Origin of the sequence: Sinomonas sp. ASV486 (assembly GCF_030908215.1) — a bacterium.
Classification (GTDB): domain Bacteria; phylum Actinomycetota; class Actinomycetes; order Actinomycetales; family Micrococcaceae; genus Sinomonas; species Sinomonas puerhi.
Genome location: NZ_JAVFJK010000013.1, coordinates 87,003 through 143,075 on the forward strand (window position 1 = coordinate 87,003; position 56,073 = coordinate 143,075).

Here is a 56,073-nt window from a genome sequence, read left to right on the forward strand (position 1 = left end):
CCCCCCCCCCCGCTCCCCCCCCCCCCCCCCCGCCCCGGCCGCCCCCCCCCCCCCCCCCCCCGCCCCCCGCCCCCCTTGCGTCCATCATTGGAAGAGGATCCCAGCATGACCATTGAAACCAGACTGACCGCGCAGCCCGCCGCGCCGGCCGAGACGCTCAACACGAAGGACATGCGCCGCATCCTGGCCTCGTCCTTCATCGGCAGCGCCATCGAGTACTACGACTTCATGCTCTACGCGACGGCCGCGTCCCTCGTGTTCAACAAGGTCTTCTTCGCGAACCTCGGGCCGGGCTTCGCGATCTTCGCCTCGTTCGTCACGCTCGCCATCGGATATGTCGCGAGGCCGCTCGGCGGGCTCGTCTTCGGCCACTTCGGCGACATCCTGGGCCGGAAGAAGATGCTGGTCCTGTCCATGCTCATCATGGGCGCGGGCACGGTGGCGATAGGCCTTCTGCCCCCGACGGCGCAGATCGGCGTCGCCGCGCCGATCGCCCTCTCCGCGCTCCGGCTCGTCCAGGGCATCGCGGTGGGCGGCGAGTGGGGCGGTGCGGCGCTCATGGCGATCGAGCACGCTCCCGCGAAGCACCGCGGCTTCGCCGCAGCGTTCGCCAACGCGGGTGGCCCGGCTGGCGCGATCCTCGGCACCCTCGCCCTCTCGCTCTTCGCCGCGGTCTCGGGGAACCAATTCCTCACGTGGGGTTGGCGCGTGCCGTTCCTCCTCTCGGCGCTCCTGATCCTCGTGGGCCTCGTCATCCGGCTGCAGGTGTCAGAGACCCCCGCCTTCAAGCGCCTCGAGGCCGAGGGCGAGAGGCGACGTGTGCCGATCCTCGACGTGCTGCGCAACAACAAGCGCGCCGTCCTCCTCGGCCTGACCGCGACCACCGCGTTCTATGTGTGCCAGTCCATGACCACGGTGTGGGGCGTCTCGGTCGCCATCGAATCCGGTGCGGACAAGAATGGCGTGCTCAACATCAAGGCCGCGGCTGCCGTGCTGACGCTCATCGTGACGTTCTGGTCTGCGCGCCTCTCGGACCGCTTCGGACGACGCCGCCTGCTCGCCGTGGGCACGCTCTCCGGCGTTGCGCTGGCGTTCCCGATCGTCTTCCTCATGACGAACGGCACTCTGTGGGGCTTCGCCATCGCGATTGTGCTCGGCAACGGCCTGGTCCAAGGTCTCCTGTACGGACCGATCGCCGCCTATGTGGCGGAGCAGTTCCCCACCCGCAATCGGTACACCGGGGCATCGCTGGCATACCAAGGTGCGTCGATGCTCGGGGCCGGGTTCACTCCGATGGTCGTCGCCGGCCTCGCCCTCCTGACGGGCGGCCTCTGGGTGATCGGCGGCTTCTGGATCGCGATCCTGTTCCTCGCGTTCGTGGCGGTGCGGGCCACACCGGAAGGCACGAAGCGCGACCTCGACTGACCGCTCATCGCAGGCACGTGACCCCGCATCCTTGAGAGGTGACCCCGCATCGGTCTTGATCGTTGCGGGGTCACCTTTCGCGATTGCGGAGTCACGTCGCAGCGACTCGGCCTCAGGCCAGCGCGGCGACCGCTTCTTCGACCGAGTCGACGAGGCGGAGACGGTCTGCCATGCCGCGGCCTTCCGCGAGGGTCCGCAGCAGCGGCCACGCCGGGAGCTCCTCAGTCCAGTGCCGCTCCCCCACGAGGACCATGGGCGTGATCGTCTCACTCGTGCCGTAGTAGTTCTCACACGCATCCTGGAAGACCTCCTGCACCGTGCCCGCGGCACCGGGCAGGAACACGACGCCTCCCGTGCACTTCTCGAGCAGCACGGCCTCGCGCACCGAGTTCGCGAAGTACTTGGCGATGTGCGTCGCGAACAGGTTGGGCGGCTCGTGGCCGTAGAACCACGTGGGGATGCCGAGGCTCGGCGTCCCGCCCGGGAACCGGCCCAGCACCGCGAGCGCGGCGCGCGCCCATGAACTCACCGAGGGCCTGAAGCGGGGCACGACGGCGATCTCCCGCAGTGCCGCATCGAGGGCCGATTCCGGGAAGGCCGCCAAGTAGGCTCCGAGGTTCGCGGCCTCCATCGCGCCCGGCCCGCCACCCGTGGCGACCACATGCCCGGCCGCCGCGAGCCCGCGCCCGAGGCGCGCGGCGTCGTCGTACACCGGACTCCCCCGGAGTCCGGCGTGTCCACCCATGACGCCCACGATCTTCCGCCCGGCGAACGGCCCCTGGAGCGCGTCCTGCAGCGCTTCGCCGATGTGGTGGTCGTGGAGGGCAGCGGAGATCGCAGACTCGACGCCGACGCGGCCCTGCTGCTGGGTCCAGGCATAGATCCGCGCGTCCGGCGTCTCCTCGTAGGGCCGGTACTCGACTCCCGTGTACAGCTCGGGACCCGTGTAGAGCGCAGGGCGGTACGGATCGAACGGGAGGCCGGGCAGGACCGGGAAGACAAGTGCGCCCCTTGCCCGCAGGGACTGCTCCATCCCGGGCTGGAGCCGGCAGCCGAGGAACATGGCGCCCGCCGGGTCGAGGGCCTTGAGCGCGCTCGAACGCTCCGTGAGGTCCACCGACTGCACCTGCCACCCGGCCATCGAGGCCGCGCCACCGGCCACGAGCGCATCGAAGTGCCCGAGGGACTCGACCTCGAGCGTGCGCGGCAGCGGGGCGGGGGTGGCGTTCATGGGGCCAGAGTATCCGGATCCTCCGGTGTCCCCCGGAGCGAATTCAGCGCCGATTCGGACTGCCTTAACCGAGATTTAACTATGAGTCCCGACCATGGTCCGGGTGACATCACCCTGCCAAGCCCACAGCGGCGACACCCCAGCCCTCCTCTCCCCGTCACGTCGGGGATTCCTCACGGCCGCGCTCACCGGCGCGGCGCTGACCCTCGCACCGATGACCTTCGCCACCGCGGACACCGGCACGAGCCGAACCAAGACGATCACCGGCCACCTCGACCCCGGAGCCGCTGACTTCGTGTACCTCCCGGTCGAGATTCCGGCCGGGGTCAACAAGATCAGCGTCTCGTACTCCTACAACAAGCCCACGATCACACCGGGCCTCCTCGTGAACGCCTGCGACATCGGCATCTTCGACGAGAAGGGCACCGAGCTCCAGGGCAAGGGCTTCCGCGGATGGTCCGGCGGCTTCCGCACAGAATTCTCCATCAGCGCCGCGGAGGCAACTCCCGGCTACCTCGCCGGGCCCATCGGCAAGGGCACGTGGAACGTCATCCTCGGCCCGTACCAGGTGTCCGAGCATGGCCTTGACTACACGGTGACCGTCACGCTCGACTTCGGCCCCGACGGCACGCCGTACCAGCCCGCGTACCCGCCGCAGGCGATCGCGGGTCGCGGCGCCGGGTGGTACCGCGGCGACGGCCACCTGCACACCGTCTACTCGGACGGAAGGCGGACCCCGCAGGAAGTCGCTGCCGGCGCCCGGGCCGCACACATGGACTTCATGATCTCCACGGACCACAACACGCCGGCGTCCCACGGCGTGTGGGGCCCCCTCGCGGGGGAAGACCTGCTCATCATGACCGGCGAAGAGGTCACAACCCGCAACGGCCATTACCTCGCGCTCGGCCTCAAGCCGGGCGAGTGGATCGACTGGCGCTACCGCGCGCGCGAGAAGGGCTTCGAGGAAGCTGCACAGCGGATCCACGCCTCCGGAGGGCTCGTGGTCCCGGCCCATCCGTACTGCCCCTACGTCGCGTGCCGCTGGAAGTTCGGCTACGACGACGCCGACGCCGTCGAGGTGTGGACCGGCCCGTGGACGGTCGACGACGAGTTCTCCGTCAACACGTGGGATTCCATGCTCGTCCATTCCGTACGGACTACTGGCCGTTGGCTGCCCGCGATGGGCAACAGCGATGCGCACAGCGTCCCGCAGGTCATCGGATGGCCGCACAACGTGGTCAACGCGTCCGCGCTCTCGCACGACGCGATCCTTGAGGGCATCCGCAACGGGCGCTCATGGATCGCCGAGTCGGCGGGCATCTCACTCGAATTCGCCGTGAAGTCCGGCGGGAAGACGGCCGGCATCGGCGAGCGCCTGAGCGTGGCCGACGACGCGCCGGTCACCGTCTCGGCGACGGTTGCCGGCGTGCCGAACGGCGTGGTGCGGTTCATCACCGACGAGGGCCAGACGCAGCAGATCACGTTGCCTGCATCCGGTCAGGGCACGAGCACGTGGATCACGACGCCGCAGCTCGCGGCCTACATCCGCGTCGAGGTCCGGCACCCGAAGAGCGACGGCACGTCGGGCAGCGGCACGGAGATGGGCCCGAACCTTTCGCTCGGAGCCATGGCGGCGCTGACGAACCCCATCTTCCTCGGGAACGGGAAGTAGCCGGCGACGGCGTCCTCCGGGGTGCAGGGATTCGTGCGTTCGCCGAGCACAAGCTCCACGAAGGCTGCGAGCTCGGCCCGGTACGCGGCGTCGAACCGCTCGGCGAACGTCTTGTGCGTCTCCCCTGCCGGGAACGCGACGCCGGTCTCGGTCGAGCGCAGGGCGGTCTTGTCGTCCAGCCCCACCATGACGGAGTCCTTGGACCCCTGGATCTCGAGGCGCACGTCGTGTCCCGCCCCGTTGTAGCGCGTCGCGGAGACCGTGCCAACCGTGCCGTCGTCGAACGTCACAGCGGCGAGCGCGGTGTCGACGTCGCCAACCTCGCCGATCGCGGGATCGCCGTTGTTCGAGCCCTTCGCATAGACCTCGACGATCTCGCGGCCGGTGAGCCACCGGAGGATGTCGAAGTCGTGGACCGAGCAGTCGCGGAAGAGGCCGCCGGACGTGGCGAGGAACTCGACGGAGGGCGGGAACATGTCCCCGGTCATGGCCCGCAGCGAATGGATCCAGCCGATCTCACCCGCGTCGAAGCGGCGCTTGGCCTCGAGGTAGCCCGCGTCGAAACGGCGCTGGTGGCCGATCTGCACGACGCCGCCCTTCTCGGCGATGTACTCGAGCACCGGCAGGGAGTCCGCGACGGAGCCGGCCACCGGCTTCTCGCAGAACACGGGCAGCCCCGCGTCGACGCCCGCCCGGATGAGCTCGGGGTGGGTCTGGGTGCCGGTGGCGACGACGAGCGCGTCGACGCCGGAGGCGATGAGCCCCTGCACGCCGCCAGTGACGAACTCGGCGCCGACCTCGGCCGCGACGGCGCGCGCGTGCTCCTCGGCGACGTCGGTGAGCTTGAGCCGAAGCTCTACGCCGCGCTCGCGCTCGGCGAGCTGCGGCGCGATCGCCGCGATGTTGCGGGCGTGCATGACGCCGATGCGCCCGACTCCGACGAGTCCGAGCGTGACAGTCTTGGTGGTCTCCATGTGGGCACTCCTCCGTCAGTTCCGGAACGCATATGGGAACGTTCCAACATCTGGTTTAGAGTATCCCTATGACCGGCGTTGCGGTCAAGATTTGTCCTGACATTTGTGGAGGCGAACATGGCGCAGGCCGGCCCCAAGCCCGCGACGATCCTCGACGTCGCCGCCCGAGCCGGCGTGTCCAAGTCGGCCGCCTCCCTCGCGCTGCGCGGCACGGGCTACGTGAGCGAGGCGAGGCGCCGTGCCATCCTCGAGGCCGCCGCCGAGCTCGGCTACCGCCCCAACGCCGCCGCGCGCGCCATGGGCTCGGCCCGCAGCGGCACCGTCGGCGTCATCCTCGATGACCTGCGCAACCCATGGTTCGTCCCCGCGGTCGAGGGCCTCACCGAGGGCCTCCATGCGGCGGGCCTCCACGCGCTCCTCGGCGACTGGCGGCTCGAGGGGGCCGAGCTCGCGGAGCGCTTCCTCGAGCTGCGTGTCGAGGCCCTCGTCCTGGTCGGGACGCTCGACGGCGCGGAGACGGCTTTCGCCGAGATCGCGCCTTTGCCCGGGGGGATCCCCGTGCCGGTGGTCCAAGTGGGCGCTCCCCACGCCCAGGTCCCCGGTGCCGCTGTGGTCACCAACGACGATGCCGAGGGCGCCCGCCGCGTGGTCCGGCATCTCGCGGCGCTCGGGCACCGCCGGATCGCGCACCTCTCCGCCCCCGGAACCGCGGTGGGCGACGCACGGCGCGCCGGATTCGAGGACGCGTGCCAGGTCCTCGGCATCGAGTCACAGACGGTTGAGGCCGGACGCACCGAGGAGGCCGGCTGGCGCGCGGCGCACGAGGCTCTGGATGCGAGCCCGCGGCCCACAGCCCTGTTCGCGGTGAATGACATGGCCGCGTTCGGCGCTCTCTCCGCGGCCGATGACCTCGGCCTCCGCGTCCCCGAGGACCTCTCGCTCGCCGGCTACGACGACACCCCGGCAGCTCGCCTCAAGGCAGTGGGCCTCACGAGCGTGGACAATGCGAGCCGGGAGGCCGGGCGTGTCGCTGCGGACCTCCTCGCCGCACGGCTTGCCCACCCCGGGTCTCCCAGGGGAACCTACGACGACCGCGAGCCACCCGCCGTCGTCCTCCTGCCGCCTGAGCTCAAGGTGCGCACGAGCACGGCGCCGCCTCCGTCATGACTGCAAGTGGTTCGCGCCCCGGCTCACCGGCGACTGGTCTGAGAAGGCACGACTAGGGAACTTCAATGTCGGGGTGCTGCCGCCGAACCCACTCGGCCATCCGCCGCGCTCGTGCTGCGATGAACTCCAGCGTGGCTTCGCGGTACGTCACGTATTCGTCGCGTGTGACGGGTGTCCCGGGGCGCTCGAAGTTGTCGAACGGCAGGTAGAACTGAACCTCGTTGTAGTCGGGCGTCACGAGGTCTTGCAGGTGGAAGAAGTCAACGAACTCAGTGAACCCGTCGAAGAGTTCGAAGAAGTCCGCATAGGCGCCGAGGACACCGGCCAGAGGGCTCTCTTCCTCTCCCGTGTAGTGACGCCGGATGCACTCAAGGGTGAGGTCCATGCGGTCACCGATCAGCCTGCCCGAGGGACCGAACCCTCGTGCCGTATTCATCGTGGGTCGGTACTCCTTCCTCACGGGCCAGATCATCGCGCTGCCGATCGTGTACGGCGGGTTGAGGTAACGGGACCGCTCGTCCTCGTTCAGCGACGCGATCGCGCCTGCCAGAGACGTCGGACGTGACCAGCCGGTGTAGGAGCTGGTGATGGCGTCGCTGCCGTACCAATGCCTGGCCTCGGAAGCATCGGTGTAGACGAGGTACCCGTTCCGACGGGCCGATGGCGCGGTCGGGGCGAAATGGACGCCAGAGTTCAGCTTCTTGGTCCACAGCAGCTCATGGTCCGAGCGGAGCCGGGGGCTGTCCCGGTCCGCATCGGGTCTGGACTTCGCAGGCCTGTCCGTCTTGTAGTCGAAGGAGATATCGAAAGCTCGCCGGACCTCGCCTATGATCGCGATCTGCTTGGACTCCACCACGGCGGAGTAGTCAGGCATGGTGCTGCCTAGACAGGCCTCGACCCGGTAACGCCCATCTCCCAGTGGATATGCCGTCACCGGCTGGCCGGCCGGGACGGAGACACCCCCGCCGTGCTCGCCGGAGATGATCGGCTCAAAGATGATCTCTTCCTTGGTCTCTGCCGTGAACGCTTCCATCGGTTCCCCCCTCGTGTGGCTCCATTGTGCCCATCTCGGCCGACGTCCAGCCCGCGCCACTCGCAGACGTTGCCATGGTCTTGCGCACTGGCCCACGAAGCCCTGTGGTGCGCTCCGCGGCGCGAGGATGCCTCGGCCGGTGCCGCCGGCCGGCGGTGAGACCGCACGACGGCGAGCGGTCGCCGTCGTGCGCGGCTCACTCCTTTGCTGAGGCCTTCGCCGCAGCCTTCTGTGAGCGCTTGTGCTCGCGCACCTTCGCGAGGGACTCCGGCGAGACGATGTCGGCGACACTGCGGTACGAGCCGTCTTCACCGTAGGCGCCAGAGGCCTCGCGCCAGCCCGCCCCAGCGTAGCCGTACTGCTTGCCGAGCAGCGCGAGGAAGATCTTCGCCTTCTGCTCGCCGAAACCCGGGAGCTTCTTGAGTCGCTTGAAGACCTCGGCGCCGTCGGGCGCGCCCCGCGTCCAGATCGCCGCGGCGTCGCCGCCCCACTCGCCCTCGATCTCGGCACAGAGGGCCTGGACCCGCGCAGCCATCGACCCCGGGAAGCGGTGGACCGCCGGGGTCTCCTTGAACAGCTGCGCAAAGTCGTCGGGATTCGCGTGGGCCAGGGCGCCCGCATCGAGCGTGCCGGCCCGCTCGGAGATCTTGAGCGGGCCGGCGAACGCGGTCTCCATCGGGACCTGCTGGTCCAGCAGCATCCCAATGAGGAGGGCCAGCGGGTCGTCGGTCAGAAGGCGGTCGGCGGCGTCGTCGCCGGTGATGTGCAAGGCCATGGGGCCAGTCTTCCACTGGCTCCGGCGTAGGTCGACGAGCTCAGCGACCGAACTCGGCCCCGAAGGCCGTGAGCGCGGCGTCCGGATCGCCGGACGCGTAGGCCTCCATGCCCACGGTGCCCTCGTATCCGGCCTCGGCGAGCGCCCGGTGGACCGCCGCGTAGTTGATCTCGCCTGTGCCGGGCTCGCAGCGGCCGGGCACATCCGCGACCTGGACCTCGCCGATCCACGGCAGGGCCTCGCGCACCAGCTCGATGAGGTTTCCCTCCCCGATCTGCGCGTGGTACAGGTCGAGCATGAGCCTGACGTTCGGGTGGTCCACAGCTCTCACGAGCGCGAGCGTGTCCTTGGCCCGCGCGAGCGGGATGCCCGGGTGGTCGAGGATCGTGTTGAGGTTCTCGAGGCAGAACGTGAGCCTATGCCTGGCACCGAGCTCGCCGAGCTGCTCGAGCGCCTTCGCCGCGGTGAGCCACATGGTCCCGTCCGAGCGCCAGTGCGGGCGCGCGGCCTGGCCGTCCACAAGCTCCGCTGAGTGCACCACGAGGCGTTCGACGCCGAGCTCCAGGGCCGTGGGGATCAGGCCTTCCGCTGTGCTCACCACGAGGTCCGCGGTGTCCGGCTCGACGAGCGAGCCCGTCACATAGCCCGTCATCGACGAGAACCGCGCGCCAGTGGCCTTGAGCTCCGCGATGTCCTTGGTGCGGGAGTCCCACATCTCGACGTCGAACCCGGCCTCGCTGATCCTCCGGACCCGCTCGATAAACGGCAGGTCCGTGTAGACCATCTCCGCGCAGACGGCGAGCCTCATCGCGCCACCGACCCGGCGCCGTCGTGCGTCCCCTCGGGAGCCGAGCCAGCGACGCCTGCCGCCGCCCCGCTCTGGACTGACTCGATGCAGGCGCGCGCGAGGGCGAGGGCGCGTCGGGCGTCGGCGAGGCCGGGTGTCACGGGAACGCCGTGCTCGGGCGCCGCGGTGCCGTCTCGGCGGCCGGCGACGTGGGCCGCGAAGTCCGCGAGCTCGTCGCGGTAGGCATCGGCGAAGAGCTCGATGTTGAGGCGGGGCGTCTCGGCGCCCACGCCATCAGCGGTGTAGCGGCACGCGGCCGTCTCGGTCGCGCGGCCGGCCTGGACCATGCCGGCGGAGCCGAAGGTCTCGCCGCGCACGTCGTAGCCGTAGAGCGCGGAGAAGTTGGCCTCGGCCACGGCAATGGCGCCGTTGCTGTAGCGGATCGTCGCCACGGCCGTGTCGATGAAGCCCGCGTCCTTGAACGAGGGCTCGACCAGCGCGTCCGCGAAGACGTGGACGCTGATGGGCTCGGCACCGGGGTTCATCCAGTTGAGGGCGTCGAAGTCGTGGATGAGCGTCTCGAGGAACATGGTCCACTGGGGGACGCGGGCGGCATGGGGGATGGAGCCGTTGCCGGGGTCCCGCGTGAGGGAGCGGAGGAGCTGCGGGGTCCCCACAACGCCCGCGGCGAGGTCGCGGCGTGCGGCGAGGAAGTCCGCGGCGTACCGCCGGTTGAAGCCGATCTGCCAGTGCACACCCGCCTCGGCGACGGCGGCCTCGATCTCGGCGAGCTCCTCGAGCGTGGTGGAGCCGGGCTTCTCGCAGAACACGTGCTTGCCCGCACGCGCGGCGGCGATCGAGAGCGGGGCGTGGAACCGGATCGGGCCGGCGATGACGACGGCGTCGATCGCGGGATCCGCGAAGAGGTCGGCGGCGTCCGCGGTGACCTTCTCGACGCCGAGCTCGGCCGCGAGCTTCGTGGCGGGCTCGATGGCTGGGTCAGCGATCGCGGCGAGGGTGGCGCCTGGGATCCTCTCGGCCAGGCTGCGGGCGTGGAAGGCGCCCATCCAGCCGGCGCCGATGAGGCCCACTCGGACCGGCTCGGGTCGGGCCGAGTCGACGGGGAGGTAGCTCATTGGGGGGGTCCTCTCGGGAAGTCAGCATGGGATCTAGATCGATCTAGTGAATCAGGTGCTGTCAGTGTGGCACGCCTCGCGCGCCATGTCTAGATCGATCTAGTACAGTGTGCGCAAGAGTTCCACGACAACGCCGAGGAGGAGGACCGTGGCCAAGCGCCCCACCATGGCAGACGTCGCCGCCGAGGCTGGCGTCTCGCGGGCCCTCGTCTCGATCGTGTTCCGCGGCACCCCAGGCGCGAGCGACGCGACCCGCGCGCGCGTTCTCGCGGCTGCCGACAGGCTCGGCTACCGCCTCGATACCCGTGCCCGGCTGCTGCGGAGCGCGCGGAGCCGACTGCTCGGCGTGGTCTTCGCGCTCGACGGCGCCTTCCACGCCGAGCTCGTCGAGGCCCTCTACCCGGCGGCCTCGGCGGCAGGGTTCGACCTCGCCCTGTCCGCGCGCAGTCCGCGGCGCTCCGAGGACGAGGCGCTGCGGTCCCTCCTGGACCTCGGCGTCGAGGCCCTCCTCGTGCTCGCGCCGAACACGGCGCCCGATCAGCTCGGGGCCCTCCCGCTCCCGGTCGTCTCGGTCCTCGAGCCCCAGACGCACGACGGCGTCGCGAGCGTCGCGACGGACGAGGCCGCTGGCGTCGGGCTCGCCGTCGCGCATCTGAGGGGCCTCGGACACCGCCGTCTCGTGCACATCGACGGCGGCTCCGCCGTGGGCGCCGAGGCGCGCCGTGGCGCGTTCCGGGTCCTCGAGGGCGAGGATGCTGCCGTCGTGCCAGGCGGGCCGAATGACGCTGCCGGCATGGATGCGGCCCGGACGCTCCTCGCGCTCGTCAGCATCCGCCCGCACGAGGCGCCCACGGCGGCAGTCGTCTTCAACGACGAAGCCGCGCTCGGCGTCGTCCATGTGCTGCGCGCCGCCGGCCTCCGAGTGCCGGAGGACCTCTCGGTTGTCGGCTACGACGACTCCCGCCTCGCGGCGCTGGTCCACGTGAGCCTGACGAGCGTGCGACAGGACCCCGATGCGCTCGCCGCCGCGTCCGTCCATGCTGCGGCCGAGGCGCTCGAGGGGCGGATCGAGCACGCGCTCGTGCCCCCCTCGCTCACGGTGAGGTCGAGCACCGCGCCGCCGCGCGCCGTCGTGCACTGATCACAGCATGTGCGGGGCGGTTCAGGCCTCGACGCTGTCCGAACGCAGGCGCGCCCGCGTTCGCCGCGCCGTCGACCTGAAGACGGATACGGCCTGTTGCCCGGCAGGGCTAAGGCGTCGGTTGGCGAGCTGGGCCAAGAGGATCCTGCGCATGGGCGATACGGCGAGCGGAACCGCCACGATGTCGGCGCGGAGGGCGCTCAGCGCCAGCTGCGGGGCAAGGGCAATCCCGATTCCCGCGGCCACCATGCCCTGCGTCTCCTGGTAGTCGTTCGCCGCGAAGGCGATGCGGGGCTCGAAGCCGGCGTCGCGGCAGACCCGCCGGAGGACGTCGGCCACCGGGTGCTCGTCACGGACAATCCACTCCTGATCGACCAGGGCGTCGATCGGCACTGATCGATGTCCAGCCATGGGGTGGTCCCTCGGGACCAGCAGCATGGTTGGATCGTCCATGAGCCGCACCAGAGCCAAGTCCTCGTCCTCGATGCGCTGCCATGGGTAATCCCACAGAAGCGTGAGCTCGACGTCCCGTCGCCGCAGCCGTTCCAGGAGTCCGTCGCGTCGAGCGCTCACCACGGTGACGGCGACCTCCGGGTGGCGCGCTCTGAAGGCCAGCACGACATCCGGCATGAGCGAAGCACCCACCGTGGGGAACGTCCCCATCCGAAGCTGGCCTCGCCGCAGGCCCGCGAACTCGTCCATCTCGGCGCGGGCCGCTTCGACGGTCCGGTCGATCTCGTCGGCGTACCTCAGGAGCGCGTGGCCCGCATCGGTGAGCACCACTCCCCTCGGGTGCCGCTCGACGAGCGCGACGCCCACCTCGTGCTCGAGCTTCGCGATCTGCTGCGAGACGGCGGACGTCGTGAAGGAGAGCGCCGCTGCCGCTGACGTCAGCGACCCGGAATGTCCCACTTCGCGGAGGACGTGGAGCCTGTGCAGATCGAGGTCGGACATGGACCGAGTTTAGCAAAAGTAGATCCTTCTCGATTTTTCTTCGATTGTGCTGAACCCTCGTGCCTTGGATCGTGGAAGGACAAGGCGCCGTGAGGTGCACCACCCAAGGTGAAGGAGAAGACAGTGCAACTCCGAGGTCACTGGTACCGGGGCGGCACGAGCAAGTGCTGGATCTTCGACGCCGAAGACGTCTCCCGGCATGCCTCAACGTACGAGGAGATCGGCTCGCTGCTGGCCGACGCCTTCGGGGCCGCTGATGCCCGCCAGCTCGACGGCGTCGGCGGGGGAACCTCGACGACGTCCAAAGCCGCCGTCGTCTGGGCCACTCCCGGGGGGCCCGCAGACCTCGACTATCTCTTCGCCCAGGTCGGGATCGGGGACTCGAAGGTTGAACTGGGCTCCAACTGCGGCAATTGTGCGACGGCGATCGCCCTCTATGCCGTGCAGTCAGGCATCGTCTCCCCCGGCGAGGACACGACGCGCGTGAGCATGCGAAACCTCAATACCGGGGCGGTGCTTGGCGGCACGATCGCGACTCCCGGCCGCCGCGTCCCGACATCGGGCCACGCAACGGTGCCTGGAAGCAGCGCACCGGGCGTGCCCGTGGGCCTCTCGTTCCGGGCCCCGTGGGGGCAGACCACGGGAGCTCTCCTGCCGACGGGCAGTCCCTCGGATGAGATCGCGGCCAACGGATGCGGTGTCACGGCGACCCTGGTCGACGCGGGAGCGCCTGCGGTCCTCATCCCGGCGGAGGAGATCGGCGTCGACCTCTCCTCGATGAGCGACAACCTCTCCGAGCACCTGTCCCAGCTCATCGACGCCCGCGCCTCCGCGGGCCTCGCGATGGGCCTGAGGAAGCCCGGGGATCCCCCGCAGAACGCGGTGCCGAAGGTTGGCATCGTGGCGCCCCCGGGCGACTACACGGCCGCCGACGGAACCCGGATCGCCGCGGACAGCCACGATCTGCGGGTGCGAATGCTCTCGATGCTCGCCCCGCATCCCGCGATCGGCCTCACGAGCGCCGTGGCTGTCTCGCTCGCGGCGGCCCTGCCGGGCTCCGTCGTCGCCAAGGCCCTCCCCCCTGCGCACGATGCACACTCCGGACCCCTTCTTCTGCGCATCGGAACACCCGCCGGAGTCATCACCACCGAAGTCGTCACCGACGATGCCGGCAACGTCATCGAAGTCGCCCTCCGGCGGGCGGCCCGCCATCTTGCCGTGGCCGACATCGACCTCGCGCGGCCCGTGCCCCAGACCGCCTAGACCCCCCCACCTGCCCCCTGTCACTATGGACAGGGCGCTCATCAAGGAAGTTGTTCAATGAAGATCAAATCCATCCTCGGACACCTGTACGTCCAGGTCCTCATCGGCGTCACGCTGGGCGTCCTCGTCGGCGCACTGTGGCCGGACCTCGGGTCCTCGCTCAAGCCGCTCGGCGACGGGTTCGTCAAGCTCGTGAAGTTCATGATCGCCCCGATCGTCTTCTGCACGATCGTCAGCGGGATCACCTCGCTGACCGACACGAAGAAGGTCGGCCCCACCCTGGCCCGATCCCTAGGCCTCTTCTATGCGCTCACCGCGCTGGCCCTGGCCATCGGCCTCGCCTCGGTCATGCTGTTCCAGCCGGGCGCTGGCATGCACATCAACCCCGCTCACCTCGACGCCTCCGTCGCCTCGAAGTACACGAGCCAGCTGCCCAGCAGCAACCCTGTCGACTTCCTCCTCGGCATCATCCCCACAACCTTCGTCGGTGCCTTCGCCGACGGCGAGGTCCTGCCCGTGCTCGTCATCGCCCTGCTGTGCGGCTTCGCCTTCAGCAAGCTCGGCACCCCGGGCCAGCTCGCCCTCAACGTCGTCAACAGCTTCAACCGGCTGCTGTTCGTGGTCTTCGGCTACCTCATGAAGGTCGCTCCCATCGGGGCGTTCGGCGCCATGGCCTTCACCGTGGGTAAGTACGGCGCACATTCGATCGGCAACCTCGGGATGCTGATCCTCGCCTTCTACGCCGCGTGCATCGTCTTCGTCGTCGTGGGCCTGGGCATCCTCGCCAAGATCGCCGGCTTCAGCCTCTGGCGGATCCTGCGGTACTTCCGGGACGAGTTCCTCATCGTCCTCGCAACGTCCTCGAGCGAGCCTGTGCTCCCGCGACTGCTCTTCAAGCTCGAGCGCATCGGCTGCGACCGCGGCGTCGTCGGACTCGTCGTCCCGACGGGGTACTCCTTCAACCTCACCGGCACCGCGGTCTACCTCACCCTCGCGTCAATGTTCATCGCCCAGGCCTGCGACATCCAGCTGAGCTGGGACCAGATCCTCCTCATGCTCGGGATGATGCTCCTGACCTCCAAGGGCGCGGCTGGCGTCAGCGGGAGCGGCTTCGTGGCCCTCGTCGCCACCCTCACCGTCATGCCCACCCTGCCGGTGGCAGGCGTCGCGCTCATCGTCGGGATTGACCGCTTCATGAGCGAGGCCCGCGCCCTCACCAGCACGGTGTGCAACATCGTCTCGTGCGTCGCCGTTGCGAAGTGGCAGGGCGAACTCGACACCGAGACCTTCCGCGCCGAGCTCAAGGCCGGCTTCGTCCCCACTGAGGCCGAGCGCGTCCAACTGGCCGAACCCGCACTGGCACACTGATCGGTTCTGAGCGGCCCGCCGTCAGGGCCAGCGCGTGACGCAAAATGGTGAGTTGAGCAGGGTATACGGACGCCCCCGACCCTGCTCAACTCACCATCCGTGCCGGCGGGGCAGGGAGTCAGGCGCGAGCGGGCGCGTCTTCGCCGATCATGCGGGCGGCCTCGAGCAGCACGCCGGCGGCGACCTCCAGGCCTTCGATGCGGCCGAGGGAGACATCCTCGTGCTCGATGTTGACCATCATCTCCGGATCCACGTCGCGGAGGGCTCGGAGGAACTCGGCCCAGTACGCGGCGTCGTGCCCGCGACCGAGGGCAACGAAGTCCCACGCCGAGTCCTTCGGCCACTCGTTCGCCCACTCGTCGCCGCCGAGGTTGGTGCGGGGCTCGTCCGGGGAGAGGCGGCGGAAGCGGTTGTCGAGGACGCCGTAGAGCTTGGCGTTCTCGGTGTTGACGCGCACGTCCTTCGCCGCCGCGTGGAACACGAGAGGCCCGAGCTCGCGGACCACGGCCACCGGGTCCATCTGCTGCCAGAAGAGGTGCGAGGCGTCGAGCTCGACTCCGACGTGGGTCGCGCCGGTGAGCTCGACGAGCTTGTGGACGTCGGCGGTGTTGAACACGATGTTCTGCGGGTGCAGCTCGAGGGCCACCTTGACGCCGTGGTCCGCGGCGAGGCGGTCGGTCTCGCGCCAGAAGTCCGCCGCGATCCCCCACTGGTAGTCCAGGACGTCGAGCGCGGCCGAGTTCCATGCGTTGACGATCCAGTTCGTCACTGTCGCGCCGGGCTCGCCGCCGGGGAGGCCGGACATGGTCACGACTCGGTTCTGGCCCAGGCGCTCCGCGAGGCGGATCGAGCGGCGGATGTCCTCGGCGTGCTTCTGGCCGATCTCGGCCTTCGGGTGGAGCGGGTTGCCGTTACAGTTCAGGCCCGCGATGGCTACGCCGGTGCCCTCGAAGATGCCCAGGTAGTCATCGCGGGCCGCGTCGCTGACGAGGATGTCGTCGAACGTGGGGACATGGACGGCGGGCAGGAAGCCGCCGGTGTTGATCTCGATGCCGGTGAGGCCGAGATCGGCGATGACCTTGAGCGCCTCGGGAAGGGAGCGGTCGTGCAGGATGGCGTTGTAGATGCCGAGCTTCATGGTGTGTTCCTCTTGGTCTGGGGGTTCAGCGCACGACGGCGGCAGTGGGCTTCTGCGCCGATGGCACCTCGACGCGGCGGCCGGAATCGGCGGCGGACTGGGCGACTGCGCCGAGGATCTCCATGTTCCGCACGCCCTCGTCGAACGTCGCGTTGCGTGGGAGGGAGTCGGCCTCGGACAGCCCTGCGACCTCCTCGAGGAAGGCGCGGGCCTGGTAGCCGAAGGCGTCATTCTGGCCGAAGCCGACGCTCGGCGCGTCCATCGCGAGGCCACCGGCGATGTACGGGTGGTCGGGGCCGAGGATCACCTGGCGGTAGCCGTTCTGGGCGTAGGGGCCCTCGTTGAGGAACAGACCGATCTCGGCGGGGCGGCGCTGGTCGAAGAGCGCGGCGCCGTTCTCGCAGAAAACCTCGAACATGAGCGAGTTCGCGTGGCCGGAGGCCACGCGGGAGACCGAGAGCGAGCCGATGCACGAGGCGAACTCGGCGGAGAAGGAGGCAACGTCGTCGTTCTCCACCGGCTCGAGCTGGTCCGACACGGCCGCGTGGTCGTGGCCCATGACGGCGCCGAGCGGGAGCGGGCGCTCCGTGATCGCGGTGGAGAGCTGGCCGCCGGAGACGGACTGGATGTCTCCGCACAGGAACTCGCCCACATAGGCGAGGTGGCTGCCCACGTCGGCGAGCGCGCCCGAGCCCGGGCCGCCCTTGTAGCGCCAGCTCATGGGGGCCTGCGGGCTGCAGCCGTAGTCGGTCCAGTAGCGGCCCGAGAAGTGGAGCGGGCGGCCGAGGGTGCCGTCCTGGATGAGCTTGCGGATCGCGGCGATGCCGGGCGTGCGGCGGTAGGTGAAGCCGATGCGGCCCAGGACGCCGCGCTCCTCCGCGGCCCTCGCGGCGTCGGCCATCGCGCGGGCATCGGCGAGCGTGTCGGAGAGGGGCTTCTCGCACAGGACATGCTTGCCGGCGGCGAGGAGGCCCTCGACCACCTCGCGGTGGAGCGAGTTGGCGATGACGACGCTCACGACGTCGATGTCGTCCGCCTCGGCGATGGCCTGCCACGAGGAGTCGTGGCGCGCGTAGCCGAAGCGGGTTGCGGCGGCCTGCCCGAATTCCGCGTTGACGTCGCCGATCGAGACGAGGCGGATCTCGGGCAGCGTGGGCTTGTACAGGGTGCTCGCGGTGCGGTAGGCGGCGGCATGGGCCTTGCCGGCCATGCCTGCGCCGATGACGGCGACGCCGAGGGGCTTGCTCATGGGTCTCTCCTTCGAGGGGTCCGGCGTCGCCGGCGGGGAAGTGCGGGAAATCGGGAAATCAGGACGTCTGGAGGGTGGTGATGTGATTTGGAGCGCTCCAAAGAAGGTTAAGACCGAGGAGTTTGTCCTGTCAATACCGCGCTCGCGGGTCCTTAGGGTGCCATGATGGACCCGTGCCGACCGACCCCATCCCCCGCCCGACGATCTACGACGTCGCGCAGCTGGCCGGCGTCTCCAAGTCGCTCGTCTCGCTGGTCCTGAGGGACGCGCCGCACGTGAGCGACGTCCGGCGCGAGGCCGTCCTCGCGGCGATCGAGGAGCTCGGCTACCGGCCCTCCCCAGCCGCGAGTGCCCTCGCGAGCCAGCGGACCCGCACGGTCGGCGTCCTCATCGACGACTTCCACAACCCGTGGTTCGTCGAGCTCCTCGCGGGTCTGCGCTCCATCCTCGACCCAGCCGGGTATACGGCGAGCGTCGCGGACCTCCAGCTCGAGGCCGCCTCCGGGCGCAACCCCGTGGACGGGTTCCTCGCGCAGCATGTCGACGCGCTCGTCATCGCCGCGGACCCCGCCGAGGGGACGCTGGACGGCGTGAGCGCGCCGATCGTCGTCGCCGGCACCAGGGAGTTTGGGGCCGCGGCCGACGCCGCGCTGGTCGCCGACGTCGTCGCGGGCGACGACGCGCTCGGTGCCCGCCTGGCGACCGAGCACCTGATCGGGCTGGGCCACCGGAGCATCGGCCACCTGACCGGGAGCAGTGGTCCCGGTGCTCAGCGGCGGCGGGGCTACGAGGAGGCGATGCAGGCGGCGGGGCTCGACCCGCTGGTCTTCGGGGAGCGCGGCGGGACCTCCGAGGCCGACGGCTACGCCGCAGCGTGCGCCCTGCTCGACGCGCACCCCGGGATCACGGGGGTCGTTGCGGCCAACGACGTCATGGCCGTCGGCGCCCTCGCCGCCCTGCGCGAGCGGGGCCTGACCGTGCCCGCGGATGTCTCCGTGGTGGGCCACGACGACTCGCCGCTGGCCGCGTACCGGTACCTCGCCCTCACGAGCGTGGACGGACACTCCCGAGAGGTCGGGGCGGCAGCGGCCCGAACCCTTCTGGACCGCATCGACGATCCCGACGCCCCGCCGCACCGCGAGCTCCTCGCGCCAGACCTCGTGGTCCGCTCGTCGACGGCCCCTCCCCCGCACCCATGAGGGCAGGGGCCTCACCCGCCTCACCGCCCGCCCACATCTGGGGCACCCCCTGACGCTCACCTGATGCGACCTCAGAAGATGACCTTCAGGACGTGACCTTCAGAAGCTAACCCCCAGACGGCGGGCGATGTCCCGCCCAGCTTCGGCGAGCAGCTGGGCCGACAGCCGGGGATCCGACACAGTGTCCCGCTCCGTCATCGACGAGAGGGCGTAGACCCGTCCGATCCCGTGCTCCGGAACGCTCTCCCGGCCCAGCGCGTTGTGCCCCACCACTGCGACGACGGGCACAGGTCCATCCGAGCAGGCGCCCGCGCGGCGCGCGACGGCGAGCGGCAGCTTCCCGGACAGGGTCTGGCCGTCGAGCCTCCCCTCACCTGTGACCACGAGGTCAGCGCCCCCGAGCGCCTCGTCGAAGCCGAGGAGGTCAAGGAAGAAGTCCGCCCCGGAGACCACGCGCGCCCCGAGGAGCAGGGCAGCGAACCCCAGGCCGCCAGCGCTCCCGGCGCCGGGCCTCTGGGCTGCAGACGACGCCGGCATCCCGGCCTCGTCCAGCCGCGCCACCAGATGCGCGAGGCCAGCCTCGAGGAGCTCAAGCTCCGAAGGACTGGCACCCTTCTGCGGCCCATACACCGCAGCGGCGCCGTCGGGACCGAGGAGCGGGTTCTGCACGTCGCTCGCGGCGACGAGCTCGACCCCAGCGAGATCGACAATCCGTGACAGGTCCACCCGCGCAACCTCGCACAGCGTCCCGCCCGCGGGGACGAAGGCTTCACCGCGGCGGTCGAGGAATCGTGCACCGAGCGCCGCGAGCATCCCCGCGCCGCCATCGGTCGACGCGCTCCCGCCGAGTCCCACCACGATGCGCGCCGCCCCCTCCGCGAGCCCCGCGCGGACGGCCAGCCCGAGCCCGAGGCTTGTGCTCGTGAGCGGCTCGAGCCGCCCGCCGGGCAGGGCCTGCAGGCCGCAGGTCCCCGCGACCTCGAGGACGGCGGTCCCGCGCCGGAGCGCGATCCTCCCCTCCACCGGCTCGCCCGTGGGCCCGGAGACCCGCACGGCAACGGCCTCGAACCCGGCCGCGAGCGCCGCCTCGACGCTCCCGTCCCCGCCGTCTGCGAGGGGCAGGGCCCGCCAGTCAACCCCTTCGGGCGCCCGGGCGGCCAGCCCCTCGCCGATGGCCCGCGCGACCTCGCCCGCGGTGAGCGAGCCCTTGAACTTGTCCGGTGCCACGAGGACAGTCACGCGGCCGGCGGCCGGGGAGGTGCTCACCGCAACGCCCCGGCCCGGAGGTCGCTCTCCCCCGCGGCGGCGACAGGCTCGAGCCTCCCGGCATCCTCGACACCATCGCGGGTCCCGCTCACCGCCGACGGCGACCGCTCGCCGTCGTGCGCCGCGGCACCCCGGGCGGGGCCCGCCGCATCCAGCGGAGGCAGGTGTTCGCCGCGGAAGGCGCGGCGGGCGCGATCGTCGTCGAGGGACTTGTCCCACCACGCGATGAAGAGGGTCGCGACCGCGTTGCCACAGAAGTTCACCAGGGCGCGGCACTCGGACATGAACTTGTCGATGCCGAAGATGAGCATGATGCCCGCGGCCGGGATGGTTCCGAGCGTGCTCAGCGTCGCGGTGAGGGCGATGAAGCCCCCGCCCGCCACGCCCGCGGCGCCTTTCGAGGTCAGGAGCATGACGGCCAGGAGGCCCAGCTGCTGCCCGATCGAGAGATGCGTGTTGGTGGCCTGGGCGATGTACACGGCCGCGAGGGAGAGGTAGATCGCGGCACCGTCCAGGTTGAAGCTGTACCCCGTCGGGACCACGAGACCCACGGTCTCCTTCTTGACGCCGGCTTGCTCGAGCTTGCGCATGAGCCCGGGGAGCGCCGGTTCGGCGGTGGACGTGCCCACAATCAGGAGCAGCTCCTCCTTGAAGTGGCGCAGCATCGAGAAGATGTTGAGCCGCAGGAACGCCATGACGCCGCCGAGCACGACGACCACGAACACGATCGACGTCGCGTAGAACAGCAGGATGAGCCAGCCGAGGCTCGTGAGGCTCGAGACCCCGTACTTGCCGACCGCGAACGCCATGGCGCCGAACGCGCCGAGCGGGGCGGCCTTCATGACGAAGTTGAGGACCTTGAAGACCACCTTGGTGAGGCGCTCGACGGCGACGAGCACCGGCGCGGCCACCTTGCCGAGAGCGTTGACCGCAATCCCGACGAGGACGGCCATGAAGATGATCTGCAGGATGTCGCCCTGCACGAACGGGCCCACGACGGACGTCGGGATGATGTTGACCAGGAAGTCCCACCAGTTCTCGCCCTTGCCGGCGCTGATGTACTGTGCGGCCGTGCCGCTGGCCTGGATCTTGCTCGCGTCGATGTTCAGCCCGTCGCCGAGGCGGAACACGTTGATTGCCACGAGGCCCGCGGTCATCGCCAGGATCGTGCCGACCTGGAAGTACGTGAGGGCCTTGAGGCCCGTGATGCCGACCCTCTTGAGGTCCGCGACACTCGCGATCCCGCCCACGATCGTGAGGAACACGATCGGGCCGATGAGCATCTTCATCGCGTTGACGAACGTGGTCCCGATCGGCTGCATCGCCTCACCCGCCTTGGGCGAGAGCCACCCGAGGACGATCCCGACGACGATTGCGAGCAGAACCCAGAAGTACAGCTGCCGGTACCAGGGCCGGCGGGCGGGGCGGACGGCATTGTCCACGTTGTGTCCCATGATGTCCTCCTCAGACCGCCGCGAGGGAACGGGTCAGGGCCTCGACGATCGCGTCGGTGACCTCGCGCGTGTCCGCGGTGCCGCCGACGTCGCGCGTGAGGTGGCCCGCCGCCGCCGTCGCCTCGATCGCGGCCTCGACACGGCGGGCCTCGTCGGCCAGGCCGAAGTGGTCGAGCATGAGGGCCGCGCTCGAGATGGCGCCGATCGGGTTGGAGATGCCCTTGCCCGCAATGTCGGGGGCGGAGCCGTGCACGGGCTCGAACATGCTCGGGAAGCGGCGCTCGGGGTTGAGGTTCGCGCTCGCGGCGAGGCCGAGGCTGCCGGCGAGGGCGGAGCCGAGGTCGGAGAGAATGTCCGCGTTGAGGTTCGAGGCGACGACGACGGACAGCTCCTCGGGCTTGAGCACGAACTTGGCGCTCATCGCGTCCACGAGCACGCTCTCGGTGGCCACGTCCGGGTAGTCCAGGGCCACGCGGCGGAACACCTCGTCCCACAGGACCATGCCGTACTGCTGGGCGTTGGACTTCGTGACGCTCGATACCTTCTTGACCGTGCGGGTCCGGGCCAGGTCGAAGGCGAAGCGCATGATCCGCTCGCAGCCCTTCTCCGTGAAGAGCGCAGTCTGGAGCGCCACCTCGTTGCCCGGGCCGCGGCCCGAGAGGTTGCGCCCGCCGAGACCGGCGTACTCGCCCTCACTGTTCTCGCGGACCACCACCCAGTCGAGCTCGGCGGTGTCGGCGCGGCGCAGCGGCGACTCGACGCCGGGGAGGAACCTCACGGGGCGGATGTTGGCCCACTGGTCGAAATTCTGGGTGATGTTCAGGCGCAGGCCCCACAGGCTCACGTGGTCCGGGACGTTCTCCCAGCCGACGGCGCCGAAGTAGATCGCGTCGAACGGCTTGAGGGCCTCGAGGCCCTCGGCTGGCATCATCTCGCTGTGCCTGGCGTAGTAGTCCGAGCCCCACGGGAACTCGGTCCACTCGAAGGCGAAGGCGCCGCCGGACTGGGCGGCGAGGGCGTCAAGGACGCGTCGACCGGCGGCGACGACCTCCTTGCCGACGCCGTCGCCGGGGATGGAAGCAATCTTGAAGGTCTTGATCTCGCTCACGTGCAGGTCTCTCCTTGGGTGTTAGCGGCATCACAGCTGCCGCGCTACATCCATAAGACCAAGCCGGGATTGATCACGTCCAAGACCAATTCTTCATCTGCTGGATAGGATGCACCTATCGATGAGTACCTCAGCGCGTCTCCCAGTGCGCAGTCGCGTAGGTCGCGGCGACCTCGAGGAACGCCGCCGCGGCCGGCGTGAGGCCAGACTGGCGGCTCAGGACGGCCACGTGCAGGACTGACTCGGGCTCGATCCGGGCCACACGTAGCCCTGAATGCCGGGCCAGCGGCGCCCACGAGGACGGCATGATCGCGTGGCCCACACCGGCGAGGACGAGCGGAAGGATGGACGTGCGGTGGGCAACCTCCACCGCAACCTCCACGTCGACGCCGCTCGCAAGGATGTCATCCACGAGCCACCGCATGAGGGACCCACGCTGAGAGACGATGACCCTGTGCCCGCCGAGGTCCTCCCGGCCCACCGACTCGGCTCCCCCGAACCTGTCCGCCTCGGGATTGACGATGAGGACGAGCGGCTGCCGCTCGAGCTGCATGACGTCGACCCCTGCCGCCCGCACGGGGCGGTCCTGCCCGAGCACACCCACCTCGGCGAGGCCGGAGCGGACGGACTCCACGACGTCGTCCGGCGTGAACGCCGCTGCGACGGCCACAGTCACCGCCGGGTGTGCGCGGGCGAAGGCCGCGATCATCGATGTGAGCGGCTCGATCCCCGGAGACGGCATCGCGATGAGGTCAAGTCGGCCGCTGCGGACCCCTCGGAGATGGTCGACGGCGGCCCTCGCCGCGTCGAGGTCCCGCACCACGAGCCGGGCCGGCCCCACGAGCTCGCGCCCGGCCTCCGAGAGGACCGCGCGCCGCCCCACCCGGTGGAAGAGCGGCACGCCGAGGTCCTGCTCGAGCGCCTTGACGGTCTGCGAGAGCGACGGCTGGGCAATGAGCAGGTGCTCCGCCGCCCGGTGGAATCCGCCATAGTCCACCACTGCGAGGAAGTACCTCAGCTGCCTGACATCCATTGCCGCCCCCTGTCCTGGGTGGAGGGGCGATCGGCCGCACAGTGCCCCCGCCCCTCATCCACCTTAGATCCGGGCCGGTGCCCAGTCGGGAGCATCACGGATCAGGACAGACTGGAGCAGTTCCGCGGCGCGGCGCACACCCTCCCCAGAGGACACCAGGACGTCCTCGTGCTCGATGTTGAGCGGCCCGTCGTAGCCGACCGAACGGAGCGCATACACGCAGTCCCCCCAGAATCCGGTCCCGCCAGGGTGGCCCAGGCCGAGCGTCACGTAATTCCACGACCGGGCGGCGGCCCGGGAAGGCGGCAGAGTGTCGAGGATGCCGTTGACGTCGGCGTTCCGGCGCTCCACCCGGGCATCCTTCGCGTGGACGTGGAAGATCGCGGACCCGAGGGCCTGGACGACCGCGAGGATGTCGGCTCCCATCCACATCAGGTGCGAGGGGTCGAGGTTCGCGCCGACCACGTCCTCGCCCACCGCGTCCCGCAGGCGCAGCATCGTCGCGACGTTGAACACGAGCTGGCGGCCATGCATCTCCACGGCCAGCCGAACGCCGCGGGTCCGGGCGTACTCGGCGAGATCCGTCCAGTACGGGATGGCCACCTCGTTCCACTGGTACTCGAGCACCTCAAGCGTCTCGGGCGGCCAGGACGTGGTGATCCAGTTCGGCGTCCGCTCGCCCCGGGCGCCCGGGAGGCCGGACATGAGGACGACCGTGGGAACCCCCATTTCGCCGGCCACCGTGATCGTGTCCCGGACCACCTTGTCATGCTCCGCGCCCGTGACCGGATGCAGCTGATTGCCGTTGGCGTTCAGCGCGCTGAGCGTGAGCCCCCGACTCGCGACGGCGTCCGCGAGCCTCGTGCGCGCCGCGGCACTCGCGACGAGCTGCGGGAGATCGGCGTGCGGCGCCTCGGACCAGTTTCCCGTGGCAAGCTCGACGCCGTCGAGCCCCAGCTCCGCGGCAACGTCCAAGACGTCCTCAAGCGGTCGGCCGCCCAACGAATCTGTAATCAGCCCAAGCTCCATCGAAATCCCTCTCTGTACTGCGTCTGTTCGGTGGCGCGACTGACCTTTGGTACGTCTCATCTGCGGTGCGCATGATCTGCGGTGCGCGGGTCGGCGCGCCTTGGCCTTACTCCCCCGGGTACACGATCGCGGCCTGGCGCCGCAGCTCGTCCGCGACGCGCAAGGCCAGGATGCTGAGGTGGAGTGGCCGTTCGGCCACCTCGGTCTGCCCCGCGGCGATGGCCCGGGCCACCGCGGCGGCCTGGAAGTGCAGCCCGGCCACGTGATCGCCAGGCGTGCCCTCCCAGCGGTGGGCCTCGCCGTCGGCGGTGCGCACGGTCAGGCCACCCGGCGAGTTGAACGGGCCGTCGAATGTCAGGGCCGCCTCGGTGCCGACCACGGTGAGCTGCGCGGGCGTGAATCCGAGCATCGTGGTGGTGAGCGTAGCCTGGGCGCCGCCGGGGAACCCGAGCAGGGCCGAAAGCTGTCCGTTCACCCCGTTGGCCAGTGGCGACCCGAGCCCCAGGACGCGGTCTGGCTCGCCGAGGATGTCCGTGGCGAGGGCGAGGAGGTAGATGCCGAGATCGAGGAGCGGGCCTCCGGCGAGGGCCGGGTCGTGCGCACGGTGGCTCGGCGGGAGGTACTCGCCGTAGTCGCCCAGGACGGTGCTCAGCTCGCCGAGGTGTCCGCCGCGGATGAGCTGCCGCGCGACGTCGTACGAGGGCAGGAACGCGGTCCAGAGCGCCTCGGCGGCGAAGAGGCCGCGGGACCGGGCGGCGTCGGCGATCTCCTGCGCCTCGGCCGCGCTGATGCCGATGGGCTTCTCGACGAGAACGTGCCGGCCCGCCCCGAGCGCGATCAGGGCAACGTCACGGTGCGCGGTGTGCGGCGTGGCAACGTAGACGATGTCGACGTCGGGGTCCGCGGCGAGCGATTCGTACGAGCCGTGGGGCCTCAGCCCACGGGGCGCCGCGAACGCCCGCGCCCGCTCGAGCGAGCGGGACCCGACGGCCGTGACCCGCTGGGAACCGTGCAGGGCGAGCGATTCAGCGAACCGCTCGGCGATCCAGCCCGGCCCGGCGATCCCCCACCGCAGGCTGGGCGCCTCGGCGGCGTCGGGCACGCGCGATACGGGGAACTCGAACGAGCTCACGCGTGGACTACCTTCACGAAAGCGCCGGCGGCGTCGATCGAGGCTGCGAGGGCGGCGCCGATCTCCGAGGCGCGGAGCCCGTCGCGTGCAGTCGCGAGGGGCGACGGCGCGCCCGTCCGCAGCGAGTCGATCCATGCCTGGAGCTCGATCCGGTACGCGTCGGCGAAGCGGGGGCGCCAGTCGGCGGGGTACTCGGTCGCCCGGCGCCGATCGAGGTTGAACTCGAGCAGGGGGGACTCGGTGAAGCTGGCGGTCCCGCGCTCCCCCACGACTTCAAGCCGCGTCGAGTAGCCGTACTCGGCGTTGAGGAACAGCTCGAGGGTCACGAGCGTGCCGTCCTCCATCCGCAGCAGCATGAGCGCGGGGTCCTGGAGGCCCGCAGGCGCGAGCGAGGACGCCTTCCGGCCCGAGACCCACGCGACCTCGGCCACGGAGGTGCCGAGCAGCCACGGCATCGAATCGAGCTCGTGGATCGCCGAGTTGGTGATGGCGGAGACGTTCGTCGCGTCCGGGGCGGAGCGGACGTTGCGGCTCACGCAGTGCGCCACGAGCACCTCGCCGAGCTCGCCCGCGGCGAGGCGCCGCCTGAGCTCGGTGTGCGCGGGATCGAAGCGCCGCATGAATCCGAGGGAGACGAGGCTGCGGCCCAACTCCACGGCCACCGCCTCCTCTGCCTCGACCACGGCACGGCCCTCCTCGACGGTGGGGGCGAGGGGCTTCTCGCACAGGACGGGCTTGCGTGCATCGAGGCAGGCGGTGAGGAGCTCGGCGTGGGTGGAGTCGTGGGACGCGATGACGACGGCGTCAACCTCGTCGTCCGTGATGAGCGCCCGCGGGTCGGTGGTGCTTCGCGCGCCGGCCGGCCCGGCGGCGGCAGCCGCGCGGTCGGCGTCGAGGTCCGCAACGAGCGAGACGGAGGCGCCGCTCACCGCGCCGGCGAGATTGCGCACATGGTCGGCACCCATGATTCCGGCGCCGATGACGCCCACGCGGATGGTCATAGGGATCTCTTCTCTTCAGTAGTGGAACGTTCCAAGGTTGGGTTGATCACACTCTAGTCGCAGCCGAGTTTGTCCTGTCAAGTGCGCTTCGGGGCTCGACCCTCGGCTGACGGTCTTCTGACTGTTGTCTGACGGTTGTCTGACGGTTGTCTGACCGTGGCGCGCGGTGACGCACGATGACGGCGCGGTCGGCTGGGTGCCGAACCGCGCCGTCGTGCGTCCCCCGGGCAGTCGACGCGCGAACCCGGGATGTGCCCATCGTCAGGCTGTGGGCGACTCCGCCTTGGGTGCTTCGGCTTGGACGGCGGCGGCTTCGGCTTTGGCTTCTTGGAGGGCTTGGGTGTGGCCGCCGAGCTGTTCGAGTTCGTGGGCGAGTTCGGCGAGTTCGGCGCCGCCGGCCATCTGGGCGGTGAGTTCTTCCAGGGTGATGTCCTTCTTGTCGTAGTAGCCGATGGAGCGGCCGCGCTTCAGGAGCAGGAAGCGGTCCCCGACGGGGAAGGCGTGGTGGGGGTTGTGGGTGATGAAGATGACGCCGAGGCCGCGGTCGCGGGCCTGGAGGATGTAGCGCAGGACCACGCCGGACTGCTTCACGCCCAGGGCGGCGGTGGGCTCGTCCAGGATCAGGACCTTGGCCCCGAAGTACACGGCCCGGGCGATGGCCACGCACTGCCGCTCGCCGCCGGAGAGCTGGCCGATGGGCTGCTCGACGTCGCGCAGGTCGATGCCCATGGCCGCCAGCTCGGTCCTGGTGGTCTCCTTCATCCGGTTCACGTCCATGCGCTTGAACGGGCCGAACCCGGTGGTCAGCTCGGAGCCGAGGAAGAAGTTGCGCCAGATCGGCATGAGGGAGACCACCGCGAGGTCCTGGTAGACCGCGGCGATGCCCGCGTCCAGGGCCTCCCTCGGGGAGGAGAGCCTGCGTTCCTCGCCCATGATGGTGAAGGTGCCGGCGTCGTGCTGGTGCAGGCCGGCGATGATCTTGATCAGGGTCGACTTCCCGGCCCCGTTGTCGCCCAGGACGCAGGTGACGCGGCCGTTGTCCACGGCCATGGTCACCTCCCGCAGGGCGATGACGTTGCCGTAGTGCTTGCCCACGCCGTCCAGGCGCAGCAGGTGCACGGGCCGGTCGGTGAGGGGGTCGGTCTCCCCCGCCTTGGCCAGGATCTCCTGGTTGCTGATGTGCTCTGCCATGGTGGCCATCTCCTGTGCTTCGTTCTCTCAGGCGCGCTCTGCGCGCTTCTTGACGATGAGGTTCACGATCGTGGCCAGCAGGAGCATCAGGCCCAGGAAGAACTTGAACCAGTCCGGGTTCCACTGCGCGTACACGATGCCCTTGTTGGCCATGCCGAAGATGAACGCGCCGATCGCCCCGCCCACGGCCGAGCCGTACCCGCCGGTGAGCAGGCACCCGCCGATGACCGCGGCGATGATGTAGAGGAACTCGTTGCCCACGCCCTCCCCGGACTGGACCGCGTCGAACGCGAACAGGTTGTGCATGCCCAGCAGCCACCCGCACAGCCCCACCCCCATGAACAGGCCGATCTTGGTCGCGGTGACCGGGACCCCGACCGCCCGGGCGGCGTTCGCGTCCCCGCCCGCGGCGAAGATCCAGTTCCCGACCTTCGTGCGCAGCAGCACCCAGGACGCGACCACCACCAGCACGATCCAGTACAGGATCGTGATCTTGAACTCGACCCCGCCGATGTTCACCGAGGACGCGAAGACCGCCTTGGCCGCGCCGAACCCGTCCATCTGGGCGATCGAGGGCGAGGACACCGCCCCGCCGATCAGGCGGGTCAGGGCCAGGTTCAGGCCCGTGAGCATCAGGAACGTGGCCAGGGTCACGATGAAGGAGGGCAGCTTCGTCTTGACCAGGATCCACCCGTTCACGAACCCGATCCCCAGGGAGACCACCAGGGCCAGCAGGACCCCGACCCACACGTTCATCCCGAAGTTCCAGGAGAACAGGGACGCGGTCAGGGCCGAGGAGATCACCGCGACACCCGAGGACAGGTCGAACTCGCCCCCGATCATCAGCAGCGAGACCCCCACCGCCATGATCCCGATCGTGGAGGACCCGTACAGGACCGTCGCGAGCGCGTTGGGCTGCAGGAACGTCCCCGAGACCGCCGCGAAGAAGATGAACAGCACGACCGCGGCCGCCAGCGCCCCGACCTCCGGACGGCCCAGGAGCTTCTGGAACGGGCCACGACGCCCGACCCGCTCGTCTTTGGCAGCCGGCGCGGGCGCCGGCCCCGGCGTCGAGGGAAGTGTTGCAGTTGCCATGGAAAGAACTCCTTCTCAGTCGGGCCGCGCGGCGTTCCCGCCGCACGGCCCCGATCCTTGGAACTAGCGGACGCCCTGCTGGACGAACTTGAGGACGTCGGAGATGTTGGACTTGTCCACGATCGCCGGCCCGGTCAGCACCGGCTGGCCACCACCGACCTTGAACCCGCCGCGCTTGTTCTGCCAGAGCGCGTCAACCGACAGGTAGCCCTGCAGCCACGGCTGCTGGTCCACCGTGAAGAGCACCTTGCCGTCGCTGATCGCCTGGGCCAGGGCAGGGTTGAGGTCGAAGCTCGCCACCTTGACCGAGCTATTCGCATCCGCCACCGCCTTGAGGAGGGTGACCGTGTACGGGGCGCCGAGGCCGACGATCACATCGGCGTCCTTCGTGGCCTGCAGCTTCGCCGTCGCCGTGGACTGCACCGAGGTCATATCGGCTCCGTTGACGTAGAGGATCTCCGTGCCCGGGACCTTCTCCTTCACGCCCGCGCACCGGGCCTCGAGCTGCACCTGCCCCTGCGACATGATCACGCAGATGGGGTGCTTGTAGCCGTCCGAGGCGAGCTTGGTGCCCACCGCCTCACCGGCGAGCTTCTCGTTCGAGCCGAAGTGCGTGAACGCGCCCATCTGCGCGGAGACGTCGCCGCCGGCGTTGAAGCTCACGAGCGGGATGCCCGCGTCGGCAACCTTCTTCAGCACATCCTTCATGGCGCCCGGGTTGGCGATGGTGACCGCGATGCCATCCACCTTCTGGTCGATCGCCTGCTGCACCAGCTGGGACTGTCGCCCGGCGTCCGAGTCATTCGTGTAGAGAATCTCGACGTTGTCCTTCGCCGCCGCCTCCTCGGCACCCTTGCGCACGATGTCCCAGAACGTGTCGCCCGCCTCGGCGTGCGTGATGAGGGCAACCTTCATCCTGGGAGTCGAGACGGCCTGGCCGCCTCCTGAACCTGCGGTCGCGTCGGCCTGCTTGCCGCCGCCCGAGCAGGCCGTCACGGCGAGGACTGGGATCAGGGCAAGGGCGGCCAGGCCGCGGTGCCACGTCTTCTTCACGAGCTCTCCTTTGATGTTCGTGCGCTTCACATCCCGGGAAGGATCTCGGGGGCTCCGGCCTCACCGGATCGGCGGGAATGTGATGCGGGTCTCTTTATGGACCGGTCCAACCATAGGCCGCGAAAGTTTCGGATGTCAATGGACCGGTCCACTATTTCTGTGCCACACTCATCAACAACCCCCGAGTGACTCACACCACAGGCCTCAGGCCCCGAGAGGATCCCCATGCCATCCACTACCGAGCGGTTCGTCGCAACCTGCTGGACAAGCGCCGGCGATGCCGCCCCACTTCGCAGCCCAGAGACGAGTCCAGTCCCCCTCCCCGAACGGATCGAGGCGCTTGCGGCCACTGGATGGTCCGGGTTCGGTCTCGTTCTGGACGACCTCAAAGCCGCGCAGTCGTCGATGGGCTTCGCGGCGCTGAACCGCCTCGTCCGCTCCCACGGGCTGACGCACGTCGAGGTCGAGCTCCTCGCGCGATGGTGGGAGCCCCGCGAAGTCTGGGGCACGGACTGGGACCTTCTCCTCCACGCCGCCGAGGCACTGCACGCACCGTTTGTGAAGATCGGCAGCGACTTCGGCACTCCCCCGGCCGACCTCGGGTTCATGGTGGAGCCCCTCAGGACGCTCGCCGGGGAGGCCGAGAAACGGGGAACGAGAGTCGCCCTCGAACCCGTGGCCTTCACGCTCGTCGACACGATCCCCCGCGGCGCCGATCTGATGCGCCGCGTGGATCACCCGGCGTGCGGCCTGATCGTGGACTTCTGGCACGTGTACCGCAAGGGAACGAGTCTGGCAGAACTCCGCAGTTCCCTCACGGCGGACCAGATCTTCGGCGTCGAGCTCAACGATGCCCACAACGAGATCCAGGGCACGCTGTTCGAGGACACCCGGGACCATCGCTGCTACCTCGGACAGGGGGACCAGGACGTTGCGGGCTTCATCCGGACCATGCAGGACATCGGGTTCAAGGGCCCGTGGGGTGTCGAGATCCTCTCCGAGGAACACCGGGCTCTGCCGGTTCAGACGGCCTTGGCGGCCGCCATGGCAACGACCCGTCCATTCTTCGAGTCCGATGAGTGACGGGCAGTCGCGCCCCCGCGGGGGACACAGCACATCCCACCTCCCTCCAGTAAGCTCGGTCACATCCGTCCCCGACGTCCGGAGGAACCGCACGGCCATGCCCGCCCTCGACTTCCCCCTCGAAACGCTCCGCTCCTATCGCGGTTCCGCCACGGCGCCCGCGGACCTCGGGGACTTCTGGGACGCAACGCTCGCCGACGCGCGCAAACCGCCGCTCGACGTCGTGCTCGAACCGGTCGAGACGGGGCTCGCCCTGATCGACACCTTCGACGTCACCTTCACCGGCTTCGGAGGCGCCAGGATCAGGGGCTGGCTCCACGTGCCGGCCGGCCCGCGGGGCGACGTGCAGGCACAGCCGCTGCCCGCCGTCGTGCAGTACGCCGGCTACTCGGGCGGCCGCGGGCTCCCGCATCAGGACACCGTGTGGGCGCAGGCCGGCTGGGCCATGCTCATCATGGACACCCGCGGGCAAGGCTACGGCGGGATCTCCGGCGACACGCCCGATCCGCATCCCAGTGCCGGCGGCATCGCGTACCCCGGGCTCATGACGCGCGGGATCCAGGACCCCGAGGACTACTACTACCGCCGCCTCTACACCGACGCGGTGCGCGCCATCGAAGCTGCGCAGGCCCTCGACGCCGTCGACTCCGCCCGCATTGTGGTCCATGGCGTCTCACAGGGTGGCGGCCTAGCGATCGCCGCGGCCTCACTCGCCGCGCGCGCCGGGATCGGCGGCGTCATCGCATGTCTGCCGGACGTCAATTTCCTCTCCGACTTCCGCCGCGCGCTCGATGTCGCCACGGCGGGTCCGTACCCCGAGATCGAACGCTTCCTCGTGCGGCACCGGGAGATGGCCGCCACCGCGCTGCGCACGCTGGACTACTTCGACGTCTCACTGCTCGCGAGATGGGCGACGGCGCCCGCCTCCTTCTCGGTCGCGCTGCGGGACGAGGTCTGCCCGCCGTCGACCGTCTATGCAGCGTTCAACAACTACGGCGAGGACTCGCCCGAGAGGGCGCGGCCGGCGAAGGACATCACGGAGTGGCCGTTCAACAACCACGAGGGCGGCGGCGAGCACCAGGTAGCGGCACACCTGCGCCGCCTCGCGGAGCTGCGCAGCAGCACCTGACCCCCAGGATGTGCGGTCACCTACCGCACAGACGGGTCACCCGCAGAACCTGACCCCCCGGAGCTGACTTCCAGAAGGGCCACCCGCGGCCTGGCGCGGAGGCGTGCGTCACGCGTGCAGGGCGCTCCCCACGCGCTCGACCAGCGTCTCGAACCGCCGCCGGAGGACTTCCTGCCGTGCCGCGGGCCAATGCGAGTAGGCGAGGCAGATGCTCAGCAGCCCATGCCCTCGCACGTCGATGTACGCGTGCACCTCGCCGTCGGGCGTCCGGCCGAAGTCCACGCCCGTCGGCGCGTCGGCCCCTCCGAAAGACTCCGGGACGAGGAACACGGCCTCGGCGATCTCGTCGAGCCCGAAGGCCACGGACCCTCGTTCGAGTGCCCCCTCGGGGAGCAGGCTGGCCGTCTCCGCGGAGAGCATGCCGTCGGAGAGGACGAACACGAGCCCGCCCGGCGTGCTCACGAGGGCCCCGTTCAGTTCGACGGCCTCGGACCCGCGCCGCGCAGCGAGCAGGAACCCCGGCAGCACCACGGACTCGTCCATGTACAGCCCGTGGTCGTACCGGGGGTCTTCGGCGGCCGCGCGCGCGAGCGCCGCCTTCAGCATGAGAGCCTCGGCCTTCGCCGCAGAGGCGAGCATCGGGTCGTCTGCGGCGGCGTCCTCCGACTCGAGCACCATCTCCTCGAGGGCCTGGATGGCCGACGGCATGTGGCTGAGCACGAGGCGCCCCGCCTCCTCGGCGCCGAACAGCAGCGCCGCGGCACCGAGAATCGTGACCAGGGCCTCGCGGGAGTCCATACCCCCGGCCAGCTGGGCTTCGAGCCATGTCGTCACCCGCAGCGCGCCCTGCTCATCGAGCACGCAGGCTGCCGCCTCCCCGCTGCGCTCCCCCGGAGCGGCGGTGCTGGCGTGCGCGAGAACTGCGGCCAGCCCCTCGGGGACGCCGGACTCGACGAGCCGCTGTGCCAGCGACAGACATGATGGAGTGAGACTCACGCTTCAAGCCTGTCAACCGGAATGAGAGGAGGTCAACCCGGGTCCGCACGGCGCGCGAAAGATGACGCCGTCCCGGCCACCCGCCGATCACCGGCCGGAAGGACAGGACTCCGCGCTCAGACAGCCCGCCGGCGCGGCAGGAAGAACAGGCTCGCGGCCGCGGCGAAGCACAGCAGGGAAGCGGAGAGCCACGCGGTCATGTAGGTCCCGCTCACTTCGCGTCCCCACCCGGCCAGGAACGCGCCCACCCCGGCGCCGACCATGTGCGAGGCGAACACCCACCCGAACACTACTGAGCTCTTGGCCGCGCCGAAGTGCTCGCGGCACAGCGCCACGGTGGGCGGCACGGTCGCAACCCAGTCGAGCCCGTAGAAGACGATGAAGATCCACAGCGGCGGCTCGACGTCCGGCGCGAGCAGCGCGTTGACGGTGAGCAGCGAGGCCCCGCGCAGCGCGTAGTACGCGACGAGCAGTATCCACGGCCGCACACGGTCCGTGAGCCAGCCGGAGGCGACAGTGCCAATCACGTCGAACACGCCGATGAGCGCAAGCAGCCCTGACGCTGTGGTGGCGGGCATGCCGTGATCGTGCGCGGCGGGGATGAAATGGGTCTGCATGAGCCCGTTCGTGCTCCAGCCGCACACCCAGAACGTGAACAGCAGGATCCAGAAGGCCCTCGACCGCAGCGACTCGCGCAGCACCGAGAGAGCCTCCACCGCCGCGTTCCGGCGCACGACGGCGGGCGCCTCCTCACGCTGCACCGCCTTCTCGCGCTGCACGACCTCGTGCGGTGTTTCTCCGCGCTGCTCCGCGTCCTCATGTCGCGCCTCTCCGCGCTTCCCCTCTCGCAGCGCCGTCCCCGCACCCATCGGCGAGCTCTCCAGCTCCGGCGAGCTGGCGGCGTCGTGCGCAGGTGCGGGCGCGACGGCGGGCGACGCACCGTACGGCGCAACCCCCACCTCCGCGGGCGAGTTGGCGAACGGCCAAGCGAGCAGCGGCACGATCGCGAGCGCGAACACGGCGACAAGCAGCGCGGCGGTGCGCCAGCCCTCGTGCGCGGCCAGCTGCACCACGGCGGGCAGGAAGACCAGCTGTCCGCACGCGTTCGCGGCCGAGAAGAAGCCCATCACGAGCCCGCGCCGGGCCGCGAACCAGCGGTTGGCAACGACGGCGCCGAAGACGAGCGCGAGCATCCCCGTTCCCACGCCGATGAACACACCCCACAGCGCCCACAGCTGCCACGCGGCGGTCATGAGAGTGGTCAGACCACTCCCGGCCGCGACGAGGACGAGCGCCGTCGCCACGACCTTGCGCAGCGTGAACCGCTCCATGAGTACTGCGGCAAACGGCGCCACGAGGCCGTATATCACGAGGTTCGCCGTCACCGCGCCCGAGGTCTCGGCCCTCGTCCAGCCGAACTCGGCCTCGAGGGGCTCAAAGAGCGCGCCGGTCGTCGAACGGAAGGCGGCCGCGGCCACGAGCGCGAGAAGCGTCACGGCGGCGACGAGCCACGCGCGGTGCACGCCCCGACGCACGACGCCGGCCGGCTGGGTCTGCTGTCTGGTCTCGGTCACGCGGTGCCCGCCTCGGGGGTGCGCGCCTCAGGGGTTTCGCTCTCGGAGGTTCCGGTCTCCGAGGTTCCAGTCTCAGCGGTTCCGGCCTCGGAGGCTCCGGCCTCGAGGACGTCCTTGAGGGTGTCCAGGTCGGCCTGGACGGCCGCGGCGTCGGCCTCGAAGGCCTCATCGGTCACGCCCTCCGCACGGCGGAGGTGGAAGACCGCGAGGCTGTGCGCGCCGTCGGCGAGGATGCGGAACTGGTTCAGGACCACGCTCCCATCGGGCAGCATGACCTCGTGGTCGAGGATCCCGGCGGCAGTGTCGCCCACGAACCTCACCTCGACCGCACCCATCGGGGAGTCCGCGATCCAGCGGCCGTTCTCCGCACGGACGCCCGCCGCAAGGCCCGCGGCCCAGCGCGGGAGGTTGGCGGGATGGCCCGCGAAGGCAAAGACGGCGCGGGGCGACAGGGCGATCGGGACACTCAGGTGGCGGAACTCGGACACGGACAGAAGCGTACGCCAGCGGCATCCCCGCGAGCGGGGAGACCAACGGGGAGACGAGCGGGTCGGGCCGCGGTCCCGAGGCCGGTCGGGCCGGTCGGGCGCTCGCGAACCGTGCACCCTCGGACAAGCACCGGGCGCGCGTGGTCAAGCACGGCGGTGGCGCCTCGCCGGATGCTTGAACGAACACCGGACTCGATGAGGAGGACTTCATGGAAACGCTCGAGCACGCAGATACCCTGCTGGGATCGGTCGAGGCGCCCGAGGGCACGCCGCGGCAGGAGATGCTGGACCCGGCCACCGGGGAGCGGGTGGGCTTCGCGCCGCTGCAGAGCGTGGCGGACCTCGAGGCGGCCATCACGGCCGCGAGGGCCGCCCAGCCGGGCTGGGCGGCGCTGGGGCACGCGGCGCGCTCGGCGTCGCTGCTGCGGGCCGCGGACGCGGTCGAGGCAAACGCCGAAGAGCTGGCCCGGATCCTCTCCCGCGAGCAGGGCAAGCCGCTCAACGGCCCCAACGCCCGCTTCGAGGTCGGCGCGTGCGCGGCCTGGCTGCGCGCGACGGCCGCGACCGTCCTCGAGCCCGAGACCGTGGTCGACGCCGACGGGACCAAGGCGGTGCTGCACTACCGCCCGATCGGGGTCGTGGGTGCGATCGGGCCGTGGAACTGGCCCATGATGATCACCGTCTGGCAGATCGCCCCGGCCCTGCGCATGGGCAACACCGCCGTGGTCAAGCCCTCCGGCATGACCCCGCTGTCCGTCCTTGCCCTCGTCAAGGTCATCAACCAGGAACTGCCCGAGGGCGTCCTGCACGTGGTCCCCGGCCGCCGGGACGTGGGCGCGGCCCTGGCCGAGCACCCCGCGATCAGCAAGGTCATGTTCACCGGCTCCACCGCCACGGGCAAGTCGATCATCCGCTCCTCCGCGGACACCGTGAAGCGCCTGACCCTCGAGCTCGGCGGCAACGACGCCGGCATCGTCCTGCCCGACGCCGACCCGAAGGCCATCGCCGAGGGCCTCTTCTGGGGCGCGTTCATCAATACCGGCCAGACCTGCGCCGCCCTCAAACGCCTCTACGTGCACGAGGACATCTACGAGGACGTCTGCGCCGCCCTTACCGAGTACGCCGCGAACGTGCCGATGGGCGTGGGCCTGGACGAGCAGAACGTCCTGGGCCCGCTGCAGAACAGGTCCCAGTACGAGATTGTCGCCGGCCTCGTCCAGGACGCGAAGGACGCCGGCGCCCGCGTCCTCCTCGGCGGAAACCCAGACGAGAACCAGCCCGGCTACTTCTACCCCACCACCCTCGTCGCGGACATCGACAACGACAACCCCCTCGTGGCCCAGGAGCAGTTCGGCCCCGCCCTGCCCATCATCAAGTACACAAACGTGGACCACGCCGTCGTCATGGCCAACGCCCTGGAAGTCGGCCTCGGCGCCTCCGTGTGGGGCACCGACCCCGACCAGGCCCACGCCGTCGCCGCGCGCCTCGAAGCCGGCAGCGTCTGGATCAACAACCACGGCGCGGTGAACCCCATGGCCCCCTTCGGCGGTGCCAAGCAGTCCGGCTACGGCCTCGAATTCGGCACCGAAGGCCTCAAGCACCTCGGCCAACCCCAGGTCATCCACGGTTAATATGCATTTGTAGTTATATTCTGCCAGAGGACTATTTCCTTCTGGCCGGGGAGCTGGGCCCCACCGCGCGGAACGTGCGCGGCGGGGCCCTTCCCATGCCGCAATACGGAGCGAGCACCCCGGTGCGTCCACTAGGCTAGATCGGGTGTGACGACGGGCGAGGAAGGGCAACACGTGGCCGAGAGTGATATCGGGCTCGACCCTACCTTCGTCGGCGGCAGGTATCGGCTCCTCGAGGTCGCCGGCAGCGGCGCCATGGCCACGGTGCACCGGGCCCATGATGAGGTTCTGGGGCGCGACGTGGCCGTCAAGACCTTCCGTACCCACGCGCCGGACCCCCGCCACGAAGAACGTCGCCGTGGCGAGATGCAGGTGCTCGCGCGCCTCAACCACCCGAGCCTCGTGCGCCTCTACGACGCTGGCACCGACACCCAGGACGACGGGACCACTCAGGTCGCCTACCTCGTCATGGAGTTCGTCGACGGCACGGACCTGCGCCAGCGCCTTGCCTCAGGCGCCCTCACGTCCGACGACGCGCGCCTCCTGGCGCTCGACCTCGCCGGCGCCCTCGCGTACGTGCACGCGCTCGGGATCGTGCACCGCGACATCAAGCCCGCGAACATCCTCGTCCCCCACGCCGACCCGAACCACCGCCGCAGGCCTGTCAAACTCACCGACTTCGGGATCGCCCGCCTCACCGACGCCTCGAGGCTCACCCTCACGAACACGACGATCGGCACGGCCAACTATCTCAGCCCAGAGCAGGCGCGCGGCGAGAAGGTCGGACCGGCGTCGGACATCTACTCGCTCGGGCTCGTGCTCCTCGAATCCCTCACGGGCTCCATGGAGTTCACGGGCGGGGCGGTCGAGGCAGCCGTCGCGCGGCTCCTCCGCGATCCCCGCATCCCCACTCACCTCGGCGGCCCGTGGGCCTCGCTCCTCCCGCGTATGACGGCGCGCGACGCCGCCGACCGGCCCGACGCCACCGAGATTGTCCGGGTGCTCCGCGGGGAGGCCCCGGCCGACGGCGGGGCGCCGACTCGCGCCATCGAGTCCCCGGACCCTGCGGATGGCGGGCTCACCCAGGCGCTCGCGCCCGCCGTCGTCGAGGGCGCAGGCACGCGCGTGATGCCCTCGGCGGCCGCGGCTCTGCACACGGCCCCAATGAGCCGGCTGGGCGCGGAACAGGATGGCCAGCAGACCCGTGCGTGGCGCGCTGCCCCCCTCGTCCCCGAACTCCCCCAGGACCCGCCCGCGGTACCGGGCCACGCGCCGTCGTCCGCCCGGCCCCGTGGCGGATCCGGCGCCCGTGCGGCCCGCAGGCCACGACGCGGACTCTTCTGGGCCGCCGTCACGGTCGGGATCCTGGCCGCGCTCCTCGTGATCGTGCCGCTCGTGCTCCGGGCCGTGCTTCCCGCACAGCCCGCGAACCTGCCGCCCCTTCCCGCCTCCCCCGCTGTCTCCGGGCAGCTCGGGACGCATCTCGACCAGCTCGAACGGAGTCTCAGGCCATGACGGCACGCACCCTCTGGCTCGGCGCCGTGGCCGCAGGACTCGCGGCCACCCTCCTGAGCGGCTGTTCCCCCGCACCGGCCCTCGACGCCGGGGTTGCCTCGAAGCTCGCCAGTGCGGCGCAGGAGCTGCGCACCGAGGCCGCGACCGGACGGTACGCGGACGCGCTGGCGAAGCTCGACGCGCTCGAGCGCGAGGCGCGGAACGCGTCCTCGAACGGCACGATGAGCAGCGACCGGTCGTCGCAGGTCCTCGGAGCCATCGCGAGCGTGCGCAAGGACCTGCAGGCCCTTGCCTCGGCCCAGTCCGCCCCGACCGCGACCCTGGATCCGACGCCCACCCCCGAGCCCACGAGGCCCAAGGCCAAAGGCAAGAAGACGCCGGACCCTACCCCGCCGCCAGAGGACAACTGACCCCACGGGCTCCGGCGCTCAAGCGTCGCGGCCCGGGATCGGTGCGCCGCTCGGGAGGCCAGCGGCGACATAGCCGGCATAGAGCTGACCCCAGTCGTCCGGCCGATCGGCGGTCCCCGGCCCCGAGTGCGGGGCGGTTGAGGCCAGTCGCTCGAGCTTCTTCGCGAGTTCCCGCAGGCACACGTGCCACCCGGCGGCATTGCGCGCGGCCGCGGTGCTGTCTGCAAGCCAGTCCCGGAGCGTGAGCTCGCACTCGTCGTCCGAGCCCTCGACAAGGAATTCCATGAGGTCGCCGCCCCAGGCGAAGGCCCAGCGCCGGGGCGGGTCCCAGTCGACGATCTGGTCCGTGCTGCCGCCCGCCGCGTCGTTCGGGTCGCCGCTGAAGGTGACCGTGCCGGCGTCATGCGCGATCTGCACGCGCGAGGGAAACCAGCCGGCGAGACCGTCCTCGGTGCTCACGGCCGTCCACAAGTCCGCGGCCGGGACCGGATAGGACCGGATGAACGTCACGGCGCCGCGTCCCTCGACCTCGGCATACTCGCCGTCGAGCTCCTCGAGTCCAGACATTTGCGCGCCCCTTCCGTACGGTTCCCGGCCACCGGGGCCCTTCTGCATGCTAGGCACGCACGACGGCGATGGGTCAAGGTCCGCTCTCACTGTCATCGATCAGCGTAAATATGATCAAAGATCTTACATAGAATTTGATCAAAAGTGATCATCCGACGTGTATAAGCCAGACCAGATGATCGCGGAGATTCGCCCGGATCGTCGCTCGGATTGCGCGGCAGGAGGCCGCTCAAACGGCACTGGTCTGGGCAGCGAGGAGCTTCCTGATGCGGTCCGTCGCGTTGGCGAGTGAGGCGTCATTGACCGCTGCCGCGGCGACGGGGTCCCGATGTCGGGCGGCCACTATCAGGTCCTCCTGATAGCGCCACAGAGAATCGTCCCCCGCCGCGGACAGGGTTCCGTCGGCGCCCACGATCTTGTACGCGCGGCATTGCTGCCAGAGGTTGCGGATCATCCGGATGAGGAGCGGGTTGCCGGCTCTTCCGTAGAGGATCTCGAGCAGTGCCTCGTCGTGGTCGAGGAGGGCGATGACCTCATGCTCCCTGATCGCCGTGAGCATCAAGTCATACTCCGCCTGCATCCGGTCGCCGTCCTGGGCCGTGACGTGCGGTGCGCCCAAGCGTGCGGCCTCGACCTCGAGAAGCCGCCGCATGTCGTAGACATGGAGCAGCTCTTCGAGAGTGAGGGTCTTCACGACCGCGCCCTTGTGCGGCTCGCGCGCGACCATGCCGGACACCTCCAGCCGGCGGATGGCTTCCCTCACCGGCATCGCACTCGTCCCGACCTGGTCCGCCAGCTCGCGCACGGTCAGCCGGGAGCCCCCGGGCAGCTCGCCGCTGAGAATCGCCTGATGGATCGTTTCGTACACCTGATCAGTCAGGAGCACAGGCTCGACCCTCTTGGCTATGGCTATGGACATGGATCAAATATACAAACTGGGTTCCGGCCAAAGGCAAGACCCAGAGCCTCTTTGGACCACTTCTCCAGATTCTCTTGATCTTTGATCCAAAGTAGCCCACTATGAGGAAGGTCACACCGCCGACCCGGAGTCCTCTGGAGAGGCACTGATGTTCTCCCACCCGGCAGGCGGCAGTGCACCGCATACCCGACCTCCGTGGGGAGCTCCGATTCCCCAGAAGGGCAACTCCCATGAAGAACGTTGTTAGCGCACGGGGCTGCACCGTCGGCCCGTCCCCCGGTTGGAATCCCAGTCACGCGAACACGCCCGGACTCGGGCTTGGATCCGTGCACGCGAAGCCCGTCGCCACAGGCCGCTCCCGGCCCAGCCGAGGGGCCGGTGGAGACCGATGAGCACGGTCAACGACGCGCGGCCGGCCACCGAGGCGTCCGACGACATCCGGGTGGCGCATCGCGCCCACTGGGGCTGGTGGATCCTCTCTGCGCTGGTCCTCTTGTTCGCGGGCGGCATCGTCCAGATGCTGTTCACCAATCCGAACCTGCAGTGGGACGTTGTAGCGAGCTGGTTCTTCAGCCAGAGCATCGTGTTCGGTCTCCTGCGGACCCTCGAGCTGACAGTCCTGTCGATGCTCTTCGGCATCTTGCTCGGCATGCTCACCGCCGTCATGCGGCTCTCGCCGATCCGGATCCTCTCGACGGTCGCATGGTTCTACACGTGGTTCTTCCGGGGAACGCCACTCCTGGTCCAGCTGATCTTCTGGTACAACCTTGCGGCACTCTTCCCGACGATCGATGTGGGCATTCCCTTCATCGGTCCGACGATCTGGGCGGGCAACGCCAACCAGATCGTGACCCCCTTCATGGCCGCCCTCCTCGGGCTCGCACTCAACGAAGGCGCCTACATGTCCGAGATCGTCCGGGGCGGCATCCTCTCGGTGGACCAGGGCCAGCTCGAGGCCTCGGTCGCGCTCGGCATGCGCACATCACGCGCGCTGCGCCGCGTCATCCTCCCCCAGGCGATGCGCGTGATCGTGCCGCCGACGGGCAACCAGGTCATCGGCATGCTCAAGTCCACCTCGCTCGTGAGCGTGACCTCGATGCCGGAACTGCTGTACTCGGCACAGCTCGTCTACAACCGCACCTTCCAGACCATCCCGCTGCTCATCGTCGCGAGCATCTGGTACCTGATCGTCACGAGCGTCCTGAGCATCATCCAGTACTACATCGAGCGCCACTACGCCAAGGGCGGCCGCCGCGCGCTGCCGCCCACCCCGTGGGAGAAGCTCAAGCGCACGATCGCAGGAATCGTTCCCGCCCAGACCAAGTCAGCCACTGCAACCAGGAGGGCCTGATGACCGCCTCATCCACCACCCCGGCCGCCAGGCAGACCGGCGCGCGCGAGGTCGTCCTCCGGGTCACCGGACTCAAGAAGCGCTTCGGCCCCCTGGAAGTCCTCAAGGGCGTCGACCTGACCGTCGAGCGAGGCGAGGTGATGTGCATTATCGGGCCTTCGGGCTCGGGGAAGAGCACGCTGCTGCGCAGCATGAACCACCTCGAGGAGATCGACGGCGGCCGGGTCGAACTGGACGGCGAGCTCGTGGGCTACCGACAGCACGGACACAAGTACGTCACCCTGCCGGAGAAGTTCCTCGCACGCCAGCGGACCAAGATGGGCATGGTCTTCCAGTCCTTCAATCTGTTCCCGCACATGACCGTCCTGCAGAACATCATCGAGTCCCCGGTGGGGGTGCTCAAGCAGGATTCGAAGGAGGCCAAGGCCACCGCCATGGCCCTCCTCGAGAAGGTCGGCCTTGCCGAGAAGGCCCACCACTACCCCCGCCAGCTCTCAGGAGGCCAGCAGCAGCGCGTTGCGATCGCCCGTGCCCTCGCGATGAAGCCCCGCGTCATGCTGTTCGACGAGCCCACCTCCGCGCTCGACCCCGAGCTGGTCGGTGAAGTCCTCGACGTGATGAAGGACCTCGCCCGCGAGGGCCTGACGATGGTCGTGGTCACCCACGAGATGGGTTTTGCCCGGGAGGTCGCCGACTCGGTGCTCTTCATGGACGGCGGGGTCGTCGTCGAACGCGGACACCCGCACGACGTCCTGCTCAACCCCCAGATGCCCCGTACGAGGGAATTCCTCTCCAAGGTCCTCTGACCCACCCGCCGCTCCTACCCGCCCGCTCCTACCCGCCCCGCACGCACCTCCCCGGCCACGACGACGATGTCCGACCGACTCCGCACGACCGACCAGACTCACTCGAAAGGTTCTTCCATGTACCGACGCCCTTCCCTGCACGCCTCCCTCACCGTCGCGGCAGTCGCAGCCGTCGCCGCCCTGGGACTGTCCGCCTGCTCCGATCCCGGCTCGACGTCCAACGCCGGGAGCAACAGCTCGGCCAACGCCTCGGCCGCCGGCGCATCGAATGTCACCACGACGTGGGGGCTCAAGCCAGTCGACTCAGTGACGGCGCTCGTGCCGGCGGACGTCAAGGACAAAGCCATCCAGAATGGCATCTACAACGACTTCGCGCCCCAGGACTTCGAGGAGAACGGTCAGCTCGTCGGCATCCAGCCCGACATCGTCCTCGCGCTCAGCGAGGTCATGGGCGTGAAGGTGAACAACGTCTCTGTCGGCACGTTCGACTCGCTCATTCCGGGCCTCAGCAGCGGCCGGTATGACATCTCGTCTGCCGACTTCGGCGTCACCAAGCCCCGCCTCGCCCAGGTCGACTTCGTGTCGGAGTTCGCCGTCGGCACCTCCTTCGCCTCGAAGACCGGAAGCGGCATCACCGTGGAGAGTGCCACCGACCTGTGCGGCCACTCGGTCGGCGTCCTCTCCGGCTCCTACTTCATCGACCAGGTCAACCAGGCCAGCGCCGACTGTGCCAAGGCCGGCAAGGCGGCCGTCACGCTGCAGACCTATCCCGACGACGGCGCGCGGCTCCTCGCCGTCTCCAACGGCCGCAGCGAGCTCACCGCCACCACGACCGACGCCATGGCCTACGCGATCAAGTCCCAGAGCCTCCCGCTCACCCTCCAGAAGTTCGTCTACCAGCCGCTCGAACTGGGCATCGCCCTGAAGAAGGGCAGCACCCTCGGCCCGGCGATGCAGGCAGCGATGAAGGAGATCGTCAGCAACGGAACCTACGCCAAGATCCTGAAGAAGTGGGGCGTCAGCGACATCGCGTACGGCTCCGCCGACAAGGTCACGCTGTACACGAACGCCTCCCAGCTGCCCGGCTGATCCAGGCCCCGCACCCATCACGTCCCGTACCACCACGGACGCTGACCCATCCCCTGTCCCTGCGTCCCGCATCCCCGCTCCCGGATGCGGGGCGCAGGCATGATCGTGAGGAACACCTTGGCTGCAATGGATCACCTTGCCTTCCTCGGGTGCGGATCGATGAACGAGGCCATCCTGGCCGGACTCCTCGCCGCAGGCCTCCCGAAGGAGGGCGCCACCGCCACCGTCCGGCGACGCGGGCGCGCCGAGGAGCTGGCAAGCCGCTACGGGGTCACCGTCCTCGCGGCGGACGACACCTCTGACGCGAACCGGCGGGCCGTGCGCGATGCGTCGCTCGTGATCATCGGGGTCCGGCCCGTCGACGTGTCAGCGCTCGCGACCGAGATCGCCCCGGCTCTGCCCCGCTCGGCCGTGGTCGTGAGCGTGGCGGCGGCGGTGACGATCGGCCAGCTCGAGCATCTGCTGCCGCCGGGTCAGCCCGTGGTCCGTGTGCTGCCGAACAGCCCTTCGCGTCTCGGCAGCGGTGTGATCGCCGTCTGCGGGGGCACGGGCGCCTCCCGGGAGCAGGTCGACCACGTGAAGGGGCTGCTCGCGGCTCTGGGGCTGGTCGTCGAGGTACCGGAGGAGCACATCGACGTGGTGAGCGCCGTGAGCGGATCCGGTCCCGCCTACGCGTTCTATCTGGCTGTGGCGATGGCCGACGCCGGCACCCGGCTGGGGCTCGATCGCGGCCTCGCGGCCGACATCGCCCGCCAGACGCTTGTCGGCGCGGGCCGCCTGCTGGCCGAACCGGGTGCCGATCCCGCGGTGCTCCTCGGTCCCTTCGTTGGCCCGGACACGACGACCGGGGGAGCGATCGACGTCTTCGACGAGCGCGGCCTGGGCACCATCATCGCCGATGGTGTGCGCGCGGCCCACGAGCGCTCAGAGGCGCTCGCCCGCAGGCTCGGCTGAACGACGTCCCGAACCGGTCAGTGCCGGTAGATGGCGCGCACCAAGAGGTCGAACGCGCGATCGGGGAGGATTCGCCGGAGCGCCATGAGGAACTTGGCGCCGCGGCCGACCGGGTATCGTGGGGCCGGCCTCCGGGACTGCACGGCATGGAGGATCGTGTCCGCGACGACTGCGGGCGGCGAGCCCACCCCCGGGCGGTCTGCGGTCTGGAGGACGCCGGCCACCCGGCGTGCCGAGTTCGCGTACGGGCCACCTGCGGAGGCCGCCAGAAGCGTGGTCTGGGCGATCCCGCTCCACTCGGACAGTATCGGGCCCGGCTGGATCACGACCACCCTGATGCCGAACTTCCGCAGCTCGATCCGCAGCGAGTCGGAGAGCCCCTCCACAGCGAACTTCGTCGCGTGGTACCAGGATCCGAGCGGCTCGTAGAACTTCCCGCCGATCGAGGAGACGTTCACGATGGTCCCGGAGCGTCGCTCGCGCATGCCCGGCAGGAGAAGCTGGGTGAGGCGCGCAAGCCCGAAGACGTTGACGTCGAACTGGCGGCGCGCCTCATCGATCGGGACGTCCTCGAGGGCGCCGAACGACCCGTACCCGGCGTTGTTCACGAGGACGTCGACGCGCCCGGCCTCCGCGAGGACCTTGCGGACGCCGTCGGTGAGCGAGGCGTCATCGGTGACGTCGAGCGCGAGGATGCGGGCGCCGTCGTGCGCGAGGCCCTCCATCCGCTCGACCCTGCGTGCCGCCGCGTAGACGGTGTACCCCGCGCCCAGGAGGGAGCGGACGGTGGCCTCGCCGATCCCGCTCGACGCGCCCGTGACAAGAGCAACCTGCTGCATGGCGCCCACGCTACCCTGCGGCTGCACCCGACGGAGCCGCCGCCGCGCGTGGACCGATGCTGGGACAAGGAAACCCCGCCGAGTATCGGGACATGGTGGGAAGGGGGGAGCCCACCATGCCCCGATACCCTGCGGGGTGTTCCGAGTTTACCCAACGGCTGCTGGGAAAACCATGGCTTTCAGTCGAGGCCGGCCGCGCGCCATGCGCCCATGCCGCCGCGCACCGAGTAGGCCGTGATGCCCGCAGCCGCGAGCTGACGGGCCGCAGCGGCCGAGCGGATGCCGGACGCACAAATGGCGACGACGGGGCGGTCCTTGCGCAGGCCGGTGATCCGTGTCGGGAGCGCGTCGAGAGGCATGTGGTGGGCGCGGCGTGCGTGGCCGAGGCGCCACTCGGCCGGCGTGCGGACGTCGGCGAGGACGGCTCCCTCGCGGACGAGGTCCTGGGCCTGCTGCGCGGAGACGGTGGCGTACGGCTTGGCGAAGAGCTTGCTGAGGAATCCCATGGCGGACCTTTCGGGTGGGTGGAGTGTGGAGTGTAAGGACGGGGCTGTGCGGTGGGGGCAGCGGCTCAGATGGCCAGCAGTCCGGTGGTGCCGACGATCGCGGTTCCCATGCCCACCGCGGACAGCAGGACCACGAAGGCCCGCTGGAGGATGTTGGGCGGAAGCCTGCGGCCGAGACGGGCTGCGACCAGGGAACCGACAATCGCGGCCGCGGCCAGGAACACGACGGGCACACCGGTGCCAGCCGGCTGGAAGAGCTGCGCCCCGTGCTGGCTGAGCCCCGCGATCGAGTTGACCGCAATGACGGGCAACGACGTCGCCGCGGCGGCCCGCAGCGGCATCCTCAGGGCAATCAGCAGCACGGGCGTCAGGAGGAAGCCGCCGCCCACGCCGAGCAGACCGGTCAGGAAGCCGACGGCGATGGCGGCGAGGGCGCTGGGCGCCCAGCAGCGCAGCCGCTCCGCGGCGCTCCCTGTCGAGCAGGTGAGCTCGCCCTCCGCCGTGGGCTTGCGCCGGTACGACGCGACCGCTGCCGCCACGGCGAGCGCAGCCACGCCGAGGAGCAGGTACGGTCCGGGGATTCCGCGGCCGACGGCGGCACCGGCCATCGCAGCCGGCGCACCGAGGACGGCGAACGTGGCCGCGATGCCCCAGCGCGTGTGCCGGGCCGCCCCGCCGATGAGGGCGACCACGGCGGCGGATGCGACGACGAGCAGCGACGCGGCAACGGCGTCGTGCGGCTCGAGACCGAGGAGGACGAACGCCGGGACGGCAAGGATGCCCCCTCCCGAGCCGAAGAGACCGATCACGGACCCGACCGCCAGTGCGGCGAGGACGGGGAGTGCGGCGGCGAGCACCGTCACGCCGGGAACACGAGCGGGCGGCCCTCGGCCTGCCACTGCATCATGCCGCCAGCCACGCTGACGACGTCGTAGCCGAGCTGCCCGAGGGCCTCGGCAACGCGTCCGCTGCGGTTGCCGGAGCGGCACACGACGTGGACCGGCCGCGACTTGTCGATCTCGTCCAGACGACCGGGGATCTGGCCCATCGGGATGTGGCGCGCGCCCGGGATCATGCCGTCGGCGACCTCGAAGTCCTCACGGACGTCGATGATCTGGACGGTGTCGGCGGCTTCCGCCGTCTGGGCGGTGGTGGTCTCGATCATGCGTGGCTCCTGGGAGGGGTCCGGTCAATCTGTGCGTGATTCGAGTATCCAATACCCCTAGGGGTATGTCAAAATACCCAGAGGGGTACACTGGAACGTGCCTCTCGGGGCACCCAACCACAGAAGGAAGAACCCATGAACGTGGAACCCGAGTCCATGAAGGCGGCCATCAACCGGCTCAAGCGTGCGCAGGGACAGCTCAATGCCGTAGTCCGCATGCTCGAAGAGGGCCAGGACTGCAAGTCGATCATCACCCAGCTCTCCGCGGTCTCGAGCGCCGTGGACAAGGCTGGCTTCGCGATCATCGCCACGAACCTGCAGCAGTGCCTCACCAACCCCGAGCGCGGCGGCGATGTGGCCGAGCTCGAGAAGATGTTCCTTAGCCTGGCCTGAGCCTCTGCTGGCTCTCTGCCATCCGGCAATTGTCGGCCAACCGTGGGTACAGACGGCCGGGACCCACGGTCAGCCGACCATCGCTGGGGTAGCGGAGCCGAACGGCGTGAGAGGCTGGTGCGCATGAGCCTCCGCCGCCTCGCCGCCTCGTCCCGCTCCCAGGTGCCGCCGTTCGCGGTCATGGACATCCTGGCCCGCGTCGACGCGCTGCGGGCCGAGGGACGCGACGTCGTGAGCCTGTGCGCGGGGGAGCCCTCGGCCGGGGCCCCGGGTGCGGTCTCGGCACGGGCTGCCGAGATCCATGCCTCCGGCAGGCCCCTCACGTACACCCCCGCCCTCGGCACCGCGGAACTGCGTGCTGCGATCGCGGGGCACTACCGCCGCTGGTACGGCCTCGACGTCGATCCCGGGCAGGTCGCGGTGACCACGGGCTCCTCCGGGGCGTTCATGCTCTCGTTCCTCGCGGCCTTCGAGGCCGGCGACCGCGTGGCGCTCGCCCGTCCGGGCTACCCCGCGTACCGGAACATCCTCGCGGCGCTCGGGTGCGAGGTCGTGGAGGTCGACGCCGGCCCCGAGACCCGCTACCAGCCCACCCCCGCGATGCTCGACGCCGCGGCCTCCGAACGCGGGCCGCTCGCCGGCGTCGTCCTCGCCTCCCCCGCCAACCCGACCGGGACCATGGTCAGCCGCGCGGAGCTCGCGGCCCTGACGGACTGGTGCGCGGCGAACGGGGCGCGGCTCGTGAGCGACGAGATCTACCACGGCATCACGTACGCCGGCGCGGATCCGGCGGATCCGGCGGATCCCGCGGATCCCGCGGATCCCGTCGATCCCGTCGATTCCGTCGATTCCGTCACCGGCGACGAGCACAGCACCCGCGGGGTGTGCGCGTGGGAGCTGGACCGGGAGGCGATCGTGATCTCGAGCTTCTCGAAGTACTGGGGCATGACGGGGTGGCGGCTCGGCTGGATGCTGGTGCCGAAGGAGCTGGTGAGCGCGGTGGACGCGCTGGCCGGCAACGTGGCGCTGTGCCCGCCGGCACCGTCGCAGCTCGCGGCAGTGGAGGCCTTCACCCCGGATTCGTACACCCAGGCCGACGCGTGGGTCGCCGGGTACGCCCAGACGCGCCAGACGCTGCTCGACGCGCTTCCGGCCCTCGGCTGGGGCCCGGCCGCCCCTGCGGACGGCGCGTTCTACCTGTATGCCGAGCTCGGCGCCCAGCTCGAACGGTTTGGGGACTCGCGGGAATACTGCCGCGCACTGCTCGAGGCGGAGGGCGTGGCCCTCGTTCCGGGCACAGACTTCGACGCCGTCCACGGCGGGCGTGCGGTCCGGCTTTCCTTCGCGGCCGGGCAGGTGGCAGTCGAGTCAGCGATCGAGCGGATCCTGCGCTTCCAGAGGGCGTAGGCCCGCTGGGAGCTCGGCTGCTCGGTCTCCGGGCGCTCCGATTCGGCACCGGATCGGTGCCGGACCCGCGGCAGAGGTCGGGCTCAGGATCCGCGCTCCGCTGCTCAGAAGCCGGACGAGCTCCCCGAGCCCGAGAAGCTCCCTCCGCTGCCGCCGTAGCCCGTGGTCGAGGATGACCGTGCCGAGTCCACGGCGGAGTAGCCCGAGTTGATCCCGCTGCTGAAGCTCACAATGCTGATCACGGGCAGCTGCGGGTACGCGACGTCGAGGATGCTGCCCTGGGTGCGGTGCGTGGTCCTCCACGTCTGCCTCGACGCGTCGAGCTTCTGGCGCATGAGATCCCGCTCTTTGTCGGTCTTCGCGTGGTCGCGGATCACCGCCTCGGCGTGGAGGTCGAGGGCCTCGCCGAGGCGCTCTCGGACGCGCTTGAGCCCGTCGAGGGCGCCCTCCGGCATCACGGAACGGTCCTCGAGGCCTGCACCGAGCCGCTCGAGGTCCGCACGTGCGCGGGTGGCCTCAGCGCGGACCGCCTCTGCGGTCTCGGGCGAACCGGCGGTGTGCTTCGCCCGGAGCATGCCGTCGATCCCGTCCAGCTGGTCCGTCAGCTCCGCCGTCTGATTGCGCCAGGCCGCACGCCACCGCGAGTCCATCGTGAGGATCGAGTTCGTGTCGGCGATCGCATCGTCGAGGCCGTCGAGGGTCTCCGCGATCTCCTCATAGCGCCGTGCCTCCTTGACGTACTTCGAGGTTGAGCGCTCCCTGGGCCGAAGGCCCGTGAGCTGGTCCCTCAGCTCGGTCGCCTCCCGATGCTGTGCCCTGAAGCTGTGCCAGCGCTCGAGGACTAGGCCGCCGTACGAAGACGATTCCGGAATGGTCGAGGCATTGAGTTCGGTCTCGTCGAGCTTGAGCGTCACGGACGAGTACGAGCGATCGCCCGCTTCCAGGGCCAGGGCGAACTTCCTCCGCCGCCAGCCCCGTACCCCGATCCAGGTGCCGACGCCGCCGAGGACCACGAGCCCGACAGCCCCTTCGGTGATGAAGGCGGCCGGAGAGAGGTACCACGGCCGCCCAATCCGGGACGCGGCAGACTTCACCCCGGCGATCGTCCCATCGGTCCACTGGGCCGTCCGGAACAGGTCCTTCGTATCGTCCTGGATCGCCTTCTCCTGGCCCGGGCCCACCTTGCGATCCTCGCCGAAGTATGTCCCGACCTTCCGGCCGGTGGTGTCGAGGGCGAAGATGAACAGCCCGTCGGCCCACTTCTGCCCGTCCGCACTGATCCACTCAGGGTGGTTCGCCCGTGCGAACTGCAGCACGGCCTCGTTGAGGTTGTCACTGGCCTGTCCTGCACGCGTGAACACGACAACCTTGGTGGGCACATAGAACGAGATCCCGGCGAGCGCGGGATCAAGCTGCGGTCGGTACAGTGCGCCGGCCGTGTCCTCGACCACCACCTCGCTCGGCGACACGGCGAGCGCGGCAGGCGGGGCCAAGCCTCCGAGCACAGAGGCGAGAACCGCACCGGCGAACATAACAGCCGCGGCGAGCCCCGACAGCAACTTCATGGCGTTCCCCCGGTTGAGCGCGGCCCGTGGTGAGCCGACAACGTCAGCCTAGGCACCGCCGTCGTGCGTCCGCATCGGCCCTTGGGCCTATGTGGACAACTCTCCAATGCGGCGCTAGGAGACCGGGAACTCCTCGGTGTCCACGTCGGCCTGCGCGGCAGCCGAGTAGCGCCCGCCGGCAACCGTTCCCTCGTTGACGAGCTCGTCGACGCGCGAGGACGTCCGCCGAAAGCTCGAGCGAACCGGCCGCGAAGTCCTCGTTGAGGTGGGCGGAGCTGCGCGTGCCGGGCAGCGCGATCACGTGCTCGCCGCGGGAAAGGACCCAGGCGATCGCGAGCTGCGCGGGCGAGCACCCGGCGTCGTCCGCGAGGGCGCCGAAGAGGTCGAGGAGCGCGAGGTTCGCAGGCCAGTGCTCGGCGTCGAACCGCGGCATCGAGCGGCGCAGGTCCCAGTCCGGCAGCCCGGACGGATCCCGCAGCACGCCGCCGAAGGCGCCCCGGCCCACGGGGCTGAACGCGACGAACGCGATGCCGAGTTCACGGCAGGCCTCGAGCGTGCCGAGCTCCGGGTTGCGGGTCCATGGCGAGTACTCGCTCTGCAGCGCGGCGATGGGGTACTCGGCGTGGCCGCGGCGCAGCACGTCGGTACCAATCTCGGAGAGGCCGACGGCGCCGATCTTGCCTTCGCGGACGAGCCCCCCGAGGGCTCCGACCGACTCCTCGATGGGGACGGTCCGGTCCCACCGGTGCAGGTAGTACAGGTCAATCCGGTCCGTCCGCAGCCGGCGCAGCGAGGCGTCGACGTGCGCACGGAGGGTTTCGGGCCGGCCGTCGATCACGCGGCGCCCCTCTGCTGAGGACATGCCGCCTTTGGAGGCGAGGAAGAACTCCCCGCGGCGGGACGCGAGCGTCTCCCCGAGGAGTATCTCGTTGGCCGTGGCGCCGTAGATGGTGGCGGTGTCGAAATGGGTGACGCCCTCGTCCAAGGCGTGGAGCAGGAGCTTGGCGGCGTCCTCGCGGGACGGAAGCGGGCCGTAGGCCTGGTTGAGGTTCATCCAGCCGAAGCCGACGGGGCCCACGTTCGTTCCGGCAATCGTGCGGGGAGTCAAGGTCATCCCCCGATCCTCCCATGGCAACCGTGAGGCCTGTGCGCCAGGCAGCACGCCCATGGCGCACGTGTGGCCGGCCCGCGGCTGCGCGGAGGGAGGCTCAGCCTCGAACGAGCGCCTCACCGTGAACGCTAGCGCGGATGCTCAGATCCAGCGAGGAGGCATGGGGACCTCTGCGAGCAGTGCGCCGTCGCGCGTCGCGGTGAGCGGCTGGCCTGGTTCGGTGCCGCGGCCGGCGGCCCAGCGGGCGACGGCGGCGAGCGGCCCGGTCACGACGGTCCCTGGCGCGTCGGGGTCGCCGAGGGTGAGCCCGTCCTCGGCGCCGAGGACGCGCACGGCGAGCCCGGCGGTCTCGGCGCGCTTCTCCCACGCTCCCCAGATGTCCCCGATCAGGCGGCGGAGCACCCCAGTGGGGATGTCCGCGAAGCGGGCGCCGTTGTCCAGGTCGACCGCGTGCAGCCATACCTCGCGGGTGCGCATCCACACGGTCTCGGACACGGGCACTGTCCGGCCCTGGGCGGTGCGGACCTCCTCGCCCCACCGGGCGTCGGGGAGGTCGCGCCACTCGACCGAGAGGTGGATCGCGGAGTGGTCGTACAGGTTGAGCAGCGCTGTGGGGGGCAGAGTCGCTCCGAACTCGATCTCCTCGTTCCGCGCCTCGGGCGAGGGGTACATCGGGGTCTCGATCCCGGTGGCGGCCCACTCGACGAGACGGGCGACGGCGCGGGCGTTGTAGCCCACGTGCGCGATGACGTGGCGGCGGGACCAGCCCGGCAGCAGGGACGGCTCGTCCGTGTCGGTGTAGGCGAGCTCGTTGAGCTTGCGGGCGAAGAACGCCGTGCCGCGCCGGACCGTGAGCAGCCCGGCGCGGGTCTCGGCGTCTGTCACGAGGTCGTGGCGGGCAACCATCTCAGGCGTTTCCGGAGGAGGCCGCCGCGAGATCGACGCCGGCTGGCAGCACCCCGGGCACGGCCGGACCCGCGGCCTGGGCGCGGGCGACGTTGCGGAGCTGCCCGATGCCCTCGATCGCCACGGTGACCGTCTGCCCGTCGGTGAGGTACACCTCGGGGGTGCGGGCGCGGCCCACACCGCCGGTGGTGCCGGTCAGGATGAGGTCCCCCGGGTTGAGGGTGATCATCTCGGAGATGTAGGAGACGAGGTATTCCGGCGTGAACACGAGGTCCCCGATGGACCCGGTCTGCATCCTGGCCCCGTCGACCTCGGTCGTGATCGCCGCGTCCGCGCCGAGCTCCTCCGGGGTGACCATGACGGGCCCGACCGGGGTGGAGGCCTCCCACATCTTGCCCTGGAGCCACTCCTTGGTGCGGAACTGGTACGTGCGCATCGAGATGTCGTTCGCCGCGGTGTACCCGGCGATGTACCCGGCCGCTTCGGCCTCGGGCACGCGGCGGGCCCGCTTGCCGATCACAACGACGAGCTCGGCCTCCCAGTCGATCGCGGGGTCCGCGGCGGGCAGCTCGATGTCGTCGTAGGGGCCGGTGAGGGTTTCGGCGAACTTCGCGAACAGTGTCGGGTGCGCGGGAAGGCCCCGGCCCATCTCCTTGATGTGCGAGGCGTAGTTCAGGCCCACGCACACCACCTTGGACGGGGCGGGGACCACGGCGGCGAGGTCGGCGCCCTGCACGGGGTGCCGCGCGCCGTCGGCCGCCGCCGCGATGTCCTTCCAGCCGGGCGCGGCCAGGAGCGCACCCAGGTCCGCGTACCCGGTCACTTCGACGAATGCGTCCCCGTCCTGGCGGGCGGCAGCGGTTGCCCCGGAGGGCAGGCGGAGGGTTGTGACCTTCACTGGTGCTGGTCCTTCGTGGTCGTCTGGCCTTCGATGAAGGTGCGGTTCAGGTGCAGGCGCTCGAAGATCGGCTGGTCGCCGAACGTGAACAGGTCGAACTGGGTCTCGGCCTCGATGGACCACGCGGCCCACGAGGGGACCACGATCATGTCGCCCTTCGTCACGGTGGTCCGCTCGCCGTTGAGCACGAACGCGCCCTGGCCCTCGAAGACCTGGTACACGCTCGAGCCGACCTCGCGGGTCGTGCGTGTCGCGACGCCGGGGCGGAGCCGGTGGAACTCGGCGCGGATCGTGGGGATGACGTCCCCGCCCGTGGTCGGGTTGGCGTAGCGGACTGCGGCGTGGCCCTGGCCCACCGTGGCCGGGTAGCCCTCGTCCTCGAGCGCGAGCTGCTCGGTCAGGGCCCGGTCGGTGTACTCCCACCGGTAGGCCCCGATCGGGGTCGCCGGGGTGTTCTCGAGCCGCGAGAGCGGCCGCAGGCCCGGGTGGCACCAGAGCCGCTCCGAGCGCGAGATGTCCGGGGTGGCCTCATCGGTCACCCGCTCGGTGCCGAACTCGAAGAAGCCCGCGTCCATGCCGCGCACGAACGGGATGTCCAACCCGTCGATCCACGCCATCGGCGCATCGGTGTCGTTGTGGTGGCCGTGGAAGTTCCACCCCGGCTGCGGCAGGAAGTCACCGCGGGACATGCGCACCGGGTCGCCGTTCACCACGGTCCACACGCCCTCGCCCTCCACCACGAACCGGAACGCGTTCTGCGAATGCCGGTGCTCGGGGGCAACCTCGTGGCCGCCGAGGTACTGGACCGCGGCCCACAGGGTCGGGGTCGCATAGGGAAGCCCACCCAGGCCCGGGTTCGCCAGGGCGATCGCGCGACGCTCCCCGCCCCGGCCCACCGGCACCAGATCCCCGGCGCGGGCGGCCAGCGGAAGGATCGTGTCCCACCGCCACACGTGTGGCACCGCCGCCGGAGACGGGACCATCGGCATCAGCTCGTCGATCTGCGTCCACAGCGGAACCATGTTCTCCCGCGACATCGTCGCGTACATCGCCGCCAGCTCCGCCGCCTCCCCAGGGGTCAGCTCGGACGCGACCATCACGTTCTTGACTGACTCGTGCGATGTCTCACGGGTCGTCTCTGGGAACGCGCTCATCATGGCCTCCTCGCCATTGAAGTTCTTGGCTCCGCTTCGAGGCTATGGGCGACGCTCACGGTTCGGCACTGATTTCTGCCCTGCGGAAGGTGTCCGGACGCGCCTACCGCGCCGGCTCGACCCTGCCGGAGACCTCGCCGAACGAGACGGTGGTCCCGCCAGGCCCCGGCGCGGTCGCCGCCATCGTCACGGTCTGGCCGTCCTCGAGGAACGTCATGGACCCTTCTGGGCGGGCATCCTGGCGGTCGCTGCGGTGACCACGGCCTTCAGCCCCGAGGGCAAGGACGGGCCATCGACTGAGGGCCTCGGCCTGCAGCTTTCGGGCGGACGGGTGGGGACCCTAGTGCTCCCCACCCGGCCTTGACCAGGCTCAGTTCACGGGACCACCAGCACCCGGCCACGGACGTCTCCGGATTCCAACGCCTCGTGGGCTTTGGCCGCATCGGCGAGGCGGAACGTTGCCCCGACCCGGGACACGAGGCCGCCTTCAGCCAGAAGGCTGTTGATAACCCTCGCCGCACCGGCCAGGTCCGAGACCGAGGCGTTGCTGATGGCGAATCCGCAGAGCTTGGCGTCCCGGGTGTACAGGGCACCCACGGGCAGAATCGGGGCTGCAGCCATGCCTGCCATCATGATCACGCGCGCGCCCTGGCGAAGGAGAGGCAGCGTCACCTCGAAGTCGTGGTGCCCGCTGTTGTCCCACCAGACATCAACGCCGGCAGGTGCGGCATGGCCGATCTTCACGGCGAGGTCCGGGTCCCGGTAGTCCAGCGTGACGTCCGCCCCGAGCGACCGGCACCACTCGCCGTCGTCCGCTGACGCCGAGGTGACCACGTGGGCACCCATGGCCCTCGCGAGCTGGATGGTCGCGCTCCCGACCGCGCCGCCGCCCCCGGCGATGAACACCGTCTCGCCGGGCTGCAGCGCTGCCTCCCGCACGAGGCCGATGTGTGCGGTTGCCGTGGCATGCAGCACGGGCGCCGCGTCGGAGGGGTCCACGCCGTCGGGCAAAGTGTAGAGCCGGTCGGCGCCGACCACCGCGTACTCGGAGAACGCACCCTGCCGCCCTGCGTGGCCCAGACTGTTGGTCCAGACGCGGTCCCCCGGGGAGAAGCCGACCACGCCCGGGCCTGTTGCCTCGACGGTGCCCACGAGGTCCCGGCCGATCACGAAGGGGAACGGCGTCTTGGTCTGGTACGCGCCGGACCGCACGAACAGGTCCACGTGGTTGACGGCGCTGGCCTCCATCCGCACGAGCAAGTCCGTCGGCCCCGCGTCCGGAACGGGCAGCCGCCCAACCTCGATCTTCTCCGCACCGCCGAGCTCACGTACAAACGCCGCCTGCATCGTCTGGGCTGCGCGCACCATCGCATCCTCCTTGTTGCCGTGCCTCGGTTCTTTCGGAGCATTCGGCGCTCTGCGGGGTTCACCCTCAGTCGCCGTGGGTCTCCCCCCGCAGCCTCTCCATCTCCCGCCGGTCCTTCTTGGTGGGCCGACCGGCCCCGCGATCCCGCTGCGGGAGGCCCAGGAACGGCGCGGGCGGCCGCTCGGGCGTGTGGTCGGTGTAGCACCGCGACGCGGCCTCGGCGCCGACGCGCTTGACGATCAGCACGTGCACCTCAAGGAGGCGCTCGAACCCGGGCTGGCGCACGCCGACGGTGTCGCCGGGGACCACCGTCTGTGACGCCTTGACCGGGTTCCCGTTGAGCCGCACATGCCCCGCACGGCACGCGGCGGTCGCGG

General features: G+C 70.1%; 53 protein-coding genes and 1 pseudogene (1 of these 54 cut by a window edge). 19 read left to right on the forward strand and 35 right to left on the reverse strand.

Going from position 1 to position 56,073, the window contains the following annotated elements:
* The first annotated feature begins 105 nt into the window (after positions 1-105).
* Positions 106-1,425 carry an MFS transporter gene (locus RBS60_RS17225; RefSeq protein WP_307958793.1) on the forward strand — a complete coding sequence of 440 codons (1,320 nt, stop codon included), beginning with the start codon at positions 106-108 and terminating at the stop codon, positions 1,423-1,425.
* A gap of 112 nt (positions 1,426-1,537) precedes the next feature.
* On the opposite strand, the gene RBS60_RS17230 is transcribed toward RBS60_RS17225, so the two are convergent.
* Positions 1,538-2,656, reverse strand: coding sequence for a Rossmann fold nucleotide-binding protein (locus RBS60_RS17230; protein WP_307958794.1), 1,119 nt, complete (start codon positions 2,654-2,656; stop codon positions 1,538-1,540).
* A gap of 214 nt (positions 2,657-2,870) precedes the next feature.
* Between RBS60_RS17230 and RBS60_RS17235 the strand changes: the two are divergent.
* A pseudogene (locus RBS60_RS17235) lies at positions 2,871-4,253 on the forward strand (CehA/McbA family metallohydrolase); the annotation flags it as partial.
* Here RBS60_RS17235 and RBS60_RS17240 read toward each other — a convergent pair.
* Entirely contained in the window at positions 4,196-5,302 is a 1,107-nt protein-coding gene (locus RBS60_RS17240; protein ID WP_307958795.1) for a Gfo/Idh/MocA family oxidoreductase, read from the reverse strand. The pseudogene RBS60_RS17235 and the gene RBS60_RS17240 sit on opposite strands and share 58 nt — an antisense overlap.
* A 117-nt stretch (positions 5,303-5,419) precedes the next feature.
* Here RBS60_RS17240 and RBS60_RS17245 point away from each other — a divergent pair, with 117 nt between their 5' ends.
* On the forward strand, positions 5,420-6,469 hold the full coding sequence (locus RBS60_RS17245; protein ID WP_307958796.1) for a LacI family DNA-binding transcriptional regulator: 1,050 nt from the start codon (positions 5,420-5,422) through the stop codon (positions 6,467-6,469).
* 52 nt (positions 6,470-6,521) lie between these two features.
* Here the strand turns inward: RBS60_RS17245 and RBS60_RS17250 are convergent, their stop codons facing one another.
* From RBS60_RS17250 to RBS60_RS17265, 4 genes are all read right to left on the reverse strand, one after another.
* Positions 6,522-7,502 carry a DUF6994 family protein gene (locus tag RBS60_RS17250; RefSeq protein ID WP_307958797.1) on the reverse strand — a complete coding sequence of 327 codons (981 nt, stop codon included), beginning with the start codon at positions 7,500-7,502 and terminating at the stop codon, positions 6,522-6,524.
* Positions 7,503-7,698: 196 nt separating this feature from the next.
* Complete coding sequence (locus tag RBS60_RS17255) at positions 7,699-8,277, reverse strand: HhH-GPD-type base excision DNA repair protein (protein ID WP_307958798.1); 579 nt, start codon at positions 8,275-8,277, stop codon at positions 7,699-7,701.
* Positions 8,278-8,317: 40 nt separating this feature from the next.
* Positions 8,318-9,085 carry a TIM barrel protein gene (locus tag RBS60_RS17260; RefSeq protein WP_307958799.1) on the reverse strand — a complete coding sequence of 256 codons (768 nt, stop codon included), beginning with the start codon at positions 9,083-9,085 and terminating at the stop codon, positions 8,318-8,320.
* Positions 9,082-10,200: a Gfo/Idh/MocA family oxidoreductase gene (locus RBS60_RS17265; protein WP_307958800.1), complete on the reverse strand. Its 1,119-nt coding sequence runs from the start codon at positions 10,198-10,200 to the stop codon at positions 9,082-9,084. The genes RBS60_RS17260 and RBS60_RS17265 overlap by 4 nt, the downstream gene beginning before the upstream one ends.
* A 148-nt stretch (positions 10,201-10,348) precedes the next feature.
* Here RBS60_RS17265 and RBS60_RS17270 point away from each other — a divergent pair, with 148 nt between their 5' ends.
* A complete protein-coding gene (locus RBS60_RS17270) occupies positions 10,349-11,341 on the forward strand; it encodes a LacI family DNA-binding transcriptional regulator (protein ID WP_307958801.1) in 993 nt (330 codons plus the stop codon).
* A gap of 21 nt (positions 11,342-11,362) precedes the next feature.
* Here RBS60_RS17270 and RBS60_RS17275 read toward each other — a convergent pair whose 3' ends face one another.
* Entirely contained in the window at positions 11,363-12,295 is a 933-nt protein-coding gene (locus tag RBS60_RS17275) for a LysR substrate-binding domain-containing protein (protein WP_307958802.1), read from the reverse strand.
* A 123-nt stretch (positions 12,296-12,418) separates the two neighbouring features.
* On the opposite strand from RBS60_RS17275, the gene RBS60_RS17280 reads away from it, so the two are divergent.
* Together RBS60_RS17280 and dctA (RBS60_RS17285) are read left to right on the forward strand one after the other, a co-directional pair.
* A complete protein-coding gene (locus RBS60_RS17280; RefSeq protein ID WP_307958803.1) occupies positions 12,419-13,558 on the forward strand; it encodes a PrpF domain-containing protein in 1,140 nt (379 codons plus the stop codon).
* A gap of 57 nt (positions 13,559-13,615) precedes the next feature.
* Entirely contained in the window at positions 13,616-14,926 is a 1,311-nt protein-coding gene (gene dctA / locus RBS60_RS17285; RefSeq protein WP_307958804.1) for a C4-dicarboxylate transporter DctA, read from the forward strand.
* Positions 14,927-15,044: 118 nt separating this feature from the next.
* Here dctA (RBS60_RS17285) and RBS60_RS17290 read toward each other — a convergent pair whose 3' ends face one another.
* Positions 15,045-16,064, reverse strand: coding sequence for a sugar phosphate isomerase/epimerase (locus RBS60_RS17290; protein WP_307958805.1), 1,020 nt, complete (start codon positions 16,062-16,064; stop codon positions 15,045-15,047).
* A 25-nt stretch (positions 16,065-16,089) separates the two neighbouring features.
* Positions 16,090-17,313: a Gfo/Idh/MocA family oxidoreductase gene (locus RBS60_RS17295; RefSeq protein WP_307958806.1), complete on the reverse strand. Its 1,224-nt coding sequence runs from the start codon at positions 17,311-17,313 to the stop codon at positions 16,090-16,092.
* Here RBS60_RS17295 and RBS60_RS17300 point away from each other — a divergent pair.
* Complete coding sequence (locus RBS60_RS17300; protein WP_307958807.1) at positions 17,312-17,479, forward strand: hypothetical protein; 168 nt, start codon at positions 17,312-17,314, stop codon at positions 17,477-17,479. The two genes, RBS60_RS17295 and RBS60_RS17300, sit on opposite strands and share 2 nt — an antisense overlap.
* A 7-nt stretch (positions 17,480-17,486) precedes the next feature.
* Entirely contained in the window at positions 17,487-18,512 is a 1,026-nt protein-coding gene (locus RBS60_RS17305) for a LacI family DNA-binding transcriptional regulator (RefSeq protein ID WP_307958808.1), read from the forward strand.
* Positions 18,513-18,611: 99 nt separating this feature from the next.
* On the opposite strand, the gene RBS60_RS17310 is transcribed toward RBS60_RS17305, so the two are convergent.
* The 10 genes from RBS60_RS17310 to RBS60_RS17355 all read right to left on the reverse strand — a co-directional run bounded on the left by RBS60_RS17310 (position 18,612) and on the right by RBS60_RS17355 (position 29,874).
* The gene (locus tag RBS60_RS17310) at positions 18,612-19,778 is read right to left on the reverse strand and encodes a glycerate kinase (RefSeq protein ID WP_307958809.1); all 1,167 of its coding nucleotides are present in this window, start codon (positions 19,776-19,778) and stop codon (positions 18,612-18,614) included.
* Positions 19,775-21,232 carry a C4-dicarboxylate transporter DctA gene (dctA, locus tag RBS60_RS17315; protein ID WP_307958810.1) on the reverse strand — a complete coding sequence of 486 codons (1,458 nt, stop codon included), beginning with the start codon at positions 21,230-21,232 and terminating at the stop codon, positions 19,775-19,777. The genes RBS60_RS17310 and dctA (RBS60_RS17315) overlap by 4 nt, the downstream gene beginning before the upstream one ends.
* 10 nt (positions 21,233-21,242) lie before the next feature.
* Positions 21,243-22,340 (reverse strand): tartrate dehydrogenase, encoded by a 1,098-nt coding sequence (locus RBS60_RS17320; protein WP_307958811.1) that lies wholly within the window; start codon positions 22,338-22,340, stop codon positions 21,243-21,245.
* A 130-nt stretch (positions 22,341-22,470) separates the two neighbouring features.
* Positions 22,471-23,373, reverse strand: a complete 903-nt coding sequence (locus RBS60_RS17325; protein WP_307958812.1) for a LysR family transcriptional regulator — start codon at positions 23,371-23,373, stop codon at positions 22,471-22,473.
* Positions 23,374-23,436: 63 nt separating this feature from the next.
* Positions 23,437-24,402, reverse strand: a complete 966-nt coding sequence (locus tag RBS60_RS17330; RefSeq protein WP_307958813.1) for a sugar phosphate isomerase/epimerase — start codon at positions 24,400-24,402, stop codon at positions 23,437-23,439.
* Between the two features lie 106 nt (positions 24,403-24,508).
* A complete protein-coding gene (locus RBS60_RS17335; protein WP_307958814.1) occupies positions 24,509-25,534 on the reverse strand; it encodes a Gfo/Idh/MocA family oxidoreductase in 1,026 nt (341 codons plus the stop codon).
* Complete coding sequence (locus RBS60_RS17340) at positions 25,531-26,535, reverse strand: Gfo/Idh/MocA family oxidoreductase (RefSeq protein WP_307958815.1); 1,005 nt, start codon at positions 26,533-26,535, stop codon at positions 25,531-25,533. The genes RBS60_RS17335 and RBS60_RS17340 overlap by 4 nt, the downstream gene beginning before the upstream one ends.
* 261 nt (positions 26,536-26,796) lie before the next feature.
* Entirely contained in the window at positions 26,797-27,726 is a 930-nt protein-coding gene (locus RBS60_RS17345) for an ATP-binding cassette domain-containing protein (protein WP_307958816.1), read from the reverse strand.
* 27 nt (positions 27,727-27,753) lie between these two features.
* Entirely contained in the window at positions 27,754-28,821 is a 1,068-nt protein-coding gene (locus RBS60_RS17350; RefSeq protein WP_307958079.1) for an ABC transporter permease, read from the reverse strand.
* A gap of 63 nt (positions 28,822-28,884) precedes the next feature.
* On the reverse strand, positions 28,885-29,874 hold the full coding sequence (locus RBS60_RS17355; RefSeq protein ID WP_307958078.1) for a substrate-binding domain-containing protein: 990 nt from the start codon (positions 29,872-29,874) through the stop codon (positions 28,885-28,887).
* 225 nt (positions 29,875-30,099) lie between these two features.
* Between RBS60_RS17355 and RBS60_RS17360 the strand changes: the two genes are divergently transcribed.
* Together RBS60_RS17360 and RBS60_RS17365 are read left to right on the forward strand one after the other, a co-directional pair.
* Positions 30,100-30,957 carry a sugar phosphate isomerase/epimerase family protein gene (locus RBS60_RS17360; RefSeq protein WP_307958077.1) on the forward strand — a complete coding sequence of 286 codons (858 nt, stop codon included), beginning with the start codon at positions 30,100-30,102 and terminating at the stop codon, positions 30,955-30,957.
* Positions 30,958-31,054: 97 nt separating this feature from the next.
* On the forward strand, positions 31,055-32,086 hold the full coding sequence (locus RBS60_RS17365; RefSeq protein WP_307958076.1) for an acetylxylan esterase: 1,032 nt from the start codon (positions 31,055-31,057) through the stop codon (positions 32,084-32,086).
* Between the two features lie 108 nt (positions 32,087-32,194).
* Here RBS60_RS17365 and RBS60_RS17370 read toward each other — a convergent pair whose 3' ends face one another.
* The 3 genes from RBS60_RS17370 to RBS60_RS17380 form a co-directional block, all read right to left on the reverse strand.
* The gene (locus RBS60_RS17370) at positions 32,195-33,082 is read right to left on the reverse strand and encodes a hypothetical protein (RefSeq protein WP_307958075.1); all 888 of its coding nucleotides are present in this window, start codon (positions 33,080-33,082) and stop codon (positions 32,195-32,197) included.
* 116 nt (positions 33,083-33,198) lie between these two features.
* Complete coding sequence (locus tag RBS60_RS17375; protein ID WP_307958074.1) at positions 33,199-34,656, reverse strand: MFS transporter; 1,458 nt, start codon at positions 34,654-34,656, stop codon at positions 33,199-33,201.
* Positions 34,653-35,144 carry an SRPBCC family protein gene (locus tag RBS60_RS17380; protein WP_307958073.1) on the reverse strand — a complete coding sequence of 164 codons (492 nt, stop codon included), beginning with the start codon at positions 35,142-35,144 and terminating at the stop codon, positions 34,653-34,655. The genes RBS60_RS17375 and RBS60_RS17380 overlap by 4 nt, the downstream gene beginning before the upstream one ends.
* A gap of 209 nt (positions 35,145-35,353) precedes the next feature.
* On the opposite strand from RBS60_RS17380, the gene RBS60_RS17385 reads away from it, so the two are divergent.
* The 3 genes from RBS60_RS17385 (at position 35,354) to RBS60_RS17395 (ending at position 38,700) form a co-directional block, all read left to right on the forward strand.
* Positions 35,354-36,775, forward strand: coding sequence for an aldehyde dehydrogenase family protein (locus RBS60_RS17385; RefSeq protein ID WP_374049282.1), 1,422 nt, complete (start codon positions 35,354-35,356; stop codon positions 36,773-36,775).
* A gap of 174 nt (positions 36,776-36,949) precedes the next feature.
* Complete coding sequence (locus tag RBS60_RS17390) at positions 36,950-38,290, forward strand: protein kinase domain-containing protein (RefSeq protein WP_307958072.1); 1,341 nt, start codon at positions 36,950-36,952, stop codon at positions 38,288-38,290.
* On the forward strand, positions 38,287-38,700 hold the full coding sequence (locus tag RBS60_RS17395) for a hypothetical protein (RefSeq protein WP_307958071.1): 414 nt from the start codon (positions 38,287-38,289) through the stop codon (positions 38,698-38,700). The genes RBS60_RS17390 and RBS60_RS17395 overlap by 4 nt, the downstream gene beginning before the upstream one ends.
* Before the next feature lie 18 nt (positions 38,701-38,718).
* Here RBS60_RS17395 and RBS60_RS17400 read toward each other — a convergent pair whose 3' ends face one another.
* Positions 38,719-39,267: an SRPBCC domain-containing protein gene (locus RBS60_RS17400; protein WP_307958070.1), complete on the reverse strand. Its 549-nt coding sequence runs from the start codon at positions 39,265-39,267 to the stop codon at positions 38,719-38,721.
* Between the two features lie 229 nt (positions 39,268-39,496).
* On the reverse strand, positions 39,497-40,186 hold the full coding sequence (locus RBS60_RS17405) for a GntR family transcriptional regulator (protein WP_307958069.1): 690 nt from the start codon (positions 40,184-40,186) through the stop codon (positions 39,497-39,499).
* A gap of 388 nt (positions 40,187-40,574) precedes the next feature.
* Between RBS60_RS17405 and RBS60_RS17410 the strand changes: the two genes are divergently transcribed.
* From RBS60_RS17410 to proC, 4 genes are all read left to right on the forward strand, one after another.
* Positions 40,575-41,537: an amino acid ABC transporter permease gene (locus RBS60_RS17410; RefSeq protein ID WP_307958068.1), complete on the forward strand. Its 963-nt coding sequence runs from the start codon at positions 40,575-40,577 to the stop codon at positions 41,535-41,537.
* The gene (locus RBS60_RS17415; protein ID WP_307958067.1) at positions 41,537-42,343 is read left to right on the forward strand and encodes an amino acid ABC transporter ATP-binding protein; all 807 of its coding nucleotides are present in this window, start codon (positions 41,537-41,539) and stop codon (positions 42,341-42,343) included. Before RBS60_RS17410 ends, RBS60_RS17415 begins: the two co-directional genes overlap by 1 nt.
* Positions 42,344-42,460: 117 nt before the next feature.
* Complete coding sequence (locus RBS60_RS17420) at positions 42,461-43,432, forward strand: ABC transporter substrate-binding protein (RefSeq protein WP_307958066.1); 972 nt, start codon at positions 42,461-42,463, stop codon at positions 43,430-43,432.
* 126 nt (positions 43,433-43,558) lie between these two features.
* The gene (gene proC, locus RBS60_RS17425; protein ID WP_307958065.1) at positions 43,559-44,386 is read left to right on the forward strand and encodes a pyrroline-5-carboxylate reductase; all 828 of its coding nucleotides are present in this window, start codon (positions 43,559-43,561) and stop codon (positions 44,384-44,386) included.
* A gap of 17 nt (positions 44,387-44,403) precedes the next feature.
* Here the strand turns inward: proC and RBS60_RS17430 are convergent, their stop codons facing one another.
* The 4 genes from RBS60_RS17430 to RBS60_RS17445 form a co-directional block, all read right to left on the reverse strand.
* A complete protein-coding gene (locus RBS60_RS17430) occupies positions 44,404-45,225 on the reverse strand; it encodes an oxidoreductase (RefSeq protein ID WP_307958064.1) in 822 nt (273 codons plus the stop codon).
* A 179-nt stretch (positions 45,226-45,404) separates the two neighbouring features.
* The gene (locus RBS60_RS17435) at positions 45,405-45,731 is read right to left on the reverse strand and encodes a rhodanese-like domain-containing protein (RefSeq protein ID WP_307958063.1); all 327 of its coding nucleotides are present in this window, start codon (positions 45,729-45,731) and stop codon (positions 45,405-45,407) included.
* 65 nt (positions 45,732-45,796) lie between these two features.
* Positions 45,797-46,594 (reverse strand): sulfite exporter TauE/SafE family protein, encoded by a 798-nt coding sequence (locus tag RBS60_RS17440; RefSeq protein ID WP_307958062.1) that lies wholly within the window; start codon positions 46,592-46,594, stop codon positions 45,797-45,799.
* Positions 46,591-46,896 carry a rhodanese-like domain-containing protein gene (locus tag RBS60_RS17445; RefSeq protein WP_307958061.1) on the reverse strand — a complete coding sequence of 102 codons (306 nt, stop codon included), beginning with the start codon at positions 46,894-46,896 and terminating at the stop codon, positions 46,591-46,593. The genes RBS60_RS17440 and RBS60_RS17445 overlap by 4 nt, the downstream gene beginning before the upstream one ends.
* A gap of 135 nt (positions 46,897-47,031) precedes the next feature.
* On the opposite strand from RBS60_RS17445, the gene RBS60_RS17450 reads away from it, so the two are divergent.
* Positions 47,032-47,289: a metal-sensitive transcriptional regulator gene (locus RBS60_RS17450; protein WP_307958060.1), complete on the forward strand. Its 258-nt coding sequence runs from the start codon at positions 47,032-47,034 to the stop codon at positions 47,287-47,289.
* 123 nt (positions 47,290-47,412) lie between these two features.
* Positions 47,413-48,696: an aminotransferase class I/II-fold pyridoxal phosphate-dependent enzyme gene (locus tag RBS60_RS17455; protein WP_307958059.1), complete on the forward strand. Its 1,284-nt coding sequence runs from the start codon at positions 47,413-47,415 to the stop codon at positions 48,694-48,696.
* A gap of 104 nt (positions 48,697-48,800) precedes the next feature.
* Here the strand turns inward: RBS60_RS17455 and RBS60_RS17460 are convergent, their stop codons facing one another.
* The 7 genes from RBS60_RS17460 to RBS60_RS17490 all read right to left on the reverse strand — a co-directional run.
* Positions 48,801-50,261 (reverse strand): DUF5129 domain-containing protein, encoded by a 1,461-nt coding sequence (locus RBS60_RS17460; protein ID WP_307958058.1) that lies wholly within the window; start codon positions 50,259-50,261, stop codon positions 48,801-48,803.
* A gap of 43 nt (positions 50,262-50,304) precedes the next feature.
* Positions 50,305-51,375 (reverse strand): aldo/keto reductase, encoded by a 1,071-nt coding sequence (locus RBS60_RS17465; protein WP_307958057.1) that lies wholly within the window; start codon positions 51,373-51,375, stop codon positions 50,305-50,307.
* Positions 51,376-51,513: 138 nt separating this feature from the next.
* Positions 51,514-52,278 (reverse strand): maleylpyruvate isomerase family mycothiol-dependent enzyme, encoded by a 765-nt coding sequence (locus tag RBS60_RS17470; RefSeq protein ID WP_307958056.1) that lies wholly within the window; start codon positions 52,276-52,278, stop codon positions 51,514-51,516.
* A gap of 1 nt (position 52,279) precedes the next feature.
* Positions 52,280-53,176, reverse strand: a complete 897-nt coding sequence (locus RBS60_RS17475; RefSeq protein WP_307958055.1) for a fumarylacetoacetate hydrolase family protein — start codon at positions 53,174-53,176, stop codon at positions 52,280-52,282.
* Complete coding sequence (locus RBS60_RS17480; RefSeq protein ID WP_374049281.1) at positions 53,173-54,330, reverse strand: cupin domain-containing protein; 1,158 nt, start codon at positions 54,328-54,330, stop codon at positions 53,173-53,175. The genes RBS60_RS17475 and RBS60_RS17480 overlap by 4 nt, the downstream gene beginning before the upstream one ends.
* A gap of 375 nt (positions 54,331-54,705) precedes the next feature.
* Complete coding sequence (locus RBS60_RS17485; protein WP_307958054.1) at positions 54,706-55,698, reverse strand: NADPH:quinone reductase; 993 nt, start codon at positions 55,696-55,698, stop codon at positions 54,706-54,708.
* A 64-nt stretch (positions 55,699-55,762) separates the two neighbouring features.
* Positions 55,763-56,073, reverse strand: partial view of an RNA-binding S4 domain-containing protein gene (locus RBS60_RS17490; protein ID WP_307958053.1) — the 3' portion only. 91 nt of this gene lie beyond the right edge of the window; 311 of the gene's 402 nt are visible here — the last part of the coding sequence; its start codon lies off the right edge, out of view; its stop codon occupies positions 55,763-55,765.

Coding starts and splice junctions, on each gene's coding strand:
- RBS60_RS17225 (WP_307958793.1), top strand. CDS start 106: ATGACCATTGAAACCAGACTGACCGCGCAGCCCGCCGCGCCGGCCGAG.
- RBS60_RS17230 (WP_307958794.1), bottom strand. CDS start 2,656: ATGAACGCCACCCCCGCCCCGCTGCCGCGCACGCTCGAGGTCGAGTCC.
- RBS60_RS17240 (WP_307958795.1), bottom strand. CDS start 5,302: ATGGAGACCACCAAGACTGTCACGCTCGGACTCGTCGGAGTCGGGCGC.
- RBS60_RS17245 (WP_307958796.1), top strand. CDS start 5,420: ATGGCGCAGGCCGGCCCCAAGCCCGCGACGATCCTCGACGTCGCCGCC.
- RBS60_RS17250 (WP_307958797.1), bottom strand. CDS start 7,502: ATGGAAGCGTTCACGGCAGAGACCAAGGAAGAGATCATCTTTGAGCCG.
- RBS60_RS17255 (WP_307958798.1), bottom strand. CDS start 8,277: ATGGCCTTGCACATCACCGGCGACGACGCCGCCGACCGCCTTCTGACC.
- RBS60_RS17260 (WP_307958799.1), bottom strand. CDS start 9,085: ATGAGGCTCGCCGTCTGCGCGGAGATGGTCTACACGGACCTGCCGTTT.
- RBS60_RS17265 (WP_307958800.1), bottom strand. CDS start 10,200: ATGAGCTACCTCCCCGTCGACTCGGCCCGACCCGAGCCGGTCCGAGTG.
- RBS60_RS17275 (WP_307958802.1), bottom strand. CDS start 12,295: ATGTCCGACCTCGATCTGCACAGGCTCCACGTCCTCCGCGAAGTGGGA.
- dctA (WP_307958804.1), top strand. CDS start 13,616: ATGAAGATCAAATCCATCCTCGGACACCTGTACGTCCAGGTCCTCATC.
- RBS60_RS17290 (WP_307958805.1), bottom strand. CDS start 16,064: ATGAAGCTCGGCATCTACAACGCCATCCTGCACGACCGCTCCCTTCCC.
- RBS60_RS17300 (WP_307958807.1), top strand. CDS start 17,312: ATGGGTCTCTCCTTCGAGGGGTCCGGCGTCGCCGGCGGGGAAGTGCGG.
- RBS60_RS17295 (WP_307958806.1), bottom strand. CDS start 17,313: ATGAGCAAGCCCCTCGGCGTCGCCGTCATCGGCGCAGGCATGGCCGGC.
- dctA (WP_307958810.1), bottom strand. CDS start 21,232: ATGGGACACAACGTGGACAATGCCGTCCGCCCCGCCCGCCGGCCCTGG.
- RBS60_RS17325 (WP_307958812.1), bottom strand. CDS start 23,373: ATGGATGTCAGGCAGCTGAGGTACTTCCTCGCAGTGGTGGACTATGGC.
- RBS60_RS17330 (WP_307958813.1), bottom strand. CDS start 24,402: ATGGAGCTTGGGCTGATTACAGATTCGTTGGGCGGCCGACCGCTTGAG.
- RBS60_RS17340 (WP_307958815.1), bottom strand. CDS start 26,535: ATGACCATCCGCGTGGGCGTCATCGGCGCCGGAATCATGGGTGCCGAC.
- RBS60_RS17345 (WP_307958816.1), bottom strand. CDS start 27,726: ATGGCAGAGCACATCAGCAACCAGGAGATCCTGGCCAAGGCGGGGGAG.
- RBS60_RS17350 (WP_307958079.1), bottom strand. CDS start 28,821: ATGGCAACTGCAACACTTCCCTCGACGCCGGGGCCGGCGCCCGCGCCG.
- RBS60_RS17360 (WP_307958077.1), top strand. CDS start 30,100: ATGCCATCCACTACCGAGCGGTTCGTCGCAACCTGCTGGACAAGCGCC.
- RBS60_RS17365 (WP_307958076.1), top strand. CDS start 31,055: ATGCCCGCCCTCGACTTCCCCCTCGAAACGCTCCGCTCCTATCGCGGT.
- RBS60_RS17385 (WP_374049282.1), top strand. CDS start 35,354: ATGGAAACGCTCGAGCACGCAGATACCCTGCTGGGATCGGTCGAGGCG.
- RBS60_RS17395 (WP_307958071.1), top strand. CDS start 38,287: ATGACGGCACGCACCCTCTGGCTCGGCGCCGTGGCCGCAGGACTCGCG.
- RBS60_RS17400 (WP_307958070.1), bottom strand. CDS start 39,267: ATGTCTGGACTCGAGGAGCTCGACGGCGAGTATGCCGAGGTCGAGGGA.
- RBS60_RS17405 (WP_307958069.1), bottom strand. CDS start 40,186: ATGTCCATAGCCATAGCCAAGAGGGTCGAGCCTGTGCTCCTGACTGAT.
- RBS60_RS17410 (WP_307958068.1), top strand. CDS start 40,575: ATGAGCACGGTCAACGACGCGCGGCCGGCCACCGAGGCGTCCGACGAC.
- RBS60_RS17415 (WP_307958067.1), top strand. CDS start 41,537: ATGACCGCCTCATCCACCACCCCGGCCGCCAGGCAGACCGGCGCGCGC.
- RBS60_RS17420 (WP_307958066.1), top strand. CDS start 42,461: ATGTACCGACGCCCTTCCCTGCACGCCTCCCTCACCGTCGCGGCAGTC.
- proC (WP_307958065.1), top strand. CDS start 43,559: ATGGATCACCTTGCCTTCCTCGGGTGCGGATCGATGAACGAGGCCATC.
- RBS60_RS17430 (WP_307958064.1), bottom strand. CDS start 45,225: ATGCAGCAGGTTGCTCTTGTCACGGGCGCGTCGAGCGGGATCGGCGAG.
- RBS60_RS17435 (WP_307958063.1), bottom strand. CDS start 45,731: ATGGGATTCCTCAGCAAGCTCTTCGCCAAGCCGTACGCCACCGTCTCC.
- RBS60_RS17445 (WP_307958061.1), bottom strand. CDS start 46,896: ATGATCGAGACCACCACCGCCCAGACGGCGGAAGCCGCCGACACCGTC.
- RBS60_RS17450 (WP_307958060.1), top strand. CDS start 47,032: ATGAACGTGGAACCCGAGTCCATGAAGGCGGCCATCAACCGGCTCAAG.
- RBS60_RS17455 (WP_307958059.1), top strand. CDS start 47,413: ATGAGCCTCCGCCGCCTCGCCGCCTCGTCCCGCTCCCAGGTGCCGCCG.
- RBS60_RS17460 (WP_307958058.1), bottom strand. CDS start 50,261: ATGAAGTTGCTGTCGGGGCTCGCCGCGGCTGTTATGTTCGCCGGTGCG.
- RBS60_RS17465 (WP_307958057.1), bottom strand. CDS start 51,375: ATGACCTTGACTCCCCGCACGATTGCCGGAACGAACGTGGGCCCCGTC.
- RBS60_RS17470 (WP_307958056.1), bottom strand. CDS start 52,278: ATGGTTGCCCGCCACGACCTCGTGACAGACGCCGAGACCCGCGCCGGG.
- RBS60_RS17480 (WP_374049281.1), bottom strand. CDS start 54,330: ATGAGCGCGTTCCCAGAGACGACCCGTGAGACATCGCACGAGTCAGTC.
- RBS60_RS17485 (WP_307958054.1), bottom strand. CDS start 55,698: ATGGTGCGCGCAGCCCAGACGATGCAGGCGGCGTTTGTACGTGAGCTC.